This window comes from Enterobacter cloacae complex sp. SHL020 (assembly GCF_049236945.1).
Lineage (GTDB): Bacteria > Pseudomonadota > Gammaproteobacteria > Enterobacterales > Enterobacteriaceae > Enterobacter > Enterobacter dykesii.
Genome location: NZ_JBMKJF010000001.1, coordinates 1 through 57,671, shown reverse-complemented (window position 1 = coordinate 57,671; position 57,671 = coordinate 1). Strand labels below are relative to the sequence as shown.

Annotated in this window: 50 protein-coding genes and 3 pseudogenes (1 of these 53 running past the window's edge); 13 read left to right on the top strand and 40 right to left on the bottom strand. The window is 56.4% G+C overall.

Annotation, left to right across the window (positions count from 1 at the left end; all coding sequences use genetic code 11):
- From narI to ACOTZB_RS00245, 5 genes are all read right to left on the bottom strand, one after another.
- Positions 1-590 carry the 5' portion of a respiratory nitrate reductase subunit gamma gene (gene narI, locus ACOTZB_RS00265; RefSeq protein ID WP_047651167.1) on the bottom strand. Its footprint begins 88 nt before the window's first position, so 590 of the gene's 678 nt are visible here — the first part of the coding sequence; its start codon is at positions 588-590; its stop codon lies off the left edge, out of view.
- Positions 590-1,300, bottom strand: a complete 711-nt coding sequence (narJ, locus tag ACOTZB_RS00260; protein ID WP_039263578.1) for a nitrate reductase molybdenum cofactor assembly chaperone — start codon at positions 1,298-1,300, stop codon at positions 590-592. Before narJ ends, narI begins: the two co-directional genes overlap by 1 nt.
- Positions 1,297-2,832 (bottom strand): nitrate reductase subunit beta, encoded by a 1,536-nt coding sequence (narH, locus tag ACOTZB_RS00255; protein WP_421626199.1) that lies wholly within the window; start codon positions 2,830-2,832, stop codon positions 1,297-1,299. The genes narJ and narH overlap by 4 nt, the downstream gene beginning before the upstream one ends.
- Positions 2,829-6,572 (bottom strand): nitrate reductase subunit alpha, encoded by a 3,744-nt coding sequence (locus ACOTZB_RS00250; RefSeq protein ID WP_421626198.1) that lies wholly within the window; start codon positions 6,570-6,572, stop codon positions 2,829-2,831. Before ACOTZB_RS00250 ends, narH begins: the two co-directional genes overlap by 4 nt.
- Before the next feature lie 380 nt (positions 6,573-6,952).
- On the bottom strand, positions 6,953-8,350 hold the full coding sequence (locus ACOTZB_RS00245; RefSeq protein WP_023335991.1) for a NarK family nitrate/nitrite MFS transporter: 1,398 nt from the start codon (positions 8,348-8,350) through the stop codon (positions 6,953-6,955).
- A 309-nt stretch (positions 8,351-8,659) separates the two neighbouring features.
- Between ACOTZB_RS00245 and narX the strand changes: the two genes are divergently transcribed.
- Positions 8,660-10,456, top strand: coding sequence for a nitrate/nitrite two-component system sensor histidine kinase NarX (narX, locus tag ACOTZB_RS00240; RefSeq protein ID WP_421626197.1), 1,797 nt, complete (start codon positions 8,660-8,662; stop codon positions 10,454-10,456).
- Positions 10,449-11,099: a two-component system response regulator NarL gene (gene narL, locus ACOTZB_RS00235; protein WP_008499531.1), complete on the top strand. Its 651-nt coding sequence runs from the start codon at positions 10,449-10,451 to the stop codon at positions 11,097-11,099. The genes narX and narL overlap by 8 nt, the downstream gene beginning before the upstream one ends.
- A gap of 3 nt (positions 11,100-11,102) precedes the next feature.
- Here the strand turns inward: narL and ACOTZB_RS00230 are convergent, their stop codons facing one another.
- The 7 genes from ACOTZB_RS00230 to nasR form a co-directional block, all read right to left on the bottom strand.
- Positions 11,103-12,509, bottom strand: coding sequence for a YchO/YchP family invasin (locus ACOTZB_RS00230; RefSeq protein ID WP_421626196.1), 1,407 nt, complete (start codon positions 12,507-12,509; stop codon positions 11,103-11,105).
- Positions 12,510-12,556: 47 nt separating this feature from the next.
- Positions 12,557-15,082: a molybdopterin-dependent oxidoreductase gene (locus tag ACOTZB_RS00225; protein ID WP_421626195.1), complete on the bottom strand. Its 2,526-nt coding sequence runs from the start codon at positions 15,080-15,082 to the stop codon at positions 12,557-12,559.
- The gene (gene nirB, locus ACOTZB_RS00220; protein ID WP_421626194.1) at positions 15,079-19,065 is read right to left on the bottom strand and encodes a nitrite reductase large subunit NirB; all 3,987 of its coding nucleotides are present in this window, start codon (positions 19,063-19,065) and stop codon (positions 15,079-15,081) included. Before nirB ends, ACOTZB_RS00225 begins: the two co-directional genes overlap by 4 nt.
- 13 nt (positions 19,066-19,078) lie before the next feature.
- Positions 19,079-19,867 carry an ABC transporter ATP-binding protein gene (locus tag ACOTZB_RS00215; RefSeq protein WP_421626193.1) on the bottom strand — a complete coding sequence of 263 codons (789 nt, stop codon included), beginning with the start codon at positions 19,865-19,867 and terminating at the stop codon, positions 19,079-19,081.
- A gap of 9 nt (positions 19,868-19,876) precedes the next feature.
- The gene (gene ntrB, locus ACOTZB_RS00210) at positions 19,877-20,755 is read right to left on the bottom strand and encodes a nitrate ABC transporter permease (protein ID WP_421626192.1); all 879 of its coding nucleotides are present in this window, start codon (positions 20,753-20,755) and stop codon (positions 19,877-19,879) included.
- 2 nt (positions 20,756-20,757) lie between these two features.
- The gene (locus tag ACOTZB_RS00205; RefSeq protein WP_421626191.1) at positions 20,758-22,005 is read right to left on the bottom strand and encodes a CmpA/NrtA family ABC transporter substrate-binding protein; all 1,248 of its coding nucleotides are present in this window, start codon (positions 22,003-22,005) and stop codon (positions 20,758-20,760) included.
- 226 nt (positions 22,006-22,231) lie between these two features.
- Positions 22,232-23,416 (bottom strand): nitrate regulatory protein NasR, encoded by a 1,185-nt coding sequence (nasR, locus tag ACOTZB_RS00200; RefSeq protein WP_421626190.1) that lies wholly within the window; start codon positions 23,414-23,416, stop codon positions 22,232-22,234.
- Between the two features lie 72 nt (positions 23,417-23,488).
- Here nasR and ACOTZB_RS00195 point away from each other — a divergent pair, with 72 nt between their 5' ends.
- The 3 genes from ACOTZB_RS00195 to ACOTZB_RS00185 all read left to right on the top strand — a co-directional run bounded on the left by ACOTZB_RS00195 (position 23,489) and on the right by ACOTZB_RS00185 (position 26,185).
- A complete protein-coding gene (locus ACOTZB_RS00195; protein ID WP_421626189.1) occupies positions 23,489-23,842 on the top strand; it encodes a DsrE/DsrF/TusD sulfur relay family protein in 354 nt (117 codons plus the stop codon).
- A 106-nt stretch (positions 23,843-23,948) separates the two neighbouring features.
- Positions 23,949-25,733, top strand: coding sequence for a methyl-accepting chemotaxis protein (locus ACOTZB_RS00190; protein ID WP_047651178.1), 1,785 nt, complete (start codon positions 23,949-23,951; stop codon positions 25,731-25,733).
- Between the two features lie 212 nt (positions 25,734-25,945).
- A complete protein-coding gene (locus ACOTZB_RS00185; RefSeq protein ID WP_010432930.1) occupies positions 25,946-26,185 on the top strand; it encodes a DUF1883 domain-containing protein in 240 nt (79 codons plus the stop codon).
- A 29-nt stretch (positions 26,186-26,214) separates the two neighbouring features.
- Here the strand turns inward: ACOTZB_RS00185 and ACOTZB_RS00180 are convergent, their stop codons facing one another.
- Positions 26,215-26,910 (bottom strand): gamma-glutamylcyclotransferase, encoded by a 696-nt coding sequence (locus ACOTZB_RS00180; RefSeq protein ID WP_059357696.1) that lies wholly within the window; start codon positions 26,908-26,910, stop codon positions 26,215-26,217.
- A gap of 177 nt (positions 26,911-27,087) precedes the next feature.
- The gene (gene chaB, locus ACOTZB_RS00175; RefSeq protein WP_023312121.1) at positions 27,088-27,318 is read right to left on the bottom strand and encodes a putative cation transport regulator ChaB; all 231 of its coding nucleotides are present in this window, start codon (positions 27,316-27,318) and stop codon (positions 27,088-27,090) included.
- A 270-nt stretch (positions 27,319-27,588) separates the two neighbouring features.
- On the opposite strand from chaB, the gene chaA reads away from it, so the two are divergent.
- Positions 27,589-28,689 carry a sodium-potassium/proton antiporter ChaA gene (chaA, locus tag ACOTZB_RS00170; RefSeq protein WP_023312122.1) on the top strand — a complete coding sequence of 367 codons (1,101 nt, stop codon included), beginning with the start codon at positions 27,589-27,591 and terminating at the stop codon, positions 28,687-28,689.
- Between the two features lie 87 nt (positions 28,690-28,776).
- On the opposite strand, the gene kdsA is transcribed toward chaA, so the two are convergent.
- Genes kdsA through hemA form a run of 6 tightly spaced genes read right to left on the bottom strand, consistent with a single transcriptional unit; the run spans position 28,777 to position 34,080 of the window.
- Positions 28,777-29,631 (bottom strand): 3-deoxy-8-phosphooctulonate synthase, encoded by an 855-nt coding sequence (kdsA, locus tag ACOTZB_RS00165; protein WP_029741601.1) that lies wholly within the window; start codon positions 29,629-29,631, stop codon positions 28,777-28,779.
- A gap of 36 nt (positions 29,632-29,667) precedes the next feature.
- Entirely contained in the window at positions 29,668-30,477 is an 810-nt protein-coding gene (gene sirB1 / locus ACOTZB_RS00160; RefSeq protein ID WP_023312124.1) for an invasion regulator SirB1, read from the bottom strand.
- Positions 30,478-30,480: 3 nt separating this feature from the next.
- Entirely contained in the window at positions 30,481-30,873 is a 393-nt protein-coding gene (sirB2, locus tag ACOTZB_RS00155) for an invasion regulator SirB2 (protein WP_023312125.1), read from the bottom strand.
- Positions 30,870-31,700 (bottom strand): peptide chain release factor N(5)-glutamine methyltransferase, encoded by an 831-nt coding sequence (gene prmC, locus ACOTZB_RS00150; RefSeq protein WP_421626188.1) that lies wholly within the window; start codon positions 31,698-31,700, stop codon positions 30,870-30,872. The genes sirB2 and prmC overlap by 4 nt, the downstream gene beginning before the upstream one ends.
- Positions 31,700-32,782, bottom strand: a complete 1,083-nt coding sequence (prfA, locus tag ACOTZB_RS00145) for a peptide chain release factor 1 (protein ID WP_421626187.1) — start codon at positions 32,780-32,782, stop codon at positions 31,700-31,702. The genes prmC and prfA overlap by 1 nt, the downstream gene beginning before the upstream one ends.
- A gap of 41 nt (positions 32,783-32,823) precedes the next feature.
- Entirely contained in the window at positions 32,824-34,080 is a 1,257-nt protein-coding gene (hemA, locus tag ACOTZB_RS00140) for a glutamyl-tRNA reductase (RefSeq protein WP_023335999.1), read from the bottom strand.
- A 201-nt stretch (positions 34,081-34,281) separates the two neighbouring features.
- Between hemA and lolB the strand changes: the two genes are divergently transcribed.
- The 4 genes from lolB (at position 34,282) to dauA (ending at position 38,636) form a co-directional block, all read left to right on the top strand.
- A complete protein-coding gene (lolB, locus tag ACOTZB_RS00135; RefSeq protein ID WP_023312128.1) occupies positions 34,282-34,893 on the top strand; it encodes a lipoprotein insertase outer membrane protein LolB in 612 nt (203 codons plus the stop codon).
- Complete coding sequence (ispE, locus tag ACOTZB_RS00130) at positions 34,890-35,759, top strand: 4-(cytidine 5'-diphospho)-2-C-methyl-D-erythritol kinase (RefSeq protein ID WP_214575965.1); 870 nt, start codon at positions 34,890-34,892, stop codon at positions 35,757-35,759. The genes lolB and ispE overlap by 4 nt, the downstream gene beginning before the upstream one ends.
- Positions 35,760-35,884: 125 nt before the next feature.
- Entirely contained in the window at positions 35,885-36,832 is a 948-nt protein-coding gene (gene prs / locus ACOTZB_RS00125) for a ribose-phosphate diphosphokinase (RefSeq protein ID WP_003856663.1), read from the top strand.
- A 124-nt stretch (positions 36,833-36,956) separates the two neighbouring features.
- Positions 36,957-38,636, top strand: a complete 1,680-nt coding sequence (gene dauA / locus ACOTZB_RS00120) for a C4-dicarboxylic acid transporter DauA (protein WP_421626186.1) — start codon at positions 36,957-36,959, stop codon at positions 38,634-38,636.
- On the opposite strand, the gene ACOTZB_RS00115 is transcribed toward dauA, so the two are convergent.
- Together ACOTZB_RS00115 and ychH are read right to left on the bottom strand one after the other, a co-directional pair.
- Positions 38,622-39,680 carry a MerR family transcriptional regulator gene (locus ACOTZB_RS00115; protein WP_421626185.1) on the bottom strand — a complete coding sequence of 353 codons (1,059 nt, stop codon included), beginning with the start codon at positions 39,678-39,680 and terminating at the stop codon, positions 38,622-38,624. The two genes, dauA and ACOTZB_RS00115, sit on opposite strands and share 15 nt — an antisense overlap.
- 120 nt (positions 39,681-39,800) lie before the next feature.
- Positions 39,801-40,076: a stress-induced protein YchH gene (ychH, locus tag ACOTZB_RS00110; RefSeq protein ID WP_023312132.1), complete on the bottom strand. Its 276-nt coding sequence runs from the start codon at positions 40,074-40,076 to the stop codon at positions 39,801-39,803.
- 274 nt (positions 40,077-40,350) lie between these two features.
- Between ychH and pth the strand changes: the two genes are divergently transcribed.
- A complete protein-coding gene (gene pth, locus ACOTZB_RS00105; RefSeq protein ID WP_023336005.1) occupies positions 40,351-40,935 on the top strand; it encodes an aminoacyl-tRNA hydrolase in 585 nt (194 codons plus the stop codon).
- 126 nt (positions 40,936-41,061) lie between these two features.
- On the top strand, positions 41,062-42,156 hold the full coding sequence (gene ychF / locus ACOTZB_RS00100; protein WP_010432886.1) for a redox-regulated ATPase YchF: 1,095 nt from the start codon (positions 41,062-41,064) through the stop codon (positions 42,154-42,156).
- A 54-nt stretch (positions 42,157-42,210) separates the two neighbouring features.
- Here the strand turns inward: ychF and ACOTZB_RS00095 are convergent, their stop codons facing one another.
- The 10 genes and pseudogenes from ACOTZB_RS00095 to ACOTZB_RS00050 form a co-directional block, all read right to left on the bottom strand.
- Positions 42,211-42,504 (bottom strand): YciI family protein, encoded by a 294-nt coding sequence (locus ACOTZB_RS00095; RefSeq protein WP_047652243.1) that lies wholly within the window; start codon positions 42,502-42,504, stop codon positions 42,211-42,213.
- 165 nt (positions 42,505-42,669) lie between these two features.
- Positions 42,670-42,969: a hypothetical protein gene (locus tag ACOTZB_RS00090; RefSeq protein WP_421626184.1), complete on the bottom strand. Its 300-nt coding sequence runs from the start codon at positions 42,967-42,969 to the stop codon at positions 42,670-42,672.
- Positions 42,970-43,173: 204 nt separating this feature from the next.
- A complete protein-coding gene (locus ACOTZB_RS00085; RefSeq protein WP_047652244.1) occupies positions 43,174-43,392 on the bottom strand; it encodes a hypothetical protein in 219 nt (72 codons plus the stop codon).
- Positions 43,393-43,777: 385 nt separating this feature from the next.
- Positions 43,778-44,143 (bottom strand): hypothetical protein, encoded by a 366-nt coding sequence (locus ACOTZB_RS00080; protein WP_235211340.1) that lies wholly within the window; start codon positions 44,141-44,143, stop codon positions 43,778-43,780.
- 38 nt (positions 44,144-44,181) lie between these two features.
- Positions 44,182-44,411 (bottom strand): annotated as a pseudogene (locus tag ACOTZB_RS00075) (RHS repeat protein); the annotation flags it as partial.
- A 144-nt stretch (positions 44,412-44,555) separates the two neighbouring features.
- Positions 44,556-44,912, bottom strand: a complete 357-nt coding sequence (locus tag ACOTZB_RS00070) for a hypothetical protein (RefSeq protein WP_047652246.1) — start codon at positions 44,910-44,912, stop codon at positions 44,556-44,558.
- A gap of 63 nt (positions 44,913-44,975) precedes the next feature.
- Positions 44,976-45,050 (bottom strand): hypothetical protein, encoded by a 75-nt coding sequence (locus ACOTZB_RS00065; protein ID WP_396349943.1) that lies wholly within the window; start codon positions 45,048-45,050, stop codon positions 44,976-44,978.
- A 115-nt stretch (positions 45,051-45,165) separates the two neighbouring features.
- Positions 45,166-45,339 (bottom strand): hypothetical protein, encoded by a 174-nt coding sequence (locus tag ACOTZB_RS00060; protein WP_161785597.1) that lies wholly within the window; start codon positions 45,337-45,339, stop codon positions 45,166-45,168.
- A 238-nt stretch (positions 45,340-45,577) separates the two neighbouring features.
- Complete coding sequence (locus ACOTZB_RS00055) at positions 45,578-46,021, bottom strand: DUF6386 family protein (protein WP_047652248.1); 444 nt, start codon at positions 46,019-46,021, stop codon at positions 45,578-45,580.
- Between the two features lie 9 nt (positions 46,022-46,030).
- Positions 46,031-47,461 (bottom strand): annotated as a pseudogene (locus tag ACOTZB_RS00050) (RHS repeat domain-containing protein); the annotation flags it as partial.
- A 63-nt stretch (positions 47,462-47,524) separates the two neighbouring features.
- Here ACOTZB_RS00050 and ACOTZB_RS00045 point away from each other — a divergent pair.
- Positions 47,525-47,626, top strand: a pseudogene (locus tag ACOTZB_RS00045) (hypothetical protein); the annotation flags it as partial.
- A 75-nt stretch (positions 47,627-47,701) separates the two neighbouring features.
- Here the strand turns inward: ACOTZB_RS00045 and comJ are convergent.
- The 8 genes from comJ to ACOTZB_RS00005 all read right to left on the bottom strand — a co-directional run.
- Positions 47,702-48,184: a competence protein ComJ gene (gene comJ, locus ACOTZB_RS00040; protein WP_047741750.1), complete on the bottom strand. Its 483-nt coding sequence runs from the start codon at positions 48,182-48,184 to the stop codon at positions 47,702-47,704.
- A 347-nt stretch (positions 48,185-48,531) separates the two neighbouring features.
- Complete coding sequence (locus ACOTZB_RS00035) at positions 48,532-48,981, bottom strand: SMI1/KNR4 family protein (protein ID WP_047741749.1); 450 nt, start codon at positions 48,979-48,981, stop codon at positions 48,532-48,534.
- 12 nt (positions 48,982-48,993) lie between these two features.
- The gene (locus ACOTZB_RS00030) at positions 48,994-53,379 is read right to left on the bottom strand and encodes an RHS repeat-associated core domain-containing protein (RefSeq protein WP_421626183.1); all 4,386 of its coding nucleotides are present in this window, start codon (positions 53,377-53,379) and stop codon (positions 48,994-48,996) included.
- A gap of 3 nt (positions 53,380-53,382) precedes the next feature.
- Positions 53,383-53,823, bottom strand: a complete 441-nt coding sequence (locus tag ACOTZB_RS00025; RefSeq protein ID WP_023330599.1) for a DcrB-related protein — start codon at positions 53,821-53,823, stop codon at positions 53,383-53,385.
- Between the two features lie 75 nt (positions 53,824-53,898).
- Entirely contained in the window at positions 53,899-54,975 is a 1,077-nt protein-coding gene (locus ACOTZB_RS00020) for a hypothetical protein (protein WP_421626182.1), read from the bottom strand.
- 3 nt (positions 54,976-54,978) lie between these two features.
- On the bottom strand, positions 54,979-55,533 hold the full coding sequence (locus tag ACOTZB_RS00015) for a hypothetical protein (protein ID WP_421626181.1): 555 nt from the start codon (positions 55,531-55,533) through the stop codon (positions 54,979-54,981).
- Positions 55,534-55,609: 76 nt separating this feature from the next.
- Positions 55,610-56,134 (bottom strand): hypothetical protein, encoded by a 525-nt coding sequence (locus tag ACOTZB_RS00010; RefSeq protein WP_228467113.1) that lies wholly within the window; start codon positions 56,132-56,134, stop codon positions 55,610-55,612.
- The coding region (locus ACOTZB_RS00005) for a type VI secretion system Vgr family protein (RefSeq protein WP_421626180.1) at positions 56,103-57,671 on the bottom strand (1,569 nt) is incomplete at its 5' end. The genes ACOTZB_RS00010 and ACOTZB_RS00005, both read right to left, overlap by 32 nt.

Genomic DNA, 57,671 nt, shown 5'->3' with positions numbered 1-57,671 from the left:
AGCACAAACAGCGTCATCCCCAGCACCAGGTGAACGCGGAAGATAAACGCCACGCCGTCCAGGTGCGCGGAGGCTCCGCCGTGGAAGGTCACCACGGACTGCGCCCAGCCGACCAGCTTCATCATTTCGCTGCCGTCCATGTGCTGCGCCGAAAACGGAATGGTCAGCAGACCCAGCGCGCACTGCACCATCAGCAGGGAGAGGATCAGAATATCCGCTGCGGTAGTGGTTGCACGCACGCGAGGGCTGAACAGACGACGTTTCAGCAGCAACAGGCCACCCACCAGAGTCATCACGCCGCAGGCACCGCCGGCGATCATCGCCATCTTCTGCTTCACCTCGATCGGCAGCCACGCTTCATACATCCAGTGCGGCGTCAGCATCCCGAGGAAGTGACCGGCAAAAATCCCCAGAATACCGATGTGGAACAGGTTAGAGCCCACATGCATCCCTTTACGATCCAGCATCTGGCTGGAGGCCGCACGCCAGCTGTACTGGCCGTAGTCGTAACGCAGCCAGCTTCCCACCAGGAACACGGTGCCCGCGATATACGGGTAAATGTCAAAGAAGAACATATTCAGGAAGTGCATTAGTGCCGTCCTCCGTTAGAGATATTCAAATATTGCGGGGCAACCGCGCCGGCAAAGCGACGCTGGTGAGCGGAGATTTCAGACTCGCCGCAGTTCTGGTCAGCAAAGAATTTCACCTGCTCTTCTTCCCAGACCGCATCCAGCGCCTGTGGGGTATCGTCGCGGGCTTCATCCGCAATTTTCTCCGCCACTTTTTCACTGTCTACCGCGGCGTTGGCCAGCTTCACCAGCAGATCGAACAGCACCGCATAGCGGCTCTCGCGCTGCTGAAGACGCGCGCCGAGCAGCGCCAGGATCGGCGCGATATCCTGCAGACCGCCCAGCGCCTCCTCTTTCGGCAGCTGCGCCAGATACTCCAGATAGAGCGGCAGATGGTCCGGCAGTTCGCGGCTGTCGAGCTGCAGGCCGTGCTGTTCGTACTGGGCCATCAGGTCCACCATCGCCTGACCGCGGTCGCGGGACTCACCGTGCACGTGTTCAAACAGCAGCAGCGAGGTCGCACGACCCCGGTCAAACAGCTGGCTGTAGTCCGACTGGGCATCCAGAAGGTCGCGCGCCAGCAGATCGCGGAGGAAAACGCCAAGCCGCTGGGCATCGTCTTTATCCAGGTTTTCAGATGACGCGAGTGCATCAAAGAGTTCCTGCTGATGCTGCGCAAGCGCAGCATCCGGGTACTCGAGCAGACGCGAAACAATGACGAGTTCAATCATTGGTGCGGCTCCGTTTTGCTGGTCACATCCATGGCATCGATGCGGCGGCTGTTGAACAGGTTGAATTTGCTGTCTGACCCGTGGCAACCGTCACCAAAGGTAAAGCCACAGCCATTTTTTTCCGGGAAGGCTTCGCGGGCCAGCTCGCGGTGGCTGCTCGGCACCACGAAACGGTCTTCGTAGTTGGCAATCGCCAGATAGCGGTACATCTCCTGCGCCTGCGCTTCGGTCAGACCGACCTCTTCCAGCGCGCGGGTATCGGTCACACCGTCTACGGTTTCAGCACGTTTGAAGTGGCGCATCGCCAGCATACGCTTAAGCGCGAGCAGTACCGGCTGGGTGTCCCCTGCGGTCAACAGGTTCGCCAGGTACTGAACCGGAATACGCAGGCTTTCCACGTCCGGCAGGATGCCGTTGCTGCCCAGTTCGCCTGCGTCAGCCGCGGACTGAATCGGCGACAGCGGCGGCACGTACCATACCATCGGCAGGGTGCGGTATTCCGGGTGCAGCGGCAGCGCGAGCTTCCAGTCCATCGCCATTTTGTACACCGGTGACTGCTGCGCCGCCTCAATCACGCTCTGCGGCACGCCGTCCTTCAGCGCCTGCTCAATCACCTTCGGATCGTTCGGGTCGAGGAACACGTCCAGCTGACGCTGATACAGATCCTTCTCGTGCTCGGTGCTGGCGGCATTTTCAATCGCGTCCGCGTCATACAGCAGCACGCCGAGGTAGCGAATACGGCCTACGCAGCTTTCTGAGCAGACGGTCGGCATTCCGGCTTCGATACGCGGGTAGCAGAAGATGCACTTCTCAGATTTACCGCTCTTCCAGTTGAAGTAGATTTTTTTGTACGGGCAGCCGGTGATGCACATACGCCAGCCGCGGCACTTGTCCTGGTCGATCAGCACGATGCCGTCTTCTTCACGCTTGTAGATGGCGCCGCTCGGGCAGGTCGCCACGCACGCCGGGTTGAGGCAGTGCTCACACAGGCGCGGCAGATACATCATGAAGGTGTTTTCGAACTGGCCGTACATCGCCTTCTGCATGTTCTCGAAGTTCTGGTCTTTGGCGCGTTTCTCGAACTCGCCGCCCAGAATCTCTTCCCAGTTTGGACCGCTGGTAATCTTGTCCATGCGCTGACCGGTGATCAGCGAGCGAGGACGGGCGATCGGCTGGTGTTTGCTTTCCGGCGCGTTGTGCAGGTTCTGGTAGTCGTAGTCAAACGGCTCGTAGTAATCGTCGATGCCCGGCAGGTGCGGGTTAGCGAAGATTTTACCCAGCAGCATCGCGCGGTTACCCATGCGCGGCTGCAGCTTGCCGTTGATTTTACGGATCCAGCCGCCCTTCCACTTCTCCTGGTTTTCCCAGTCGGTCGGGAAGCCGGTGCCCGGCTTGCTTTCCACGTTGTTGAGCCAGGCGTACTCCATACCTTCACGGCTGGTCCAGACGTTTTTACAGGTGACCGAGCAGGTATGACAGCCGATGCATTTATCCAGATTCAGCACCATGCCGACTTGTGAACGAATTTTCATTTTACGCTCTCCTGTACCTGGTCATTACCTTCGCCGTCTAACCAGTTAATATTCTTCATCTTACGTACCACCACGAACTCATCGCGGTTCGATCCTACGGTGCCGTAGTAGTTAAAGCCGTAGGCCAGCTGCGCATAGCCACCGATCATGTGGGTCGGCTTCGGCGTAATGCGGGTCACGGAGTTATGGATCCCGCCGCGCTGCTCGGTAATTTCTGACCCCGGCAGGTTAACGATGCGTTCCTGCGCGTGATACATCATGGTCATCCCGGCCGGTACGCGCTGGCTCACCACCGCACGCGCCGTCAGGGCACCGTTGCTGTTGAACACTTCGATCCAGTCGTTATCTTCGATCCCCAGGTCTTTGGCGTCCGTTTCGCTCATCCAGACAATCGGACCGCCGCGAGACAGGGTCAGCATCAGCAGGTTGTCACTGTAGGTGGAGTGGATACCCCACTTCTGGTGCGGCGTCAGGAAGTTAAGCGCCTTCTCAGGGTTACCGTTCGATTTCGCGCCCATCACGGCCTTCACGGAGCGGGTGTCAATTGGCGGACGGTACACCAGCAGGCTTTCCCCGAAGTCGCGCATCCACTGGTGATCCTGATACAGCGACTGACGGCCTGACAGGGTGCGCCATGGAATCAGCTCGTGAACGTTGGTGTAGCCCGCGTTATAGGACACATGTTCATCTTCCAGGCCAGACCAGGTCGGGCTGGAGATAATCTTGCGCGGCTGCGCCTGAATATCGCGGAAGCGGATTTTCTCTTCCTCTTTATTCGTCGCCAGGTGCGTATGGTCGCGGCCGGTAAACTCGCTCAGCGCCGCCCAGGCTTTCACCGCGACGTGGCCGTTGGTTTCCGGCGCCAGGGTCAGGATCATCTCTGCCGCATCAATCGCCGTGTTCAGCATTGGCTGACCTTTCGCCGGGCCGTCCGCTTTGGTGTAGTTGAGCTTGCGCAGCAGATCCATTTCGCTCTGGGTGTTCCAGGCGATCCCTTTTCCGCCGTTACCGATTTTCTCCATCAGCGGGCCGATAGAGGTAAAGCGCTCGTAGGTTGCCGGGTAGTCGCGTTCAACCGGAATAATGTGCGGCGCGGTTACGCCCGGGATCAGGTCGCATTCGCCTTTTTTCCAGTCCTTCACGTCCAGCGGCTGCGCCAGTTCGGCGGCAGAGTCGTGCTGGATTGGCAGGGTCACCACGTCAGTCTCTTTGCCGAGGTGCCCTACGCAAACTTCGGAGAATTTCTTCGCGATGTCTTTGTAGATATCCCAGTCGCTTTTCGATTCCCACGCCGGGTCAACGGCCGCAGACAGCGGATGAATAAACGGATGCATATCCGAGGTATTCATGTCGTCTTTTTCGTACCAGGTCGCGGTTGGCAGCACGATGTCGGAGTACAGGCAGGTGCTGGACAGACGGAAGTCGAGCGTCACCACCAGATCCAGCTTGCCGTCGAGACCGTTGTCTTTCCACTCCACCTCTTCCGGCTTCACGCCGCCCTGTTTGCCGAGATCTTTCCCCTGGATACCGTTTTCGGTACCGAGCAGGTATTTCAGCATGTACTCGTGGCCTTTACCGGACGAGCCCAGCAGGTTGGAGCGCCAGATGAACAGGTTACGCGGATGGTTTTTACCGTTCTCCGGCTGTTCAGCCGCGAAACGGATTGAGCCATCCTTCAGGGATTTCACTGTGTAATCCACCGGTGATATGCCCGCCTGCTTCGCCGCTTCCGCAATGCGCAGCGGGTTAGTGCCCAGCTGCGGCGCAGACGGCAGCCAGCCCATGCGCTCGGCGCGCACGTTGAAGTCAATAAGGTGGCCGCTGTAGCGGGATTTATCCGCCATCGGCGACAACAGTTCCTGCGCGGTGACCGTCTCGTAGCGCCACTGGCTGGAGTGGTTATAGAAGTAGGAGGTGCTGTTCATATGTCGTGCCGGACGCTGCCAGTCGAGAGCAAACGCCAGCGGCTGCCAGCCGGTCTGCGGACGCAGTTTTTCCTGGCCGACGTAGTGTGCCCAGCCGCCGCCGCTCTGACCGACGCAGCCGCAGAAGATCAGCATGTTGATCAGACCGCGATAGTTCATATCGAGGTGATACCAGTGGTTCAGACCCGCACCGACGATGATCATCGAACGGCCGTGCGTTTTGTCCGCGTTTTCTGCGAACTCACGGGCGATACGGGTAATATGCGCGCGTGGCACGCCGGTGATCTGTTCCGCCCAAGCCGGCGTGTAGGCCTTCACGTCGTCATAGCCGGTTGCGCAGTTTTCGTCGCCCAGACCGCGCTCCAGACCGTAGTTCGCCATGGTCAGGTCATAAACGGTGGTGACCAGCGCGGTAGAACCGTCGGCCAGCTGCAGGCGCTTAACCGGCAGCTTGTGCAACAGAACGTTTTTCAGTTCGACCTTGTTGAAGTGCTCGGAACCTTCACCGCCAAAGTACGGGAACCCGACCTCGGCGATCTCGTCCTGGCTACCCAGCATGCTCAGGCGCAGCTCCGTCTCTTCGCCGGTGGTGCCGTTGCGTTGCTCAAGGTTCCACTTGCCCTTCTCGCCCCAGCGGAAGCCGATAGAGCCGTTTGGCGCCACCAGCTCGCCGTTGCTGTTATACGCAACGGTTTTCCACTCAGGGTTATTTTCCTGGCCCAGCGAATCCACCAGATCGGCCGCGCGCAGCGTGCGGCCAGCGGCATAGTAGCCCTCACGCTCTTCCAGCATGACCAGCATCGGCATGTCGGTGTAGCGGCGAACGTAGTCGGTGAAGTACTGGCTTGGCTTATCGAGGTGGAACTCACGCAGCATGACGTGGCCCATCGCCATCGCCATCGCGGCGTCGGTACCCTGTTTCGGCGCCAGCCACAGATCGCAAAGCTTGGCGATTTCCGCGTAATCAGGGGTGACCGCCACGGTTTTGGTGCCTTTGTAACGGACTTCGGTAAAGAAATGCGCGTCCGGCGTGCGGGTCTGAGGAACGTTTGAGCCCCAGGCGATAATGTAGCTGGAGTTGTACCAGTCCGCGGACTCCGGCACGTCGGTCTGCTCGCCCCAGGTCTGCGGAGACGCAGGCGGCAGGTCGCAGTACCAGTCGTAGAAGCTCAGGCAGGTACCGCCGATCAGCGACAGATAGCGCGCCCCGGAGGCGTAGGAGACCATCGACATCGCCGGGATGGGCGAGAAGCCCGCCACGCGGTCAGGGCCGTAGGTTTTAACGGTGTAGACGTTGGAGGCGGCAATCAGCTCGTTTACCTCTTTCCATGAGGAGCGAACGAAACCACCGCGACCGCGAGCCTGCTTGAAGCTTTTTGCTTTGTCCGCGTCTTCGATGATGGACGCCCAGGCATCAACCGGATCGCTGTGCTGCGCTTTCGCCTCACGCCACATTTTCATCAGGCGCTTGCGCATCAGCGGGTATTTAAGACGGTTAGCGCTGTAGAGATACCAGGAGTAGCTGGCACCGCGCGGGCAGCCGCGCGGTTCGTGGTTTGGCATATCCGGGCGGGTGCGCGGATAGTCGGTCTGCTGCATTTCCCAGGTCACCAGACCGTTTTTAACGAAAATCTTCCAGCTGCATGAACCGGTACAGTTCACGCCGTGGGTCGAACGGACGACTTTGTCATGCTGCCAGCGCTGGCGGTAACCGTCTTCCCAGTCCCGGTTGGTATCCAGAACCTGGCCGTGCCCATCGGCAAAAGTTTCACCCTTCTGTTTGAAGTAGCGAAACCGGTCCAAAAATTTGCTCATCGGGTATCTCCTGTGTGGAGCCTGTGGCTCTCTAAATCGACATTGCTGATTTGCAGCGAAGGTAACGCCCTGAAAGAGGGGGAGAATTGATAACGATCAAGACGAGGAGGGACTTTCCGGGGAGGGGTTACACCAAATACCACCAAAGCGGTATCTTTAAAAATTTCATATCACTATGAAATATATAATTATTTTTATTTTATCGTACAAAAAACCAGTCAAAATTTAACCTCTCAGGTATTAAGGGGTAGACCCACCTGCAAAGCGATGGCGATCGCTGTGCCACCGCAGGCGTCTGTCGTAAAAGCCGTAAGTATGTTGTAACTATTATTCAGGCTAAAAAAACGCGGCCCGAAGGCCGCGTAAACGGATAATCACACTTACTTATTTTTCTTGGTATTTCGGCCATATACCAGCCACGTAATCACAACGCAGGCGATATAGAAGACGAGGAAGACTTTCATGGCACCGGCCGGAGAGCCGGTCAGGTCCAGAGAGATACCGAACGCTTTCGGGATAAAGAAGCCGCCAATCGCGCCGATGGCAGAGATAAAGCCCAGTGCCGCGGCCGTATCCGTCGCCGCTTCGCGCATGGCCTGCTCTTCGCTCCCGCCCTGCGCCTTCACGCGGTCCATCGTCAGCTTACGGAAGATCACGGAGATCATCTGGAAGGTAGACGCACTCCCGAGCCCGGCCGTCAGGAACAGCACCATAAACACGCCGAAGAAGGCGATGAAGTTACCGCCCTGTCCGTCAGCGGGCAGCGTCAGGAACAGCAGCGCGCAGAAGACCGCCATCACGACGAAGTTAACCAGCGTCACGCGGGTACCTCCCAGGCGGTCAGAGACCATGCCGCCCAGCGAACGTGCAAGGGCACCAATAAACGGTCCGAAGAAGGCGAATTGCAGGATCTGAATCTCCGGGAACTGGGTTTTCGACAGCATTGCGAAGCCTGCCGAGAAGCCGATAAACGAACCGAAGGTCGCCAGATACAGCAGTGCCATCACCCAGAGGTGTCCACGCTTCAGCACCGGCAGCTGTTCGCTCAGCGACGCCTTCGACGCGGACAGGTCGTTCATAAAGAACCAGGCTGCGAGGGTGAAGACCACCAGGAAAGGTACCCAGATCCAGGCGGCGTTCTGCAGATAGAGGGAAGAACCATCTGCCTGCTCAACGCCACCGCCGCCAAAGGCCGCAAAAATGGAGACCGAGATCGCCAGCGGGGCAATGAGCTGCATCACGCTGACGCCCATGTTCCCCAGACCGCCGTTAATGCCCAGCGCGCCGCCCTGCTTCGCTTTCGGGAAGAAGAAGCTGATGTTCGCCATGCTGGAGGCGAAGTTCGCGCCCGCAAAACCGCACAGCAGGGAAATAATCACGAATACGCTAAACGGCGTAGAGGTATCCTGCACCGCGAAGCCGAGCCAGACGCAGGGGACGATCATGATGCCCGTGCTGAACGCCGTCCAGCGACGACCGCCAAACACCGGTACCATAAACGCGTAAGGTACACGCAGCAGCGCGCCTGACAGCGACGGCAGCGCGGTCAGCATAAACAGCTGATCGGTCGTAAACGTGAACCCGACTTTCGGCAGGTTGACCGCCACCGCGCTAAACAACATCCATACGCAAAACGCTAATAACAAGCACGGCACGGAAATCCACAGATTCCGGCTGGCTACACGATGGCCGCGCTGTTGCCAGAACGCCGGATCCTCTGGACGCCAGTCTGTAATAACGGCACCATTTTCCCTTTCGGGAGCGGATGAGTGACTCATAGACACCTCTGATTCTCAAATGATGCTGCAAACATTAGGGTTTTAGGGCGGCGGTAAGTTGATATAAATCAAAGGAAAAGTGGGAGGATTTACGGCGTAAAATAAAGCCTCATCCTTAGTGAGTAGGCTAATTCGGTGAAAAAGACGTGGTTTTTCACGGCAATGACGGTTCCTGGCTACCCCCACCTCCTTCCCCCTACTCCGTTGGCAATTTAGGGGTAATCCTTTATTGGTATGGGTATACTCCAGGGTATGCACCAGAATAGCGCCATTCCTGCAAGCAGGCCACGTCAGGAGCACGCCACCTCTATGTTAAAAAGATGTTTATCTCCGCTGACGCTCGTGAATCAGCTCGCTCTGATTGTTTTGCTGTCCACCGCCATCGGCGTGACCGGCATGGCGATCTCCGGCTGGCTTGTACAGGGAGTACAGGGTAATGCGCATGCCATCAACGAGGCAGGCTCGCTACGCATGCAGAGTTATCGCCTGCTGGCGTCGGTTCCCCTGACGCAGGACGATCGGCCCCTGATCGATGAAATGGAGCACACCGTCTTCAGCCCCGAACTGGAAAACGCCGCCATCCGCGCCGGTCAGCAATCCCAGCTTAAAGCCCTTCAGGGCTACTGGCACACCCAGCTGCAGCCTGGGCTGAAACAGGCGCGCAGCACCGAAACCGTTGCGCAGGACGTGGCGGGGTTCGTCTCACGCATTGATGCGCTGGTCTCCTCTTTCGACCAAACCACCGAATTACGCATTGACCGGGTGGTGATGGTGCACCGCGCCATGGCGCTGTTTATGGGGCTGCTGCTGATCTTCACCATCGTCTGGCTCCGCGCGCGGCTGCTAAACCCGTGGAAACAGCTGCTGGCGATGGCCCGCGCGGTCACCGCACGCGATTTTACCCAGCGCACGCACATCAGCGGGCGCAACGAGATGGCCATGCTCGGCCAGGCGCTCAACACCATGTCGGCAGAGCTATCCGAGAGCTACTCGGTGCTGGAACAGCGCGTTCAGGAAAAAACGGCCGGACTTGAGCAGAAAAACGAAATACTTTCCTTCCTGTGGCAGGCCAACCGTCGTCTGCACATGCAGGTGCCGCTATGCGAACGCCTCTCTCCGGTGCTGAACGGCCTGCAAAATCTAACCCTGCTTCACGACCTTGAGCTGCGCGTCTACGACGTGGAAGACGAAGATAACCATCAGGAATTTACCTGTCAGTCGGATATGTCCTGCGATGACAAAGGCTGCCATCTTTGCCCTCGCGGCCTGCCGCCGCTGACGTCCGGCGGCACCACCCTGAAGTGGCGCCTGACCGACAGCCACACCCAGTACGGTATTCTGCTGGCAACGCTGCCAGCCGGGCGTCATCTGAGCCACGACCAGCAGCAGCTGGTTGATACGCTGGTCGAACAGCTCACGGCCACGCTGGCGCTCGACAGGCATCAGGAAAAGCAGCAGCAGCTGATCGTCATGGAAGAGCGCGCGACCATCGCCCGCGAACTTCATGACTCGATCGCCCAGTCGCTCTCCTGTATGAAAATGCAGGTGAGCTGCCTGCAGATGCAGGATGCAGAGATGCCCGAAAGTAACAAGCAGCTGCTTAGCCAGATCCGCAACGAGCTGAACACCTCCTGGATACAGCTTCGCGAGCTGCTGACTACCTTCCGTCTGCAGCTGACCGAGCCGGGTCTGCGTCCGGCGCTGGAGGCCAGCTGTCACGAATTTAGCGCCCGGCTGGGGTTCCCGGTGAAGCTGGACTACCAGCTGCCGCCGCGGTTTGTCCCCTCCCACCAGGCCATACATGTACTTCAGATCGCCCGTGAAGCGCTGAGCAACGTGCTTAAGCATTCCGGCGCGACGGCGGTAACGGTCACCGTCAGCCAGCACAACAATCAGGTGAAGCTTACGGTTCACGACAACGGCCGCGGCGTGCCGGAAAATGCCGAACGCACTAACCACTATGGTTTAATTATTATGCGAGACCGCGCCCAAAGCCTGCGCGGTGATTGCCAGGTTCGCCGGAGAGAGACGGGTGGCACGGAAGTCGTGGTCACCTTTATTCCCGAGAAACCGCTTACAACTGCTCAAGGAGAAACCCATGACTAATCAGGAACCGGCATCCATCCTGTTGATAGACGACCATCCGATGCTGCGTACTGGCGTGAAACAGCTGGTCAGCATGGCGCCCGATATCACCGTGGTTGGCGAAGCCAGCAACGGTGAACAGGGTATTGAGCTTGCCGAATCCCTCGATCCCGACCTGATCCTGCTCGATCTGAATATGCCCGGCATGAACGGTCTGGAAACCCTCGACAAGCTGCGGGAAAAATCGCTTTCCGGGCGCATCGTTGTCTTTAGCGTGTCAAACCATGAAGAGGATGTGGTCACGGCGCTGAAGCGCGGCGCGGATGGTTATCTGCTCAAAGATATGGAGCCGGAAGACTTGCTTAAGGCGCTGCAGCAGGCTGCGGCGGGCGAGATGGTTCTCAGCGAAGCCTTAACGCCGGTGCTGGCCGCCAGCCTGCGCGCCAACCGCGCCACCTCTGACCGCGACGTCAGCCAGTTAACCCCGCGCGAGCGCGATATTCTTAAACTCATTGCCCAGGGGCTGCCGAACAAAATGATCGCCCGCCGCCTGGACATCACCGAAAGCACGGTCAAAGTACACGTGAAGCATATGCTGAAGAAAATGAAGCTCAAATCCCGCGTTGAAGCTGCGGTGTGGGTGCATCAGGAACGCATTTTTTAAGGATTACTCCTCCGGCAGAAGCTTCCAGCGCGGGTCGTTGTCCGGTAACGCGACCAGCGGCTGCACGACGGTCAGCACGATCTCATTGGACGAGACGCGCTGGCCCTTCTCATCTTCCACCACCGCCGACAGGTGCCAGCGGTTTGTCGCCCCTTCACTGTCATCCCAGGCAGGCATAATCACACTCCAGCCGTCGCTGCTGTTGCTTTTGGGCGGCGACGTCAGGCTCAGCGCCTGCGTATCCCCCTGCCAGTGGATCTGACGAATGCCGTGCGTGCTGCGAACCTGAAGCTTCAGCATAACGGTCTCGCCCCCTTTTAGATCCCACGGCGGCGTCGCCAGCCAGACGGACAGCGTTTTACGCTGGCGGAACTCCATCACCGGCAGGCTATTGCGCTCCGGCGAGTCGTAGCGGCTTCCGCGCAGGGAGCGCGCGGCGGCGACTTCACCGGCGGAAAGCTGCTTCACCAGCGGCACGCCAAAACGATAGTTGACCTTCAGCCCGAGGTTATTCTGGCTCTCGCCACTTTCGCCCTGCTTGTGCGCGGCGGTCAGGGTGACCAGCGGTACGGGGGTATAGTTAAGCCCCAGATTCACCGCCACCGGATTGTGATAGCCCGTTCCGCTGTTGAAGAGATCGACGTTATCGCCAAAGTATTGCTCGAAGCTCACGCTGGTATTCAGATGATGGAACCACGGCAGCCAGGCTTTCGCGGTGACGTCATAGCCGCGCGCCATCCGCTGTTCCTGGACGTCGGAGCGGTCGCGCCAGCCGGCAAAGGGCTGATAATAGTTTGCTGACAGGCGCAGATTTTCCCCCCACGCTTCTGCACCCAGCCCGGCACGCTGCAGATTTTCGTCCAGCAGGTTATCGTAAAAGGTGTTGTAACCCAGCAGCCATTTCCCGGCGACCCAGCGCTGGCCGATTCCAGCGTTACTGACCAGGCCATCCGTCTGCTGGGTCAGGCCAAGCTGGCTCCAGCTCAGGTAACGGTTGTTATCGTTCCAGGGGATAAACCAGCTCCCGCTGCTGCCGTTAAATTTGCCATCGTTATCTACCAGCAAGTTCACACTGGCGTTCCCCCAGGGCGAAAGCCAGGATTCAATCTGCTGGTTCACTTCGCCGCTCACCGCGTCGCGCACCTGGCCAAACGCAAACTGCCGCGCCTGCTCGCCGGTGGTGAGACCGTTGTCGGTCATGCTGGCCTCACCGAAGGCTTTCGCCATTTCGGCCAGATGCTTTTCCCCCTCGCCCGTTGGCGCCGCCATGCCGAGGTCGGGCAAACTATCCCCGTTATTATCGAAGGGATTTTGCGCCTGCTGCATAAAGGAATTCGGCGCACCGTGAACGGCTCCGACCGTAACAAGGGGGAGTAATAACAGCAAACGAATGCGGGACGATACAGCCATCAACGTCGTAAATAAGAACCTGTGTTTATGAATAAACTCCTATTATGTTAACGCGATAAGCCTTGAAATGCAGTTCTGGCGGACATTTCAGGATTATCCTGAAACAGCCCTTTCAGCTCCGGCACGCAGGAACCACAGTTCGTACCACAGCGCAGCGTCGCCCCCAGCGCGGTGACGGAATCACATCCGCCGACGATCGCCTCCCGTATCGCATTCTCCCCGACGCTGAAACAGCTGCAGATGATGCGTCCCGGATCCGCCGCCTTCCCGACGCTCTGTCCGTTCAACAAGGCGTGGCGTTCTGCGAGAAGCACGGGTGGGGATTGAAAAGCGGCTTCAATCACCGCATGCGCCAGCGCCGGTAACGCGGTGCCCTCCCAGAAGCCCAGCATCAGCCGGCCTTCATGCCAGGCCAGCACGCTGCTGCGTTCACCGGTTTGCGCAACCTGCAGCTGCCAGCCCTGAGCGCTGGCGTATTCCATTACCCACGGCAGCAGCGGTTGATCGCCCGCCACCGTCAGGCGTGAGGCTTTACGCCACCAGTAAGCCGAAGAGGGCATTTCCGGCCATTCCCGGGCATAGAGTTCCCCCTGCCAGGCGGGCTGCCAGGGCAGGATCCTGACGGCGGTTTGTTTACTCTCCGGCTGGCCCGAAACCGGATCGCAGCGCCCTTCCACCAGCGCATTCACCTTTCCCTGGCGGGAAAACCCGGCGTTCCAGTGCATCGGGGCAAAGGCCTCGCCTTCCCGTATCCCGTCGCTGACGCACACTCTTGCCACCATCACGCCGCGCGGCGAGCTGATGCGCGCCAGCTGGCCGTCGCACAGGGAAAACCGAACGGCGTCTGCGGGGCAAATCTCAACAAACGGTTCGGCGATATGCTGCATCAGCCTCGCCACGTATCCCGTTCGGGTCATGGTATGCCACTGATCGCGGATGCGCCCCGAGTTGAGAATCAGCGGGTATAACGCGCTGACCGTCGCGCCGTGCGACAGAGGGTTAACGGGAACGATGTTTCGGCACGGGAAATCCCCCGTCGGCCACTGCCAGGGCTCAAGCTGCTCCCACTCCTCACGGGTTAGCGCTGCCAGTTCATGAAGATTCAACGCCCGCGCGCCGTCATTTTCAAAGGCCGTCAGCGCCGCATGTTCGCAAAAAATCTCGTGCGGATGTTGCCAGGCAAAGGACTCGCCGTAGCCCAGCCGTTTCGCCATCTGCGCGACGATCCACCAGTCCGGCTTCGCCTCGCCCGGCGCGGGCAGAAACGCGCGCTGGCGCGAAATGCGGCGCTCGGAATTGGTCACCGTGCCGTCCTTCTCTCCCCAGCCCAGCGCCGGAAAACGGATATGGGCGAATCGGCTGGTGTCGGTATCGTTCATCACCTCAGAGATCATCACCAGCGGGCAGTTCGCCAGCGCCTGACACACCGCGTGGCTGTCCGGCAGCGAGACGGCAGGATTGGTGCCCATGATCCACACCGCCTTCACCTCACCGCGAGCAATGGCATCAAACAGCTCCACCGCCATCAGGCCCGGCGTCTGCGCCAGCCGTTCCGTTCCCCAGAAACGCGCCACCCGCGAGAGGTCGTCCGGCTCAAAGTTCATGTGCGCCGCCAGCTGGTTCGCCAGCCCGCCCACTTCCCGTCCGCCCATCGCGTTTGGCTGTCCGGTCAGCGAAAACGGGCCGCAGCCCGGACGGTTGAACTTCCCGCTGGCAAGATGAACGTTAATGATGGCGTTACACTTGTCGCTGCCGCTGGCGGACTGGTTGATCCCCATCGTGTAGAGCGTAATCGCGCGAGGCGCGGTGACAAACCAGTCGTAAAAGGTAGCAATCTCCTCTGACGGAAGGTCGCAAAACTCCGCCACGCGGGCAATCGGCCACTCCTCATCACCCTGGATCAGATTGAGTAACCCGACATACAGCCCGGCGTCGCTGCCGGGGGCGAGCGCAAGATGCAGATCGGCTATATCGCAGGTGGCGGTGCGGCGCGGGTCAATCACCACCACCTTCATCTGCGGATTACTGTGCTTTGCCTGCACCAGCCGCTGATACAGCACCGGATGGGTCCATGCAGCGTTGGATCCCACCAGCACCACCAGTTTGCTGTTTTCCACATCCTCATAGCTGCACGGCACCACGTCTTCGCCAAAGGCGCGCTTGTAGCCGACCACCGCCGAAGACATGCAGAGCCGGGAGTTGGTATCAATGTTTGCCGCACCGATAAACCCTTTCATCAGCTTGTTGGCGGCATAGTAATCCTCGGTCAACAGCTGGCCGGAGGCGTAAAACGCCACCGCCTGCGGCCCCCATTTATCGATAATCTCCCGCAGGCGCTCTCCTGCCGCGCTCAGCGCCTGAGCCCAGTCCACCTCAAAGCCGTCAACGACCGGGCGCAAAAGCCGCCCCTGTAACCCCGTGGTCTCCCCCAGAGCCGATCCTTTCACGCACAGGCGACCCAGGTTCGCAGGATGGGTTTCATCTCCCCGAACGCTGACCGCTTCACCTTCCACGCGGGCGACCACGCCGCAGCCCACCCCGCAGTAGGGGCACGTTGTCCGGGTTTCCGTCATGAGGCCTCCGCACGCATTACCAGGGCGTCGCTGCCAACCCACACCTTGCCGTTTTCAATTTTCACTGGCCAGGCGCGCACCGCGGGTTCGCCGTTCTCCACCTGACAGCCGTCGCGCAGGCGAATGCGCTGCTTGTAGAGCGGTGAAATCACCACCGGCTCGCCCGCCGCATCGCCAAGAATGCCGCGGGAAAGCACGTTCGCATCGCCGCCCGGCTCCCGATCGTCGAGGGCGTAAACGGTTTTGCCAAAGCGGAAGAGCGCAATCGGCTTACGTCCAAGCCGCGCGCCGATGCCCGCCTGCTCGGGGATATCGTCGATGCCGCAAATTTCCTGCCAGCGCTTGCTTTCATCCGGCGCGGTGTCGTTCACCGTCGTGCGGAACAGCGCCAGGCGGTTGGGATCGCTGAGCGTGGTTTGCCATTCGCACTGGTAGGTTTCCACCACCCGGGCCATCTCCTGCTCCAGCTCGTGGGCGATGCCGAGGCTGTCGTTGAGGATCACCTCGCGCAGATAGTCGAGGCCGCCGTCAAGGTTGTCCATCCAGGTGCTGGTGCGCTGCAGGCGATCCGCCGTGCGGATGTAAAACATCAGGAAACGGTCAACGGTGCGGATCAGCGTTTCATCATCGAGATCGCTGGCGAAGAGATCCGCGTGGCGCGGCTTCATCCCGCCGTTGCCGCACAGATAGAGGTTCCAGCCCTTATCGGTGGCAATGACCCCCACGTCTTTGCTCTGCGCCTCCGCGCACTCGCGGGTGCAGCCGGAGACCGCCATTTTGATTTTGTGCGGTGCGCGCAGCCCCTTGTAGCGGTGCTCAAGCCTGACCGCGAGGCCGGTGGAGTCCTGCACCCCGTAGCGGCACCAGGTTGAACCGACGCAGGATTTCACCGTGCGCAGGGATTTCCCATAGGCGTGTCCGGTCTCAAAACCGGCCTCCACCAGCGCCTGCCAGATCTCAGGCAGCTGTTCCAGAGTGGCGCCGAAAAGGTCGATTCGCTGTCCGCCGGTAATTTTGCTGTACAGGCTGTAGCGTTTCGCAATCTGCCCGATGGCGATCAGCCCGTCGGCGGTCACTTCCCCTGCGGGCATGCGCGGCACGATGGAGTAGGTGCCATCCTTCTGGATGTTGGCGAAGTAGCGGTCGTTGGTGTCCTGCAGCGGCAGGTGCGCCGGTTTCAGCAGATACTCGTTCCAGCAGGAGGCGAGTACCGACCCCACCAGCGGCTTGCAGATCTCGCATCCGTGCCCCTGTCCGTAGCGGCTAATCAACTGGTCGAAAGTGCGGATATGGTTGACCCGCACGAGGTGGTATATCTCCTGGCGCGAGTACGGGAAGTGCTCGCAGATGTCCTTTTTCACCTCCACGCCCTGCTCCGCAAGCTGGAACTCCATCACCTGCTTCACCAGCGCGCTACATCCCCCGCAGCCGGTCGCCGCTTTGGTGCACTGCTTAACGGCGCCGATATCCGCCGCGCCCGCGCTCACCGCCCGGCAGATATCGCCTTTACTGACGTTATGACAGGAGCAGATCTGCGCGCTTTCCGGCAGCGCCGCCACGCCCAGCGCTTTTGGCGCGCTGCCTGACGACGCGGGTAAAATGAGCGTTTCCGGCTCTTTCGGCAGGGCTATCCCGTTGAGCATCATCTGCACCAGCGTGGCGTACTCGCTGGCATCGCCCACCAGCACGCCGCCGAGCAGCGTTTTACCGTCGTGGCTGACCACGATTTTCTTGTAGACTTGCTGCGGACCGTGCGTCCACTGGTAGCTCAGCGCCCCCGGGGTGCGCCCGTGCGCGTCGCCGAACGAGGCCACGTCCACGCCGAGCAGCTTGAGCTTAGTGCTCATATCCGCGCCGGTGAAGGTTTTATCCTCACCCGCCAGCGCGGCGGCGGCCACCCGCGCCATCTGATAGCCGGGCGCGACCAGTCCGAAGATTTTCCCCTCCCACAGGGCGCATTCGCCGATGGCCAGCACGTCCGGATCGGAAGTCTGGCAGCCGTCGTCAATGCAGATCCCGCCGCGTTCGCCGATAGCCAGCCCGCTGCTGCGCGCCAGCGCGTCCTGCGGACGGATGCCCGCCGAAAAGACCACCATGTCCGTTTCCAGTTGTTCGCCATCGGCAAAGCGCAGCACCAGCCCGCCGTCCGCGGTGGCGATCTCCGTCGTGGCTTTACTGGTGTGAACGCCGACGCCCAGCGCCTCGATTTTCTTGCGCAGCATCGCCGCGCCATCGCTGTCGAGCTGGACCGCCATCAGGTTGGGCGCAAATTCCACCACGTGGGTTTCCAGCCCGAGCTGCTTCAGGGCATTCGCCGCCTCCAGTCCGAGCAGGCCGCCGCCAATCACCACGCCGCGGCGCGAGCCCGCCGCATGTGCAGCAATGTTGTCCAGGTCGTCAAGGGTGCGGTAGACAAAACAGCCCGGCAAATCGTTGCCCGGCACGGGCGGAACGAACGGGTATGAGCCTGTCGCCAGCACCAGCTTGTCCCAGTGGGTCTCATGCCCGCTGGCGGTGCGCACCACGCGCGCGTCGCGATCGATAGCGACGATCTGCTGCGACAGGCGCAGCTCAATGCCGCTGTCGGCAAAGAAATCCCCCTCCACCAGCGAGAGCGACGCCGCGCTGCGGCCGCCAAAATATTCCGACAAATGCACGCGGTCATAGGCGGCATAGCGCTCCTCGCCAAAGACGACGATCTGATACTGCTGATGCAGATTGTGCTTAACGCAGTCTTCGAGGAAATGATGGCCGACCATACCGTGCCCAACCACCACCAGAGTAGGTTTTGTCATAGCATTCTGTCCTGCAACCTGCGGTTGCGTAGTGAAACGATCGAACAGCCAGTCCGCGTGGGCGGGCGTGGCCGTTGCCAGTAAATCGGTAAACGTTGCCGCGCTGCGGCAGTCGCCCATCAGCAGCGCGCCAGCCAGCGCCCCCTGATGGATCAATAAACGACGATAGTGGCGGGTCAGAGGATCCCATGCGCTCCAGACCACGTCGCCCTCCTGCTCCGCCGCGCGGCCGAGGCTGAACAGCTCCACGCCCGTCACCTTGAGGCGCATCCCGCTGTCGGTCAGGGTAAACGGCGCGGTGGCGTCCCCGGCCAGCCGCGCGGCGAGGATCTCCGCCTGCACCATGCAGGGGGCGACCAGGCCAAGCGTCTGCCCGTCAATTTCGCAGCACTCGCCGATGGCATAGACGTTCGGTTCGGAGGTTTGCATCTGGTGATCCACCACGATGCCGCGCGCGCAGCGAATGCCGCTGGCCAGCGCCAGCGCGACGCTGGGCTGCACGCCGGTCGCCAGCACCACGCGCGCGGCGGCGACGCTGCGTCCGTTGAGCAGCGTCACGCTATTTCCGCTCACCGCTGCGATGCCCGAGGCGAGCTCACAGCGCACGCCCCGCGCCGCCAGAGCCTCTTCCAGCAGCATTCCCGCCTGCCGATCAAGCTGCTGCTCCATCAGCCACGGACCGCGATGAACAAGCGTGACGTTGTCACCTGAGCGCGCCAGCGCCGCCGCCGTCTCAACCCCGAGCACGCCGCCGCCCAGCACCACCGCCGGACCGGCGATCGCCCGAATGGCCCGCGTATCCTCCAGAGTGCGGAACGTGAACACATGCGGTGCATCGCAGCCGGGGATTGGCGGAATAAAGGGCGTTGATCCGGTGGCAAACACCAGCGCATCCCAGCTCAGCGTGCGGGCGGTGGTTTGCACTTCCCGCGCGTCCACGTTCACGGCGATCGCCTTTTCACCCCGCAGCACCGTCACGCCGCGCGCCTGGTACCAGTCGTCATCCTGAAGGCAGATGTCTGCAGCCTGCTTTTCACCGCCCAGCACCGGCGAAAGCTGGATGCGGTTATAGGCATGCTCCGGCTCCTCGCCGATGACGGTGATAGCGAAACGACCGGCAGCACGCCCGGTGAGCGAGGCAATCAGCCGCGTGGCCGCCATGCCATTTCCGATAATGACCAGTCGCATCCAGGCCCCCTCGTTACGCCGCTTTCGGCTGCTTTTCATAGAGGAAATGAAGGATCTGCTGGCGCATGTGGTGATAGCGGCTGTCGTCGGCCAGCTGCACCCGGTTGCGCGGGCGCGGCAGATCGACGCGCAGGATCTCCCCGACGGTGGCCGCCGGGCCGTTGGTCATCATCAGCACGCGATCGGAGAGCAGCACCGCCTCGTCCACGTCGTGGGTAATGAGCACGATCGTGGTGTTCAGCGCCTGCTGGATCTGCATCACCGAGTCCTGCAGATGCGCGCGCGTCAGGGCATCGAGCGCGCCGAAGGGTTCATCCATCAGCAGGACTTTCGGCTTCATCGCCAGCGCGCGAGCAATGCCGACGCGCTGCTTCATGCCGCCGGAGATCTCCCCCGGGCGCTTGTGCAGGGCGTGCCCCATCTGCACGCGGTCGAGGTTGTGTTCAATCCACTCCCTGCGCTCCGCCTTGCTCATGCTGTGGCGGAACACGTGATCGACCGCCAGGGCCACGTTGTCAAAGCAGGTGAGCCACGGCAGCAGCGAATGGTTCTGGAACACCACCGCACGTTCCGGACCCGGACCGGCGATTTCGCGGTTGTCGCAAATCAGCCCGCCTTCCGTCGGCAGGGTAATACCGGCGATGAGGTTAAGGAGCGTCGATTTGCCGCAGCCGGAGTGACCAATCAGGCTCACGGTTTCGCCCTCGTGGATATCAAAAGAGACGTTCTGCAGCGCCAGAAACTCGCCGCTGGCGGTGGAAAAAAGCTGGCTCACGGCCTGGACCTGAATTAATGGTTTCATGTTCGCTCCTTATTTTTCCTGCCAGCTAAAGCGACGGGCGATCAGCATCAGCCCCTGCTCCAGCAGCAGCCCGACCACGCCAATGATGACGATGGCGATGAGAATGTTTTCGACGTTGAGGTTGTTCCACTCGTTCCAGATCCAGAAGCCGATCCCTAAACCTCCGGTGAGCATCTCGGCGGCGACGATCACCAGCCAGGCGATGCCGATGGAGAGACGCACCCCGGTCAGCACCGCGGGCAGCACCGCCGGGAAGAGAATGCGGCGCATAATGGTCCACTCGGAAAGCTGTAGCACCCGGGCCACGTTGAGGTAGTCCTGCGGAATGCGGCGCACGCCTTCGGCGGTGTTGATCACCATCGGCCAGATGGAGCAGATAAAAATGGTCCAGCTCGACGCGGGCTCCGCTTTCTGAAACAGCAGCAGGCCGATGGGCAGCCAGGCCAGCGGGCTAACCGGGCGTAACAGCGCGATCAGCGGGCCGAACATGCGAGAGAAAAAGGTGAAGCGACCAATCAGGAAGCCGAGCGGGATCCCGGCGAGCGCGGCCAGGCCAAACCCCACCGCCACGCGCTGTAATGAGGCGAGCACGTTCCAGCCGATGCCCATGTCGTTTGGCCCGTCGCGATAAAACGGATCGGCAAACAGGGTGATGGCGGAATCGAGCGTGCTGAGCGGCGTCGGGAAACCTTTGCTGTTAATCGCCGCCAGCTGCCAGAGCACCACCAGCAGTCCCAGACCGAGAAACGCCGGGATGATGCGCTGAAGGATCGCATTAATCCGACGCGCAAACGTCGGCGTACGGCGGCGAACCTGCACCGAAGGCAGGAGAAACACCTCTCCACTCTCCGGCGTCTCGTGTGAATTCGTCTTTTGCAGATGCTGCATAATCAGGCCCCTTTACGGTGAATAGCGAAACGGCTGGCGTATCCTTCCGGATCGGTACCGTTCCAGACGGTGCCGTCCATCAATGTGCTGCTGCGTAATGGTGAAGTCGGTGTGCTGATGCCCCCCACCGCCGTGGCGGCATCCTGCCAGACCGCGGTCTGGTTAATGCGCTGCGCGATGCCCGCGTAGTCCGGCGCGGATTTGAGCAAGCCCCAGCGGCGGAACTGGGTTAAGAACCACATGCCGTCTGAGAGATATGGGTAGCTGACGGCCCCCCCGTTGAAGAAGCGGATTGGGTGCGCGTCCTGCCAGCGCTGGCCCAGGCCGTTGTCGTACTCGCCGAGCATGCGTCCGGTGAGATACTGTTCCTTGCAGTTGAGCCACGCCCGGCGGGAGAGGATCTGCGCGGTTTCGCGTTTGTTTTCCGGGGACGCCTCGATCCAGCGCGCGGCCTCCATCACGGCGCTCACCAGCGCCCGCGCGGTGTGCGGGTTTTTCTCCACCCAGTCGCGGCGCGTGCCGAGGATCTTTTCCGGATGATCGGCCCAGATGGACTGCGACGTGGCGGCGGTAAAGCCGATCCGGTCGTTAATCGCCCGCGCGTTCCACGGCTCGCCGACGCAGAAGCCCACCATGTTGCCAATGCGCATGTTCATCACCATCTGCGGCGGCGGCACCACTACCGTGCGCACGTCGTCAAAGGGGTTAATGCCCGCGCTGGCCAGCCAGTAGTACAGCCACATGGCGTGCGTCCCGGTCGGGAAGGTGTGCGCGAAGGTATAAGTGCCAGGCGCCTGCTGCCCAATCAGCTTTTTCAGCCCATCGAGATCGCGAACGCCCTTCTCCGCCAAATCTCTGGAGAGCGTGATGGCCTGACCGTTCTGGTTGAGGGTCATCAGGTTCGCCATCTGCTGCGGCTTGCCGGCGATGCCCAGCTCCAGGCCGTACAGCAGGCCGTAGAGAATGTGCGCGGCGTCGAGTTCGCCTGCCACCAGCTTGTCGCGCACCGCCGCCCAGCTCGCCTCTTTAGTGGGCACAATGGTAATACCGTATTTTTTATCAAAGCCTTTCAGCGCCGCGATAACCACCGGGGCGCAGTCGGTCAGCGGGATAAACCCGATGCGCACCGTTTCCTGCTCCGGTTTATCCGAGCCTGCCGCCCATGCGGCCTGCATGACACCCGGTAACAGCATTGCGCCACTCGCCAGCACGCTGGCCTGCAAAAAACGCCGTCTCGACAAATCCGCCATGACCACTCCTGAAAAAAACCAAAAAAAAGCGCCCATGATGCCGAAGCACCAGTGGACGCCTTTATCCCGAAGACGCATGCGCCGCCGTTGGCGCATCGTCAAAAATGGTTAATCTGATAATGCAAAGTGAATGCCAGGTTTTAACCCGCTGTTTCCGGGGCGCTAACCGAACTTCCCTCGCCTGCACGCACCTTAATCAGGCACAAAATGCCCGCTGACCGTGCAGCTACTCCTTTGGTGTTACCTGCCACAAATTCTTCACCATCAGCAGCGCGCGGGCGATATCCACCATCCTTTGGTTCTTGTCCATCGCCATTTTGCGCAGCGCCGTCCAGGCCTGTTCCTCACTCATATTCTGATGGGTCATCAGCACGGTTTTCGCTTTATCAATGACTTTGCGCTCTTCAAGCGTATCGCGCAGCGACGCAAGCTGGCGCGAGAGCTGTTCTATCTCGCGTGCCTGCTGGCGCAGCAGGGTGAGCAACGGTTTTTCCGGATACTGTATCAGCGGATCGTCCCGTTCATCGGCGGGAGGCACGTACTCATCGTTACGGTAAATACGCTCCTCCACCGCCGTCATCAGATCGGCGATGATCGTCTCCTCCAGCGTGCGCAGATGCTCAAGGCGCGCGGTTTGCAGAGCAAACCAAGCCAGAGCGGTAAGGCCATCATCCGCGGCAGGCTGGCGGGTACAGGCTACGCGCCGGAGTTGCTCCGTTTCACGATCGGGCTGGCAGTGCAGGGAAAAGGTGGTCTGGACGTCAGCATGGCTGTGCGAAAGAAAGATCTCAAAGCAGGCCTGCTGCCCGTCGATGCGGTCAACCAGCCTCTGGCGAGTCACATCATCGAAAAAGCCCTGCGTGAAGCCAATTGCCCCCAGGGCCCGCTCCTGTCCCGCCAGCTCTTTCCCCTGCATCAGGCTATAAAGGGCAACAAAACGCCCGGCGATTTGCGGATCGTCAATGCTGTCATTGAGCTGCGGCACGATACTGAGCAGATGGCGAAGCATGCGGGAGTAATGTTCCATCGCCTGCGGCGCCGTTACCGTTTGCTGAATAACACCGTCGCGCAGCAAGGGAAGCATATCAAGGCTCTGAAGCGCGCCGCCGATGCGTTCACAGACGCTACTTCCCGCTATCGGCGACTGTTTTTCAAGAATGTCATAAAGTGCAGCGAGGTTTTCATCCACCAGCGCCCGGCTGGCTTTGCATTCAGGAGCGTAGAGCTTACCCTGTGAACAGAGCCAGACGTTGGACGCCCCACGCTCGCACTGTAACATGTGCACCAGTTGGCTAATGCCGTGCACAAGTACGCCCAGCTGTGCCAGCTTGCTGAGCTGCTCCCGGCGCATCATCCTTGCGCGCTCGAGCCATTCGGCAGCGCCTGGCGAAATGCCAGCCATTAATGTCATGCTTACTCTCCAGAACAGCGAAACTCGGGAAAGCTAAGCAATATTCGTGCCTTTATAAGAACAGGAGTCAACATGCAAAATATTGTGATCGTCGCCAACGGTGCGGCTTACGGCAGCGAATCCCTTTTCAACAGCCTGCGCCTGGCGATTGCGCTGCGTGAAAAAGAGAGTGACCTGGCGTTACGACTCTTTTTGATGTCGGATGCGGTCACCGCGGGGCTGAAAGGTCAAAAACCGGCAGAAGGCTATAACATTCAGCAGATGCTGGAGATCCTCACCGCGCAAAACGTGCCGGTGAAGCTGTGCAAGACCTGCACCGACGGCCGCGGCATTACCGGTCTGCCGCTGATTGATGGCGTAGAGATTGGTACGCTGGTTGAGCTGGCCGAGTGGACGCTGACCGCCGATAAAGTATTAACTTTTTAATAATAAACCCATAAAAATATTATTTTCTTATGGACGCGGTTTCAGCATCAAGTTTACCTGCGGGGTTGCCGATAGGCATGGAAACAACACAGCAGGTATTTCACTTATGTTCAGATCGATTCGTGCACGCATCATCGCGACGACGGCAGGCTGTCTGGTCGTCGCCCTTCTCCTTAACACCGTTATCAACTTCCAGGTCACGCGCCAGGATAACCAGCAGTCCCAGCGCGATATTCTGACCAGCACCAGCGCCAGCCATAACATGGCGATTGCCGACTGGGTAAAAAGCAAGATGTCGGTGATCGCCTCCGCGCAGACCGTTGCGCTGAGTGACGACCCGGTTCCGGTGTTTAAACAGCTTGCACAGGCGGGTGGATTCACCAACGTCTATGTTGGCTACGCCAGCAAAACGGCGAAATTCTCTGAACCGGCGGGCGTTCCGGCGGACTATGACCCCACTATTCGCCCGTGGTATCAGCAGGTGGTCAGCACGGACGGTCCGGTTGTCACCGCGCCCTACGTTGACGCGGGGACCGGTAAACTGGTGGTAACCTTTGCGGTGCCGGTGAAAGAAAATGGCACGCTCAAAGCGGTGGTGGCGGGCGATGTGGCGATGGACAGCGTGGTGGCTAACGTGCGCGGGATCCATCCAACCCCGGCCAGCAGCGGGTTGCTTCTGAACAGCGACGGCAGCGTGATTGCCGCTAACGATCCGGCCCTCACGCTGAAACCGTTTGGTGAGACGATCAAAGGCATTGATTTTGCTGCGCTGAAAAGCGGTAACCTCGTCGACGGAACGCTGAACGACGCGGAAAAAACCTTCGTGGCGACAGCCGTGCCGGGCACAAACTGGCTGTTAGTCGTCGCGCTCGACAGCGGTGACGCCACCTCCGGCATGCGTTCCCTGCTTAAAGCCTCGGGGATTTCGCTGGTGATCCTCGCACTGCTGAGCGGCGCCATTGTGCATTTCCTGATTGCCCGCTTGCTCAAGCGCTTGTCCGACATTCGCGACGCGATGCACAACATTGCTAACGGGACTAACGATCTGTCCCAGCGCCTGCCGGACAGCGGCGAAGACGAGGTTGCGCAGATTGCGCAGGCCTTTAACGCCTTCAGCGATAAGCTGTCGGTAGTGATGGTGCAGCTCCGTGACGCCAGCGAATCGGTGAAAAACGCCGCGCAGGAGATTGCCGCAGGTAACCAGGATCTTTCCGGACGTACCGAGCAGGCGGCATCCAGCCTGCGCGAGACGGCCAGCGCCGTGGAGCAGATCACCGCCTCCGTGACCCAGTCGAATGAATCGGCGGCAGAAGCCAACGATCAGGCGAGCAAAGCCTCAGCGGCCGCGGCGCGCGGCGGCGAGGTGGTATCGCAGGCGATCAGCACCATGCAGTCCATTGAAGTCGCGTCGGCTAAAATTGGCGATATCACCAGCGTGATTGACGGCATTGCTTTCCAGACCAACATCCTGGCGCTGAACGCCTCCGTCGAGGCGGCGCGTGCGGGTGAGCAGGGGCGCGGGTTTGCCGTCGTAGCTGGCGAAGTGCGTAACCTGGCGAGCCGTAGCGCTCAGGCGGCGAAAGAGATCAAATCCCTGATCGATTCCACCACCGACAGCGTGGCGACCGGCTCCCGCTACGTGCATCTGGCGGGGGAAAGCATGGATGAAATCCGCTCCAGCATCGGCAGCGTCTCCGGCATCATGCGCGAAATCTCCATCGCCACCAGCGAGCAGATGAAAGGGATTCATGAGATCAACCACGCGGTGACCCATCTCGACAGAATGGTTCAGCAGAACGCCGAGCTGGTGGTGGAATCCGCCGCCGCCGCGGGTGCCCTGCAGAGCCAGGCGGGCGACCTTGCTGAAACAGCCGGGCATTTCCGCATTTAATCTTCTTCCGGAGCGCGTTTAGCGGGTAAAACGCGCGCCAGCCTAAATTTTGAGGAATTTTGTCATTTTTGTTTAATCGTTATGCCATTTTTTGATCAAAATCAGCATCCCACCCCCTCCCGTTTGGTGTTATGCCATGAGTGAATTGTGAACAACATCACGCTCGGATATGGCAGCAGGGAGAGCGTTGTTTAAGACTACGGGGTAAAAAAATGGCACTGGTAAAAACAAGTTTGAAACTGTTTGGCGGGGATACGGTAGTGGTGCGTTGCTCAGAACGCTGTCGTATTCATCTGATGAGTTCGAAAGCGCAAAAACAGTCCCAGGCGGATATTCTCACCGTACAGGACGATAAAGCCTGGCTTACCGTGCCGTATACCGGGACGTGGGATGTGCTGATCGATAGCCACAGCCAGTCGCTGGAGCATTCCGTCAGCTACGTGGCAGCATAAGTTAAACGCCCGGCAAGCCGGGCGTATTGTCAGGCAAAACCCTGTCGCAGCGTGCTGTTGAGCGGGTTCCCTTCCAGCAGCGCCTTCACCTTCACCACCAGCTCATTCAGACAATCGTCCTGCATCCCGAGGCGGGTCAATTCCTGATCGAGGGAGAAGAGATACTGCGCGTTGGTGCCCAGCGGCCCGCTCGCGGCGGCAATCAACGGGGCAATCACCTGCGTGCGGGTATCCGCTTCATACAGCGGATGGCGCGGGTCCATAATAAACACCAGCGCATTGACGGTGCGTCCGTCGTCGAGTTCCAGCTTGCACCAGCTCGGCATATAGCAGCCGGTGATCATCTCGCGCTTCCAGAGCAGCGTAAGCTCCTCTTCCAGCGTGGCATCAGGCAGGCGATACGCCACGCCCGTGGTGCGCCCGCCCTCTTTCAGTGCAAGCATGCGCCCCGGCTGGCACGCGCTGCCGCGTCCGGCCGTCAGGCGCAGGCAAAATGCGCGATGCCAGCCAGGCAGCGTGCCCGTTGCCGATTCGACAAATTCGAGCGCCGGGTTCCACATCAGGGAGCCGTAGCCAAAAATCCATACCGGGCCATCATCCGGGCGGCAGGCAAGCGTGGCAGCGAGCGACGCCGCACGTTGTTCAGCTGACCAGAGAAGCGATTCCTCAATAGCACCAAATGCCGTCTTACAATCTGCCTTCATTAAGAAATCACGCGTTAACACTTTACACCTCCGCCACTGCATGCTTCCTTGCGACATCTGTAATTCGCCTTCCCGGCATTTTTTGCTGGTCATTTTGCCAGCAGTTAAATAACGATAAGCAATTAGCGGACCAGTTGCAATACAACGGAAGTTCAACCGCCTGAAAAGTCAAAATGAAGGCAGCGAATCATTTCACGGCTATTTCTTTTTATGCCATTTATCGTCGTCTCCTTTCTCATATTCATGTTTTACTGCGGCCCAGGCGACCTTGTGGGCCGTCTCTTCACGGCTGGCATCATCCCGGCGATCGTCCTTGTCTTTGTACTGATCCCAGGCGCTGTTAAACGCCTCTTTGTAGATATCCTGCGCGTGAGCGGGCAGCACGTTTTGCACATTATCCGGTAATTCACGTTTCGCTTTATAGGGCATCACTAACCTCTCTTTTGGTTAAAGAGATAAGTGTGGACGACGATACGCCATGGTGCCACCCGGCAATAATTTATGAATATATTAAATTTTTAATTTATTGTTATTTAATGAGTAATAAACAAAGAATATACATTATACCCATCATTAATGAAAATAATGACAAAGGGTAAAATTAAGTAAAAAATAAAGGGTATTTAACAGAGATCTGTTAGTTTAATGACCTCAAAAATCTATCTATAATTACAAGCACCTGCATTGATGGAGAAGCACATGACAGCAACACACGAGGCGGTAAAGACCCGCCACAAGGAGACGTCACTCATTTTCCCGGTTCTGGCACTGGCTGTGCTGCTCTTCTGGGGAAGCAGTCAGTCACTGCCAGTGGTGGTTGGTATCAACATTCTTGCCCTGGTCGGCATCTTAACCAGCGCATTTAGCGTGGTTCGCCATGCGGACGTCCTGGCCCACCGTCTGGGCGAGCCTTACGGATCGTTAATTCTCAGCCTTTCCGTCGTTATTCTCGAAGTCAGCCTGATTTCCGCGCTTATGGCGACCGGCGATGCCGCGCCGACGCTGATGCGCGACACGCTTTACTCGATCATTATGATAGTGACGGGCGGCCTGGTGGGCTTCTCTCTGCTGCTGGGCGGGCGCAAATTTGCGACCCAGTATATGAACCTGTTCGGCATTAAACAGTATCTGATCGCCCTCTTCCCGCTGGCGATTATCGTGCTGGTCTTCCCGATGGCGCTGCCGGGTGCAAACTTCTCCACCGGTCAGGCGCTGCTGGTCGCCCTGATTTCCGCCGCGATGTACGGCGTGTTCCTGTTGATTCAGACCAAAACGCACCAGAGCCTGTTTGTGTACGAGCATGAAGATGACGGCGACGATGATGACCCGCACCACGGCAAGCCGTCGGCCCACAGCAGCGCGTGGCATACGGTTTGGCTGATCGTGCATCTGATTGCGGTGATTGCCGTCACCAAGATGAACGCTAACCCGCTGGAGACGCTGTTAACCGAGCTGAACGCGCCGGTGGCGTTTACCGGCTTCCTGGTGGCCCTGCTGATTCTGTCGCCGGAAGGGCTGGGCGCGCTGAAAGCGGTGTTGAATAATCAGGTGCAGCGCGCAATGAACCTGTTCTTCGGCTCCGTACTGGCGACGATTTCACTCACCGTGCCGGTGGTGACGCTGATTGCCTTTATGACGGGCAACGAGCTGCAGTTTGCGCTTGGCGCGCCGGAGATGATTGTGATGGTCGCCTCGTTGCTGCTGTGCCAGATTTCGTTCTCAACCGGACGCACCAACGTGCTGAACGGCGCGGCGCATATGGCCTTGTTTATTGCGTATCTGATGACGATATTTGCGTAATTTTATCCGGTGCGGGCTGATGCCCTCACTCCAACCCTCTCCCACAGTGAGAGGGAGAACAAAAAACCCGCCGAAGCGGGTTTTTTATTAGTTGCTGGTATCCAGCTCGTCGAAGCTCTTCACCAGATCGTCAATCGCTTTGATCTGCTTCAGGAACGGCTCCAGCTTGTCCAGCGGCAGCGCGGATGGGCCGTCGCATTTCGCGTTAGCCGGATCCGGGTGCGCTTCAATGAACAGGCCTGCCAGACCGGTCGCCATGCCGGCGCGCGCCAGTTCGGTCACCTGCGCACGACGGCCACCGGACGCGGCGCCGAACGGGTCGCGGCACTGCAGAGCGTGGGTCACGTCGAAAATCACCGGAGACTGGCCGGAGACATTTTTCATCACGCTGAAGCCCAGCATATCCACAACCAGGTTATCGTAGCCGAAGTTTGCGCCACGGTCGCACAGGATAACCTTGTCGTTTCCGCCTTCGATAAACTTATCGACGATGTTACCCATCTGGCCCGGGCTCACAAACTGTGGTTTTTTCACGTTAATCACGGCACCGGTTTTCGCCATCGCCGCAACCAGGTCGGTCTGGCGAGCCAGGAACGCCGGGAGCTGAATCACGTCCACCACGTCTGCCACCGGCTGCGCCTGAGAGGCTTCGTGCACGTCGGTGATCACTTTCACGCCAAAGGTCTGCTTTAGCTCCTGGAAAATCTTCATCCCTTCTTCCAGGCCCGGGCCACGGTAAGAGTTGATGGAGGAGCGGTTGGCTTTGTCAAAAGAGGCCTTAAACACGTACGGAATGCCCAGCTTCTGGGTCACGGTCACGTAGTGTTCGCAGATACGCATGGCGAGATCGCGGGATTCCAGCACGTTCATGCCGCCAAACAGTACGAACGGCAGGTCGTTTGCTACCTTGATATCACCAATGCTAACCACTTTTTGTTTCATAGGATCGCCTTATTCAGGTGTGAATCGGAATTAAGATTAATGCAGTGTAATTTGTTTGTGCGAGATCGCGTTGATCTGCGCACGAATCATTTCGCTAATGGGGTCTTCCGGACATTGCTCGACGAAATAATTCAAATCATTCAGCGCCACGTGCTCACAGTCGAGCTGCGCGTAGATCAGACCGCGATCGCGAATTTCGTACGGATCTTCCGGGTTGAACTGCAGCAGCACTTCACTGGCGCGCAACGCCAGCTCCATCTGACGCTCTTCCATTAACGCAGACTTCAGCGTATCCAGCAGCTTGCGGATCACTTCTGCGTTATCCGCCTCGTCGAGATCTTCGTTGAAGAGTTCAGCCACCGGGCTGATATTGCCTTTCAGCCACACGTCCAGCGTATGTTCATCCAGCGTGTCGCCGTTGAAAGGATTAATGAGCCACATTTCGCCGTCCAGCCACTCTGCACGCAGGATCATCTGCGTCGGGAAAATGACCGGGACCAGCGGAATATCCAGACGGTGCGCGACCCACAGCAAAATAGAGCCCAGCGCCACGGCGCTGCCCTGACGATTTTTTAAGACCTGGTCCAGCCATAACGCGTCAGACAGGCGATACACGCCCCGCGTGTCGCAGAAACCCCATTCGCCGTAGAAAAGCTCCAGCAGCTTCTCTAATTGCCAGTCTTGCGGGCGAGCCTGATTAATCTCTTCACGCGCCAGGCTGACCAGATTCTCCAACTCATCGTAGACAAACTGCGACGTAAAATCGTCGCGAATCATCTCAGAAATCAGGATCATGCCATCGCAAAGCGGCACTTTATTAAATTCGAAATCGGCTAAGGACCTCATGACTTACCCCAGTAACGGTATTCTTGTGGTGGCGAGTTTAATGATGATGTACAGCACCACCAGACCCAGCAGAAAAGCGATAAACCCGACCTGCTGGCTGCGCGGACGACGACGCCCAAGCGCGATAAAACCCAAAACGATGTAGATGATAACGCCAAACAGCTTTTCAGTCAGCCATGCACCTTTATCAGTAAATGGCAGATAGCCGGTCTTCCACATGAGCCCGGCACCGGAAAGGAGCAATAGCGTGTCGATGCAGTGCGGCGCGATACGCACCCAGCGGGCATCCGTCAGTGGATTGTTGCTGTAGCGCCACCAGTAACGGACGATGAAAAAGCTGATGGTCAGCGCAACGGAAATGAGGTGGACGGTAATGAGCACGGTAAAGAGGCTCATAGCCACTGCCCCAGCGTCAGGCGTTCGTTGCCGCCGTAGTCGCGGCAGGTTTCGACAGCGGCGTAGCCAGCTTGCGTAAACAGTGCCCGAACGTCCTTTCCCTGCGTCCAGCCATGTTCAACGAGCAGCCAGCCGCCGGAAAGCAAATGTTTTCGTGACGTTGTCACAATGTGATCGAGATCGGCTAATCCCGCGTTGGCGGCCACGAGCGCCGTCAGCGGTTCGAAGCGCACGTCTCCCTGCGCAAGGTGCGGGTCATGTTCGTCGATGTAGGGAGGATTGCTGACAACCATCGCAAATGAGCTATTCTCCAGCGCCTCAAACCAGCTGCTTTGCAGCACCGTCACGTTGCAGAGCCCGTGACGTTCCACGTTACGCTGCGCCAGCGCCACCGCATCGGGCATTACGTCCACCGCCGTCACCGCGCAGTCGGGCCGCTCGGTAGCGAGCGCCAGCGCGATAGCCCCTGTCCCGGTACCGAGATCGAGAATGCTGCAGGCCGCCGCCGGTAAACGCGCCAGCGCCTGCTCCACAAGACACTCGGTGTCCGGACGCGGGATCAGCGTCGCCGCCGAGACGTACAGCGGTAACGACCAGAACTCACGCTCACCGACAAGGTGCGCCACCGGCTCGCCGGTTTTACGGCGGGCAAGCAGCGCGGCGAGCTGCGCTTCCTGTTCCGCGGTCAGTTCGCTTTCACCAAAAGCCAGCAGATACGTGCGGGCTTTACCCGTCACATGCTCAAGCAAAATTTCGGCGTCGCGTTTCGGGCTTTCGCTTTCTGAAAGCTCACCGGCCGCCTCACGTAACCAGCGCTGAAAATCCATTATTCCTGCTCGGACAGCGCCGCCAGCTGGTCGGCCTGGTATTCCTGCACGATAGGCTCGATCAGCATATCCAGCTTCCCTTCCATCACCTCGTCCAGACGGTACAGCGTCAGGTTGATGCGGTGGTCGGTTACGCGCCCCTGCGGGAAGTTATAGGTGCGGTTACGGTCGCTGCGATCGCCGCTGCCCAGAAGGTTACGGCGCGTAGAGGCTTCCGCCTGCTGGCGTTTCGCCATTTCGGCTGCGTGGATACGCGCGCCCAGCACGGACAAAGCTTTGGCTTTGTTTTTGTGCTGGGAACGCTCGTCCTGACATTCAACGACGATGCCGGTCGGCAGGTGGGTAATACGGATGGCGGAATCGGTGGTGTTAACGTGCTGACCGCCCGCGCCAGAGGAGCGGAACGTATCAATACGCAGGTCCGCCGGATTGATATCCGGCAGTTCAGCCTCCGGCAGCTCCGGCATCACCGCAACCGTACAGGCGGAGGTGTGAATGCGGCCCTGAGATTCGGTGGCCGGTACGCGCTGCACGCGGTGACCGCCGGATTCAAACTTGAGACGACCGTACACGCCGTCGCCGCTGATCTTGGCGATAACCTCTTTGTAGCCACCATGTTCGCCTTCGTTGGCGCTCATGATCTCCACTCGCCAGCGACGCGATTCGGCGTAGCGGCTGTACATGCGGAACAGATCCCCGGCAAACAGAGCCGCTTCGTCACCGCCGGTACCGGCGCGCACTTCCACAAACGCGTTACGCTCGTCGTCCGGATCTTTCGGCAGCAGAAGCACCTGAAGCTGCTGCTCCATCTCTTCAGAACGCGCTTTCGCATCCTGCAACTCTTCCTGCGCCATCTCGCGCATTTCAGGATCGTCGAGCATCATCTGCGCGGTTTCGATATCTTCCTGAACCTGTCGCCAGTCGGTAAAGCATTTAGAAACATCACTTAACTGCGCGTATTCACGCGAGAGCGCGCGAAAACGTTCCTGGTCCGCAATGGTCCCGGCATCCCCGAGCAGCGCCTGTACTTCTTCATGGCGCTCGCGCAGAGCTTCCAGTTTAGCGACGATAGAAGGCTTCATAGGCGTAAGTGCACCTTGTCTTAGAAAATGGGTATAGGGCGCTATTCCAGCCCGAGGCTGTTGCGCAGAATAGTCAGGCGTTCATCATCCCCGTCACGGGCGGCCTGCTGAAGAGATTTGGTTGGTGCATGGATCAGGCGGTTGGTCAGTTTCCACGCCAGGTCCTGCATAATCGCATTTGCGTCGCCGCCCTGTTCAAGGGCTGCTAACGCTTTGGCAGTCAGGTCATCACGCACCTGCTCCGCCTGCCCGCGGTACTCGCGGATGGTCTCGCTGACGCTTTGCGCGCGCAGCCAGGCCATAAACTCACTGGTTTCCTGCTCAACGATGGTTTCCGCCTGAACCGCCGCCGCTTTACGCTGAGCAAGGTTGTGCGAAATGATGCTTTGCAGGTCATCCACGCTGTAGAGATAGGCGTTAGGCAGCTTGCCCACTTCCGGCTCAACATCACGCGGGACGGCGATATCCACCAGCAGCATCGGCTGATTACGGCGGGACTTCAGCGCACGCTCCACCATCCCTTTCCCGATAATCGGCAGCGGGCTGGCGGTAGAGCTGATAATAATGTCCGCCTCTTTCAGGCGTTCATCGATGTCGCTCAGGGCTACCACCTCTGCACCCACTTCATCCGCCAGCACCTGCGCGCGTTCGCGGGTGCGGTTAGCGATAATCATCTTTTTCACTTTATGCTCGCGCAGATGGCGCGCCACAAGTTCGATGGTTTCGCCCGCCCCCACCAGCATCACGGTGACGGTAGAAAGGGATTCAAAGATTTGGCGCGCAAGGGTGCAGGCCGCGAAAGCAACAGAAACCGCACTGGCACCAATGTCGGTTTCGGTTCGCACACGCTTCGCCACGGAGAACGACTTCTGGAACATGCGCTCCAGCTCGCTGGCCTTCAGATGCCCTTTTTGCGAATCCGCAAAGGCTTTTTTCACCTGACCCAGAATTTGCGGCTCGCCCAGCACCAGCGAATCCAGCCCGCTGGCGACGCGCATCAGATGGCTGACGGCATCGTTGTCCTGATGCCAGTACAGGCTGTTGCGCAGCTCGTCTTCATTGAGGTTGTGGTAGTCGCATAGCCAGCGGATCAGCGCTTCGTGCAGGTTGTCCTGCTCTTCCACGCTTAAATACAGCTCGGTACGGTTGCACGTCGAGAGCACCACGCCACCCTGCACCATAGGCTGTGCAAGCAGGCTGTCCAGCGCCAGGTCAAGCGTATCCGGCGAAAACGTTACGCGTTCTCGCAGCGAAACCGGAGCCGTTTTGTGGTTGATGCCGAGTGCTAATAGGGTCATGTTGAGCGGGAGTAGTACCAGCGTTAATAAGGTTAGCAGAACGCATCATACAGGATGCGCGAGATCAATAAAAGGGACTGCCCCCTTTCGGAGTAATAGGTTACACAACCCTTTGAGATAATTTGAACGTAGACGGTAGCCCCCTTCGACGCTAGCATTAACAGTTATAACTGCAACGTATCTCAAGGATTTGTCCTCATTATGACCCGACTGATTCGCCTGCTGCCGCTGGCAGCACTGGTTCTGACCGCCTGTACCGTCACCCAACCAAAAGGCCCGGGCAAAAGCCCTGACTCGCCTCAGTGGCGTCAGCACCAGCAGGACGTCCGTAATTTGAACCAGTACCAGACCCGCGGCGCTTTCGCTTATCTCTCTGACGAACAGAAGGTTTATGCCCGCTTTTTCTGGCAGCAGACCGGGCAGGACAACTACCGCCTGCTGCTGCTGAACCCGCTGGGCAGCACCGAACTTGAGCTTATCGCGAAACCGGGCGAAGCGCAGATCACCGATAACAAAGGCCAGCACTATACCGCGACCGATGCCGAAGAGATGATTGGCAAGCTGACCGGGATGCCTATCCCGCTCAACAGCCTGCGCCAGTGGATCCTTGGCCTGCCGGGTGAGGCAACTGACTACACCCTTGACGACCAGTACCGTCTGAGCCAGGTGAACTACACCCAGAACGGCAAAACCTGGAAAGTGGTGTACAGCGCCTATGACAGCAAGAGCAAACCGTCGCTGCCATCGAATATGGAACTGACCCAGGGCAGCCAGCGCATCAAGCTGAAAATGGACAACTGGATCGTTAAATGATGACCCACTGGCCCTCTCCGGCAAAGCTGAACCTGTTTTTATACATTACCGGCCAGCGCGCTGACGGTTATCACACCCTGCAGACGCTGTTTCAGTTTATTGACTATGGCGACACGATCTCCATTGAACTGCGCCAGGACGGGCAGATTTGCCTGCTAACGCCGGTCGAAGGCGTGGCGCATGAGGACAACCTGATCGTGCGCGCCGCGCGTCTGCTGATGAAAGCTGCGGCGGAATCAGGACGTCTGCCCGCGGGAAGCGGTGCGGATATCCGTATCGAGAAGCGCCTGCCGATGGGCGGCGGTCTGGGCGGCGGCTCATCCAATGCAGCCACCGTGCTGGTTGCGCTGAACCACCTCTGGGGCTGCGGGCTGTCGCAGGACGAACTGGCAGCCCTGGGCCTGACGCTGGGGGCGGATGTCCCGGTGTTTGTACGCGGTCACGCGGCCTTTGCCGAGGGCGTGGGGGAAATCCTCTCCCCGGCTGAACCGCCGGAGAAGTGGTATCTGGTGGCCCACCCTGGCGTGAGCATTCCGACGCCGGTCATCTTTAAAGATCCTGACCTGAAAAGGAATACCCCGGTTCGGTCAATAGAAACGTTATTAAATTGTGAATTCAGCAACGATTGCGAGGATATCGCAAGAAAACGTTTTCGCGAGGTTGATGCGGTGCTTTCCTGGCTGTTAGAATACGCGCCGTCGCGCCTGACTGGTACAGGGGCCTGTGTCTTTGCTGAATTTGACACCGAATCCGCCGCTCGTCAGGTGCTTGAGCAAGCGCCGGTTTGGCTGCATGGTTTTGTAGCACGCGGGATGAACACCTCCCCCCTACAGCAGGCCATTCTGGCGCAGACTGAGTTTCGGTGACAACGTCACCCTGTTCCAGACGTTGCATCGCGCTCTTTAATACACCGCCTGGATAGCCTTCGCCTGGCCCGCACAGTTTGCGGCGAACGCTATCCACCACTGGACGCATGCCTGAGGTTCTTCTCGTGCCTGATATGAAGCTTTTTGCTGGTAACGCCACCCCGGAACTAGCACAACGTATTGCCAACCGCCTGTACACTTCCCTCGGCGACGCCGCCGTAGGTCGCTTTAGCGACGGCGAAGTCAGCGTACAAATTAATGAAAATGTACGCGGTGGTGATATTTTCATCATCCAGTCCACCTGTGCTCCAACGAACGACAACCTGATGGAACTGGTTGTTATGGTCGACGCCCTGCGTCGCGCTTCCGCAGGCCGTATCACTGCTGTAATCCCTTACTTCGGCTATGCCCGTCAGGACCGTCGCGTCCGTTCCGCGCGTGTGCCAATCACCGCTAAAGTTGTCGCTGACTTCCTGTCCAGCGTCGGCGTTGACCGCGTACTGACCGTTGACCTGCACGCAGAGCAGATCCAGGGCTTCTTCGACGTTCCGGTTGATAACGTATTCGGCAGCCCAATCCTGCTGGAAGACATGCTGCAGCTGAACCTGGATAACCCAATCGTGGTTTCTCCGGACATCGGCGGCGTGGTACGTGCCCGTGCTATCGCTAAGCTGCTGAACGATACCGACATGGCAATCATCGATAAACGCCGTCCGCGCGCAAACGTTTCTCAGGTGATGCACATCATCGGTGACGTTGCTGGCCGTGACTGCGTTCTGGTTGATGACATGATCGATACCGGCGGTACGCTGTGTAAAGCCGCTGAAGCGCTGAAAGAGCGTGGTGCCAAGCGCGTATTCGCTTACGCGACTCACCCGATCTTCTCCGGTAACGCGGTAAACAACCTGCGCAACTCCGTCATTGACGAAGTGGTGGTATGCGATACCATCCCACTGAGCGACGAGATCAAAGCACTGCCAAACGTGCGTACGTTGACCCTGTCCGGGATGCTGGCCGAAGCGATTCGTCGTATCAGCAACGAAGAATCCATCTCAGCAATGTTCGAACACTAATCGAACACGGCCGAAAAACCCGCTGCGGCGGGTTTTTTTGTCTCCGGGTTTTATTTGTATGATTAATGCCTCCTTCACCTGCCATTCATATGACAGATGATGCGCATACGGATGATAGATAATTGTGAAAAACGTAGCCTCCTCACATGTTCTGCCCTTTCGCGCCCTCATCGACGCCTGCTGGAAAGAGAAGTACACCTCGTCACGCTTTGTCCGTGACCTGATTGCCGGGATCACCGTCGGCATTATCGCCATCCCGCTGGCGATGGCGCTGGCGATTGGCAGCGGCGTTGCGCCGCAGTACGGTCTGTACACCTCGGCCGTTGCCGGGATTGTCATTGCCCTGACGGGCGGTTCGCGCTTCAGCGTCTCCGGCCCGACCGCCGCCTTCGTGGTGATCCTCTACCCGGTTTCGCAGCAGTTTGGTCTGGCAGGCCTGCTGGTCGCCACCCTGATGTCCGGCGTCTTTTTGATTCTCTTTGGTCTGGCCCGCTTTGGTCGCCTGATTGAATATATTCCCCTTTCCGTGACGCTGGGGTTCACATCGGGGATTGGTATCACCATCGGAACCATGCAGATCAAGGATTTCCTCGGCCTGCAGATGCCCCACATACCGGAGCACTACCTGCAAAAAGTAGGGGCGCTGTTTATGGCGCTGCCGACGGCCAACCTGGGCGACGCCGCCATCGGGATTGTGACGCTGGGCACGCTGATCGTCTGGCCTCGCCTCGGTATTCGTTTGCCGGGCCATCTGCCCGCGCTGCTGCTGGGCTGCGCGGTAATGGCTATCGTCAATATGTTCGGTGGTCACGTCGCGACTATCGGCTCGCAGTTCCACTATGTTCTGGCGGACGGTTCACAGGGTAGCGGCATTCCGCAACTGCTACCGCAGCTGGTGCTGCCGTGGGACATGCCCGGCTCCAGCTTCACCCTAAGCTGGGATTCCCTGCGCGCCCTGCTTCCCGCCGCGTTCTCTATGGCAATGCTGGGGGCGATTGAATCCCTGCTCTGCGCCGTCGTTCTGGACGGCATGACCGGCACCAAACACAAAGCCAATAGCGAGCTGGTCGGTCAGGGATTAGGCAACCTCGTCGCGCCGTTCTTCGGCGGTATTACCGCAACGGCAGCCATCGCCCGCTCTGCGGCCAACGTGCGCGCGGGTGCAACGTCACCGGTTTCGGCGGTTATCCACTCCGTGCTGGTGATTCTCGCCCTGCTGATCCTCGCCCCGCTGCTCTCCTGGCTACCGCTTTCCGCCATGGCCGCCCTGCTGCTGATGGTGGCATGGAACATGAGCGAGGCGCATAAGGTGGTGAACCTGCTGCGTCGCGCGCCGAAAGACGACATCATCGTGATGCTGATCTGCATGTCGCTGACCGTGCTGTTCGATATGGTTATCGCCATCAGCGTCGGGATCGTGCTGGCTTCCCTGCTGTTTATGCGTCGCATCGCGCAGATGACGCGCCTTTCCCCGGTTAACGTCGAGGTGCCTGACGATGTGCTGGTGCTGCGCGTGATTGGCCCGCTGTTCTTCGCCGCGGCGGAAGGTCTGTTCAGCGATCTGGAGTCCCGCATCGCGGGCAAACGGGTTGTGGTGCTGAAATGGGATGCCGTACCGGTGCTGGATGCCGGCGGCCTGGATGCCTTCCAGCGCTTTGTGAAACGTCTGCCGGAAGGCTGCGAGCTGCGGGTGAGTAACCTGGAATTCCAGCCTCTGCGCACCATGGCGCGCGCGGGCGTGCAGCCGATCCCTGGCCGACTCTCCTTCTACCCTAACCGTGAAGCCGCGTTAGCGGATCTGTGAGTTACCTGATGCAGAGAAACGTCTCTGCATCATCACCCCGATCGCCTGCTGGAGCCATGCAAGCACGGCAGGCGTCATCCAGGTTCCTTTCATCAGGTGCGGTTCCTGCTGCATGGCAGCGCGAAACTTTTGCTGAGTTTCCGGGTTCTTGCCCGCGTAAGACTGGAACAATGCCAGCCAGTTTTCAGCCAGCTTTTGCGCCTCCTCCGAGGCGGGATCGGTATTTTCCCGCTGAGCCTGATGCAGTTTCGCCACCAGCGGCGGCCACTCCATCATACGGTCAAAGTAGTGTGCACGGGTAAAGGCTATCTCTTCGGCAGTGAGATACTTCTCCCATATGCAGAGCTTAGACTCCGCAAACGCGCGCGTGATGTAATCCGTCATCTCCGGCGTGATGCCGGTCTGCGCCTGCATCTGCGGTTCAACGCTGTGCATTTCGTTCAGCCGGGTGAGAAACTCCGGCTTGCCCGCCGTGTCCTGCTCCAGGCGTTCCATCCAGCGCGTCGCCAGATCCATCGCCCGCGCGTCCGTAGCGGGTATGCGCTGCTCCAGTAGCGTGTTGGCCTCTGCAACCAGCCCTGACCAGATAGCCGCCAGCGCATCCTTCTGCACCGCAAACGGCAGCTGCTGTAACTCTTCTTTGCTAAACCAGCGATCGTACATATTCATTAACTCCAGAGTCTGTAGCCAGGATTCCAGATCCGGCGTCGCATCGTCGAGAAGCCCGGTTCGCAGCTCCACCAGCCGGTCGCGCAGCGTATGTATGCTGCGCAGCTGTTTATCCAGCAGCGTGATTTGCGCATCGAGTAGCTCGGTTAAGGACAGCGACTCCTGTTCCAGGAAATCCCTGATTTCAGCAAGTTCCAGCCCCGCTTTTGACAGCGCCTGGATCATATGCAGACGCTGGACATCCGCCAGGTTGTAAAGCCGGTAACCTGCCGCGCTTCTGGCAGAAGGCAGCAACAACCCTGTTTGCTCATAGTGGTGCAATGTCCGCACGGTGATCCCGGCGCGTTTCGCCAGCTCACCCACCTGAATCAACATAACTGCTCCTTTTTCTTTGCCAGTGGCGCCACTCTGGAGCCTTACGTTACGTGAGGGTCAACCCTTGATGCAAAAAAAAACGACTCCCTCGGGAGCCGTTTCGGCGTTCTTTATCAGGCACTAGCTGTGCTTATGCTGATCGCGACGACAGCGTTTGTCGTAGTGGCGCACCCACCAGTATTTATCGCAGACCTCCTCATGTCCGCTCACGCGCGCCCCGGCGAGCCACAATACCGCACCAACGAAGATGCTCAATATCGCGCCATGCGCGAAGTATTGCGGGAGGTCAATCTGAGGTAACTGGTTTAAAATGGAATAACCTACGCCGGCTACCATCACGAACAGCCCCAACCCCATCAGCACGTTACCGAGTAACGAAGCGTTTTTGCGTTTCATGTGTCACCTCCGGAACTTTGGGTTGTCAGGGGAAAAGCCCCTAATCCTTGTGTGTAAAGTATAGACAACGCCCCTTTTATGAGTTGCGTGAATGATCACAATTACAGATAAGTCCCAAACAAAAGTTTACAAATAAGGCTTTGAACAGCTTGAAATTCTAATTGTTCAAATCAGAAATTATTCGTATTTCGCCGAGAAGATCGCAGAATTTTGTCAAGCGGCGCGCCAGACAGTAAACTACGCGCCAGATCTGGAACCCATTAGGAATTGAATCGTGACGATTAAACTGATTGTCGGCCTCGCCAACCCGGGCGCAGAATATGCGGCCACCCGCCATAACGCCGGGGCATGGTACGTCGATCTGCTGGCCGAGCGGTTACGTGCTCCCCTGCGTGAAGAACCTAAATTCTTCGGGTATACCTCACGTATCAACCTTGCTGGCGCGGATGTTCGCTTACTGGTACCCACCACCTTTATGAACCTGAGCGGTAAAGCGGTGGCGGCGATGGCAACGTTTTATCGCATCAATCCGGATGAAATTCTGGTCGCCCACGATGAGCTGGATCTCCCCCCTGGTGTGGCGAAATTCAAGCTGGGCGGCGGCCACGGCGGCCATAACGGTCTTAAAGACATCATCAGCAAGCTGGGCAATAACCCAAATTTCCACCGTTTGCGCGTAGGAATCGGCCATCCGGGCGATAAAAACAAAGTTGTCGGTTTCGTACTCGGTAAGCCCCCGGTTTCTGAGCAGAAACTGATTGACGAGGCGGTAGACGAAGCGGCGCGCTGCACCGAAATCTGGCTGAAAGATGGGTTAACCAAAGCGACAAACCGCTTGCACGCTTTCAAAGCGCAATAATCCGCCCGATCCGGCTTTTTTACCGCGCGTCATGCGGGTTACGTGTATAATAGGCGTAGTTATTTACTTTTCATCAGTCGGTTATCGTTAACGGATTGATTATCAAGATATTAAGGTGATTTAGAAATGGGATTCAAATGCGGTATCGTCGGTCTGCCAAACGTGGGCAAATCCACCCTGTTTAACGCGCTTACCAAAGCGGGTATCGAAGCGGCGAACTTCCCGTTCTGTACCATCGAACCTAACACCGGCGTTGTGCCAATGCCGGACCCGCGTCTGGACCAGCTTGCGGAAATCGTGAAGCCGCAGCGCATTCTGCCAACCACCATGGAATTCGTGGACATCGCGGGCCTGGTAAAAGGCGCGTCCAAAGGTGAAGGCCTGGGTAACCAGTTCCTGACCAACATTCGTGAAACCGAAGCGATCGGCCACGTTGTGCGCTGCTTCGAGAACGACAATATCATCCACGTTAACAACAAAGTGGATCCGGCTGACGACATCGACGTCATCAACACCGAGCTGGCGCTCTCTGACCTCGACACCTGCGAACGCGCGATTCACCGCGTGCAGAAGAAAGCCAAAGGTGGTGACAAGGACGCGAAAGCGGAACTGGCTGCGCTGGAAAAATGTCTGCCACAGCTGGAAAACGCGGGCATGCTGCGCGCGCTGAAAAACCTGACTGAAGAAGACAAAGCGGCAATCAAATACCTGAGCTTCCTGACCCTGAAGCCAACCATGTACATCGCCAACGTTAACGAAGACGGTTTCGAGAACAACCCGTACCTCGACAAAGTGCGTGAAATCGCGGCGGCTGAAGGTTCTGTGGTTGTGGCGGTTTGCGCTGCCGTTGAATCCGACATCGCCGAGCTGGACGACGCTGACCGTGAAGAGTTCATGGCCGAGCTGGGTCTGGAAGAGCCGGGCCTGAACCGCGTCATTCGTGCAGGCTATGAGCTGCTGAACCTGCAGACCTACTTCACCGCTGGCGTGAAAGAAGTGCGTGCGTGGACCATCCCTGTAGGTGCAACTGCGCCTCAGGCGGCCGGTAAGATCCACACTGACTTCGAGAAAGGCTTTATTCGTGCGCAGACAATCGCGTTTGAAGACTTCATCACCTATAAGGGTGAGCAAGGCGCGAAAGAAGCAGGCAAGATGCGTGCGGAAGGGAAAGATTATATCGTTAAAGATGGCGACGTAATGAACTTCCTGTTTAACGTCTGATTCGTCTTGAATGAAAAAAATCCACGCCCTGGCGTGGATTTTTTTATTCCGGGGTTAAAACACATTTTCTAATAGTTCTGTTTTCATGCTGGGTTCAAAGGGAATGATTTCAACAGTCGCAAGCTTTAACGCCTGAAAAGGATCCTCGCGCAAGCGCTCCTCAAGAGAGGCAAGACTCTCACACTTAGCGAGAATGACCCCACCGTTTCTTGGGTTCCGTCTACCGGACGCCAGGAAAATCCCCTCTGCGTACCTTTTTTTAAGCCACTCAACATGAGCAGGTATCGCTGCGTCAATCTCTTCGAGTGGTTTGATATAGGTTAAAATGACAATGTAAACCGCGCTCATCCTTTGCCTCTTAGCTCTGTTTTAAACCGCTTGTTGGAACTGCTTATGCAGCCCTCTTTTGCCACCGGTTATTGTTATGATTTTTTGGTGCTTTTGATGTTAATACGCAGGGCCCGATAGAGACAACGCGTTAGGCTTCATATCCTAGGAATAAAACCAATCATGCTAGCCGTTTTGCTTTTTCGCATAGCTACAGACCACAACCACTTCCTTTGACAGGTTGAAAGTTAAGTAATAGAAAGCTGCGCCTTCAGGAGGTGCAGTCCAAAATAATTTTTCGCTCTGAGCATAGAAGATGGTTAAAGCGTTTGGTAATAGCTTTGGTTTAATCAATACAAATATTAATTGACGTATTGAATCGACAATTGCACAGTCTAAAAATGGCACATTAATTAGTAAATTTCTTTCACCACATATCCATGTGAACAGGTTATTTTCTTTTAAATAAGTGAGATTTTCAATCATAGTTAAACCTCAAATTACTTGATAATTATAAATCTGCGGGATACCATCGAGTCTTAAAAAGAAATCAACTTTATTATAATAGTTACCGCACTAAATAAAACGATAACTTTTTTCAAACATTAAAATCTAGCAAAATTTAAATGAAAGAGATTTGTTTAACATTAAATTAATTAACTTTCCACGCACTATAATAAGATATTATCCTTATGAAAAGAAAGGCTTGTTTTTTCCTTCTCTAGTCTGAGTGGCTATAATAACCTCATAAGCATCATTTTCACTTTTCTGTGCTTTCAATGCCTCTTCCGGAGTAATTTTCGACTCCTTTTTAATCATAGCAATAGTTCCGGTATCATATTGGATAAAATATTCACCATTTCTTTTGATTATGTCAACACCAAAATCTGTAAAAATAACTTCATTCATTTTTCACACCTCTATTTATTTATAATTGGTGTAATCAAAGCATCACCGATAGGTGTTTAATCTATTACGGCCTCAGGGATGCCTCCCGACGTCTTACCACCAGGAATCCAAAAATCTTTGCCAGTTGTTGATTTAATATTTTATTGCCATACATTGAACAACTGCTTCCATATCTGCTGTTCCTCAATTGTAGGGACTCTATAATCCTGAGTCTTTCGCCTATATTCCATAAAACATGAATCTATAGCTCGAATAGCCACCATTTTTTCTTTTCGACAATCATCTAAAATAGATTGCATATCCTGTAGACAATTAGAATCAAGAATATATTTTTGAAAAAACAGTTCCAGAAAATCTAACACTTCATTATAAGATTGTAAATTTATCATGGTTCCTCTGGCAGAATATCAATCTTGTCGAAATTAATAACTCTATTTTCAGCATGCAGCTGTTGAACATTACCTTGGCCGTATTCAGGGTATGCCTTAGTAAACGGTTCAAGTGGCGCTCCTGGTCTATCGCCGAACATTCTCGGGGTTCGCACTTGCGGAACACCATTTTCATATAATTGAAGCGTATCAAACTCAGCTCTAAGACGTCCATCACTCCATGATTTATCCAAAGGATCAAGTGGATTCAATTTATCTGCTCCTTTGATCTGGAATGCATCTCTTACTGTGCGACCGGAGTCTAATTTATCAAAACCAAAACAAGTGACTGGTGCGGATTTGGATTCAAATGTTTTAGGCACCCATGCGTTAATAGTACCGTCATCCTCAAGATACCTCAGATGTCATAGCGCCAGCGAATGCCGTTCAGCTGCGTCAGGCGGTTCTGTGTGACCTTCTCAGCAGACCCTTCCAGCGGGTTACCGGCAGCGTCCCGTCCTGAACGAGCAGGCGCCCGGCGCTGTCGTACTGCCAGCGGTACCAGCTGAAAGGGTTATCGTCCCGCTCTTCCCGGACCAGGTTATTGCGGTAGTCGCAATCCGAGCAGAGAAACCAGCGGCGCATCGCTGGGTGCGAAAGGTAAAGATTACATCATTAAAAATTACGATGTGATGAACTTCTTTTTTTATGTTCGATTTGTTTGAAAGAAAAAAATCCACGATTTAACGTGGATTTTCCCAATATACTGAACTAAGTTGTTTAATAAATAAAAAATTATAGCATAAATATGCTATTACTTTCTTTATCCATGTCTAGGCTTCCTAACGCTCCAAGATCTAAAGAATAAATCTCATCAGTACCTTTGCGCAAATTCAAAAAGTACCCAAGATCACCATCTTGACCAATCAATAAAACGTCAGGCTCAACCTCTTGAATTGTATATGTATTATTTCTTTCAAGTAAATCAAAACAATTGAAAACATAAAGCTGGTCACCATTTGCTCGTTGAATTTCATAAGAGTCAGTGTCCTTGACGTTTTCAATCATAAAGCGCTTATATTCAGAAGGTAAAGACATGCGCATGAGTTTTTCAATTTCATTTAGCTGAACAATTAAATCCTGTTTTTCCATATCAACTTACCTTTAAGCCAATAAGTAATATATAAAATAAATATTATTGCTATTAGACTCTCTCTATTGATCGAAATATTTATACGAATCCCTAATCGATTTTATTGCCTGCTGTTTTGGAACACCTGAATCAATCATTTCTTAGTAACTGATATGAAACTCTTGTTTCAGCGTTGCATCCTAATCTCCAGGCGAAGCTCCACGGGTTCGCTGAGTAGAACATATATTAGCATATAGACTACCTGATGCGGATTTAAGTAACTTGATTGTTGCGAACCCGCGGCTGGGCGATGATTTCCGTCAGGCGGTTGTGCGTGACCTTTTCTTCAGATCCTTCAAGCGGGTTACCGTCCCGCTTTTCCTGTACCAAGTTATAGCGGTAGCAGTAATCCCTGCGGCTGATCCCCGCAGCGATGCCGTCGCCCAAGGCGGTCTTACTCGCTGCGGGGATCAGCCGCCACTGGGGGCTTTTCTCAGGGTAGAGTTGTTCGTCGCGAGTATACTGACAGCTTATTGAAGACAAGGGTAAGCAAGGCGCGAAAAAAGCAAGCAAGATGCGTGCAGAAGGAAAAAAGAATAGTGTTAAAAATGACTACGTGGTGAACTAATTAATTATTTAACATTTTTTTGGATGAAAAAATCCACGCCAGGGCGTGGATTTTCATTCAGAGATAAACACCCTCTTCTAATGAGTTTTCAGTAAACGTTGCTTTTGTAAAGGAAATTAGCACATCTGAACCATGCTTTTTATATTTAACCTCGTAACTACCTGGCTCTAAAGTAATAAACTCGCCTGAAATAGCATCTGAATCATCTGGCTCCAGATCTCCGCCAGTGACATCTTCTCCCGCCCCTATGAAAACCTTTCCCGTAGGTACGTTTAAAAATAACGATCCGGTATATTCACCAATATCATTTTTAATATCAACTTTATAGTTACCATCATCTCCAAGATTGAGAAATAACACATTCCCTTTATTTATTTCTTCAACTTCATCTTCTGGAAGACTCCACCAATCTGCATCATCATTTATCCTATGCTTTAATGACATCAAATCATAAATTACTAATGTGGCAGTATCCGTCTGTATATTAATGGATTTATTCATTTTACCCCCCTACTGAAATATTATTTCACTGATGGCGTCTCCGGGCTGAAGCCCCGCCTTTCTGCCTGCATTTTTCAAAGAACTACCGACACTTTTATTAATAGTTTCATTCAGCATTTGTAATCTTTGTGTAGGCGAACCTCCAACAATTAAATCAACAGGATGATCAGCGTTTAACTTACTTAGATCAGGTGCTGAGCCAAACATTTTTTCAAAGCGCGCAGAAACAGCCTGCCTGTAAGAACTTTGCAAAGATGAAATCCTAACCTCATGGGTGCCCGGAGACCAAACTAACTCTCCTCGTTGAGCCGCTCGGTTTAAGGCATTCATTTTTTTCATAAACTGTCTTTCAAGGAATTTTCTCTCGGTTGAAGACAGCTTTGTGCTGCTTAAAATCTTCGGTTTATTGACAGTTAAGCGGGTACCTCCAGAACACCTACTCAACCCCCACGGATCCACCCACCCCAGCGCATTCGGCGCATACTGGTAAAGGTTTATCCCCCCCGCCAGCCCTATCGGGTCCTGCTGCGTAAACCGCCCGCAGTCCGGGTCGTAATACCGGAAGAGATTGTAGTGCAGCCCTGTCTCACGGTCCAGGTATTGGCCCTGCATGCGCAGGTTCTGGGAATATCCTGATATCTGCGTCTCGCTTTCACGCAGCAGCTTGCCCCAGGCGCTGTTCACCCCTTCCCAGCGCACCTGCCCTTCGATATCCGTCATCCGCTCCGGCGTGCCGTTGGGCTGGCAGTGGAACCAGAAGATCTCCGGAGCATCCACGCCGTCAATACGCGCCAGCGGATCGTAGCTGTCCTGATCGCTGTAGACGTAGGTGAGCGGCACATCCCCGTGCACCTCCTGCAGCAGGCGGAACCCTTCCCAGACAAACCGGGTGTTCACTGGCTTACCGGTTGGCTGTCCGCCCAGAATCTGGCGTCGCGTTTTGCTGATACGTCGCCCGAGCGGATCGTAGCGGAAGCTGACCTGCGTCTGCGGTTTGTTGCGGTCCCGCGGCTGGCTGATGACCTCCGTCAGGCGATGCTCACCGTCGTAGCGGTAGTGCCAGCGGGTCTGACCGTTATCTTTCTCCACGGTGCGGCCGTGGATGTCATAGCGCCAGCGAATGCCGTTCAGCTGCGTCAGGCGGTTGTGCGTGACCTTCTCAGTAGCCCCTTCCAGCGGGTTACCGGCAGCGTCCCAGCGCCACTGCTCCTGTCCGGGCAGCGTGCCGTCCTGAACGAGCAGGCGCCCGGCGCTGTCGTACTGCCAGCGGTACCAGCTGAACGGATTATCGTCCCGCTCTTCCCGCACCAGGTTATTGCGGTAGTCGTAATCCCAGCGGCGGGACCAGCGGCGCGGCGACGGGCGCTGGGCATTGCCGGTAAAGACGTCCCGGCGATGCAGCCGACCAAGACGATCGTATTCGCTGCGGGTGATCAGCAGCCACGGGGGCTATTCCCAGGATGGGGATGTTCGTCGCGAGTATAACGACTGCTTATTGAGGGCAAGGGTAAGCAAGGTGCGAAAAAAGTAAGCAAGATGCGTGCGAAGGGGAAATATTACATCGCTAAAGATGTCGATGTGATGAATTTCTTGTTTAACGTTTGATTTGTTTTGAATGAAAAAACCCAGGCCAAAGCGTGGATTTTTATTCCAAGATAAATTCCCCGGTTAATATTACATTTAAAAAAAACCTTCTTTGAGAGGATCATCTTTTATTCCTCCCCAAGGGTCATCTAGCAAAAACTTAGCAGCAATAGCTTCTTTTGCCGGTACAAGAGTGAAATTATAGTAAATTTCATCACCTTCACAAACCTCATAAAAGAGTGAATAAACCTTATCGTTCACATCTATATTTAAATCGAATTCCTCAGTTGCAGAAGCGATTTGCAGCTTATGTTTATCCGTAATAAAAAATGGTACAACAATACATCGCTGAGCATTTTCATCCAATTTGAAAGCATTCTCTATTTTGATATTGACGTTTGCTCCAAACGCGTCCTCTGGTAATGGATCGAATATAATATAATCCTTGTGTAGAACAGCACCTTGAGAAACATTGCCTTTTCCCCACTGACTCAGCTTTTCGTCATAGTCTCGGGATCGTAACACTATTTGAGTATGTGAAATAAGTAGATCTACTGTTTGCATGCTCTTATCACTCATTATATTCCCTCGGCTTTTATTCTTCTTCTATTTGGCAGTTATGAAAAAATAATATATAGTTAATCTATTTTTTTAAATGAAAAAATGCACGATTTGGCGTGGGTTTTCCAACATGCTGAACTAGGCGTTTAATAAAAGGAAAATTATAACATAAACATACTATTACTTTCTTTATCAATTGTTGTAAATGTATTATGACATGCATAATTTTCAATATTTAATCACTTCTCATATAATATAAAAACACTATGAATAAAAATGAATCTCGCACCATAAGGCCCAAATTTTCTCTTGGGCCTTTCAGTTTTGAAAATTTTCATAAATTCAATTGTAATTCACGTGAATTATCACGTCCGTAATTTAACATAATTATCAAAAAATTCAGAAAACGAAGAGCTTATAGTGTTAGTCGTACTCTTAGAAAACAGATCATAATTAACAACCCTACCAAAACTCTCACTACCAGAATCTATACACCAGCAAACCTCATCATCTTTGAAATAGATGACTGCATAATTTTCAGGAAGTGAGAACTCATTGCGACAATATATTGTATCGTAATAGACAGCACCTCCTGATTCTTCGAGGGCATTATTATCCACTATTCCTGAAATCTCCTCTCCAATCACCCCCCCTCCCCCAACCAAAAGTAAGAACTCTCTGAAATCAGAAGGGAGTTTAATACCTAAGTTATTCTCAAGTGAGTCAATCTGTTCTGTATCAACTTGGCCTAACCAAAAAACTTCTTCTGTCGCATTATTATCCAAATATTCAATTGCAGTTTTGATAGTCATCATTTTCACACCCTATTAAAAATCTAATGCTCTCAACTTCCAATATGCGCTTCTGAATCTATTGTACTGTCTATCAAGTTCAGGAGTATTTCTAAAACTACCACCATTCTCGATTAATCCATGCAATTGCTTATGATACAGCTTATGCGTAGATGAAAGAATTTCCACCATTGGTCCCGGCTCTTGTCCAAGAACATGATGAAGATTGACTTGTTTTCCATCCGTGCCTATCGGAGCATAGCCATTTTTCATCAAATCAACATTTGTCCAACCATCCTTAACTTTCGCTTTGATTGAAGGATGAACTGACGGATGAACTGACTTAGGAACTCCAGGATGTATATCAACAGTATTTTTATAAACTGTACGTCCCAGAATTGTTCCAGGCTTATATTTACCTGAGGATGAACACCTACTCAACCCCCACGGATCCACCCACCCCAGCGCATTCGGCGCATACTGGTAAAGGTTTATCCCCCCCGCCAGCCCTATCGGGTCCTGCTGCGTAAACCGTCCGCAGTCTGGGTCGTAATACCGGAACAGATTGTAGTGCAGCCCTGTCTCACGGTCCAGGTATTGCCCCTGCATGCGCAGGTTCTGAGAATATCCTGATACCTGCGTCTCGCTTTCACGCAGCAGCTTGCCCCAGGCACTGTTCACCCCCTCCCAGCGCACCAGCCCTTCACTATCCGTCATCCGCTCCGGCGTGCCGTTGGGCTGGCAGTGGAACCAGAAGATCTCTGGAGCATTAACGCCATCAATACGTGCCAGCGGATCGTAGCTGTCCTGGTCGCTGTAGACGTAGGTCAGCGGCACATCCCCGTGCACCTCCTGCAGCAGGCGGAACCCTTCCCAGACAAATCGGGTTGTGACCGGCTTGCCGGTTGGCTGTCCGCCCAGCATCTGGCGTCGCGTTTTGCTGATGCGGCGACCGAGCGGATCGTAGCGGAAGCTGACCTGCGTCTGCGGTTTATTGCGGTCCCGCGGCTGGCTGATAACTTCCGTCAGGCGATGTTCACCGTCGTAGCGGTAGTGCCAGCGGGTCTGGCCGTTATCTTTTTCCACGGTGCGGCCGTGGATATCATAGCGCCAGCGAATGCCGTTCAGCTGTGTCAGGCGGTTGTGCGTGACCTTCTCAGCAGATCCTTCCAGCGGGTTACCGGCAGCGTCCCAGCGCCACTGCTCCTGTCCGGGCAGCGTGCCGTCCTGCACCAGCAGACGCCCGGCGCTGTCGTACTGCCAGCGGTACCAGCTGAAGGGGTTATCGTCCCGCTCTTCCCGCACCAGGTTATTGCGGTAGTCGTAATCCCAGCGGCGGGACCAGCGGCGCGGCGACGGGCGCTGGGCATTGCCGGTAAAGACATCACGGCGATGCAGTCGGCCAAGACGATCGTATTCGCTGCGGGTGGTCAGCAGCCCCTGGGTGCGGCTGGTCTCCCGGTGGAGCTCGTCGCGGGTAAAATCAGAGACCGACAGCTTATCAAGAGCAATGCTGAGCAGATGCCCGCTGCCGTAGTAGAACTGCTTCAGCTCGCGGCCGTCGGGAAGCGTGACGGAGGTGCGGTTGCCCAGCGCGTCATACTCCCACGCCAGCTCGCCGAGCTCGCCCGCTTCGCGCGTCACGCGACCGAGCGCATCATAGTCAAAGGCGAGCTCCTGCTCTGCCTCGGTGGTCCACGCGTCGGCTGCAAGCGCAGGATGCAGTCCTATCCGGCTTAACAGCCCGGACGGCGTGTAGTGATAGCGGGTCTGCCCTTCCGGCGTGGTGCGGGCGACCAGCTGGCCGCTCGCGCTCCAGGCGAAGGCGTGGGTGATGGCCTCCGGATGACCGGCGGCAAACGTGCGCGCTATCGTGCGCCCGCAGGCGTCGTAGCGATACTGCGAGGCTACGCCATCGAGCCCCACCTCTTCCAGCAGCAGCGAGTCCGCGCCCCAGCGGAACTGATACGCTTCGCCGTTTTCGTTTTCCAGGGCAATCAGACGCCCGCGGCTGTCCCAGCGGCGACGGACCTCTTCGCCCTGGGTATTGCGCGTCGCGGTTAAGCGCCCTGCCTCATCGTATCTGAACTCGCTTTCTTTCCCGTCGGCACCCGCATGCTTCACCGGCAGGCCACGTTCGTTCCATTTGAGCGACTCCGTCCAGCCTTCCGGGCGATCGAGCTGTACCGGACGCCCCGCGGCGTCGTAGCGATAACGGGTCTCTTCCCCGTCGGCGCCGGTCTCGGCCACCAGCCAGCCCAGCGGGTGATAGCGGTAGCGGGTAATACGCCCGGAACAGTCCGTCGAACGAACAATCTGCCCGGCCTCGTTGTACTCCTGGTAGCGGCTGTTTCCGGCGGCATCAACCTCTTCAACGACCTGGCCGAACTCGTCCCGGCGCAGCTGCGTGGTCTGCCCCATCGGGTCCACCACGCGCTTCAGCCCGTGATGTTCGTCGTACCAGAACCGGGTGGCGCTGCCGTCGGCTTCGATAATGGCCGCAGGAAGCGCGCGGTGCTCCAGCCAGGTGGTAGTGCGGGTATTGCCGTCGACGTCGATCTCCTGAACCCGGTTGCCCATGTCGTCGTAGACGAAGGTAACGGCATTGCCGAGCGGATCGATGCGACGCGTCAGAAGCTCGTTGTCGTCCCACTCGTAGCGCCAGTTTTCACCGCGCTCGTCAACGTAGCGGACAATCAGATTCTGCGCGTTCCAGTAGTGGCGGCGCGTCTGGCCGTCGTAGTGCTCGACGGTCGTCAGCCCGGCGGCTAAATCGTAGTTAAAGCGGCACCCGTCGCCGGTGCTGGTGCGGTTTTCCACCACGCGCCAGTGATCGAATTTTTTCCAGCGGTATTCGCTCTCCAGACCGCCAGGCATCCGGTGCCAGACCATCAGCCCGTGCTCGTTATAGCGGTATTCACGCGTCACCACGCCGGAGGCATCCGTCGTGCTCGCCAGCTGGCCGCGCGCGTCGTAGCCCCACTGCATCAGCGGCCAGGTTTGGCTGCCGTCGAAATGGCTGGCAGCGGTCACGCGCTGCGGGAAACGTTCATCGTCATAGCGCAGGGTGACGTCTATCGCCCGCGGCTCGTCGTGAAGGCCGACCAGTCTGCCGTGCTCGTCCCACTCCGTCAGCAGCGCGTTACCGTATTCATCGCTGAGGGAGGCCAGACGCAGGATAGATGGATTCGCCCGGGTCGGTTTATACAAACGCCACACCGCACCGTCATCGTCGGCAATCGCCACGTCGCCGTTCTCATTACGGCGGATGATGATACCTTCGCTGATGCTGTAAAACGCGCGGTCGACAGGCGGCAGCTCGAAGCTCAGCTCGCGCCCGGTCTCGTCGAACCAGGTGGCGTTGTCTTCTTCCAGCGCCAGATAGCTGTCAAAGGTCGTTGCCCAGCCCAGGCCGAACAGCCCTTCGCGGGTGGTCAGGCTGTTGTAGCTGCGCTGCCAGCGAAGCGGGAAGCGCCCCGGCAGCGAGAAATCGAGCTCGTCGTCGTCATTCAGCACCTTCACGCCGGTGGCGGCGTGAACCGGGTGCGAGGAGCCAAACACGGCGTTCACCGCCATATCGGCCAGCATCCCGCCGCCGGCTGCCGCCAGCGCGCAGGGCATGTTTTTCAGGATCTTGCCCGGACGCCCGCGGAGCAGGGAGAGCGCAATCATCCCCAGCGCCAGACCCGGCATTTTACCGCTTTTGATATCGCGGACCGTGAGCGTGTCCCCGCCGATGATCACGTTCGGGGAGACGTCGTCGGAAACGGTGCCCTCGCAGGTGGTGCGATCTTTCGCGCGCACCGCGGGCTGCCCGTTGATAAAGACGCTTTTAGAGCCTTCCGCCAGATACTGCGGCCCGGAGTGCTTTTCGCACGCCACCTTGTCCTCTTCCAGCGGTGAGGTTCCCGCGGCGGCAGAGGCCACGCTCGGCTGCCACATTTCGCTGCCAAACTGTCCGGCGGCGGTAAGCAGCATGCCCGCGTAATCGGCAAAGCTGCCCGGCGACTGCGGCTCAGGAGACGGTGTATCGGCGGGCGTCAGCGTGCCTGCCGCCCGCGCGGCGGGGATTGCGTTGGTGAGAACGTTACTGGAACCGGTAGTGATTTTACCCGCAGGCGACGGCGGGAAAAGCGCATTGCCTAACCCCTCAGCGGCGTTGCTGATATCGTCGGTGATCCCCGCCACGTTCGCCAGCACGCCACCGATAATCCCGCTTAACAGACAGCTGGATCCAATTGCGGCCACGCCCGCTGCGGCCGCCCCTGCGCCCAGCAATGGCGCCGCTACGGTTGCAGCTGCGCCTACCGCCGCGCCGATCACCGCATAGGCGGCACCTTCCGCCACGATGCTGGTGATGTCAGCAAAAATGCTGGAGTGAATAATCTCGTCGCCCTTACGGGCCGCGTTGTTATCGCTCATGCCTTACACATTCCGGTTGTCGTTTAGCGTCAGACTCTGCTTAAGCGCGCTCCAGCGCACCTCGTCCTCTTCGGTGAATGCCCTGAGTGCCGAGAGGGTAAAAATCATCAATACCGGTTTGCCCGGCGTCTGCACGGCCAGCTGTTTTTGCCACAGGCGCTGCCCGTTACGGTCAAAGGTGGTCTCAACTTCCAGCCCGTTAATTTTTCCGTCAGGCCCGGCTTTTACGTTCCGGAATTCGCTCTGGGCAATTTCGCCCATCTGCGGACGCAGCACATCCCACTGGCGGTGGAACTCTTGTTCATAGTCGCTGCCATCGGGGATAACGCCGCGACTGACCACCACGGACAGCCCGCTTTCGTCATCGCGAATAATATTCATGCTGTTATCCTGCCAGGCAGCAGGAAAAAGGGAAAACGAACCTTCCTGGAGGGTGTATTTCATAAGTGAACTCGGGATGATTAATATTGTGAGAAACAAAAAGGCCAATCCATGCTGGCCCTTTGGCTGGCTGTTTTATTATTTACGCCATTGACCTGACTGTTCGACTAAAACCTGGCTGCCTTTGCTGACAACCAATTTCGCGGGTGCATACGTCACGGTGTAAGCGATATCGCCATTCTTGTACGTTGAGCCGATTATTTTACCTGCAGAGTCGTGCAACGTTTTTCCTCTTAAGGAGATCGTACTGTTATCGCTTTTGCGCACGCCGAGATAAACCATCTGGTCACATTCGCTATCGAAATGGCCGCACCTGTTTATCAGCGAAATAGCGAACTTTTCGGTGTCGAGCTTTCTGGTTTCAGCGTTATGAACCGAAGCGGTTTTATGTAACGTATAACGCAGCGGAGCATAGTAATTTCCATTTTGAGGAGGAGTGGCTAAACGCCATTCCATTTCATCCCCCTTTATTTCCAGAACAGCACGTCCGCCTGTGCCGCCAAACGATGAGTTGAATTCAATATTGGCACGATTGCCATCGATCGTACCGGTAAGATTACGCTCATCATCTTCCGGGCAATCTATGCGGTTTCCTCTCTGGGAGATATAGCAATAAGACCCGGTGATACGGTTGCCTGATTCAGCTAACCGCAGGGTTAACGTCGAGTCGCTCCCGGATTCTCCAGCCCACTCCCCGTCAAACGCGAGGCCTGACTGGCTGTTCGTTGCAAAATGCATCGCATTGAATCTGGCGGCCCACTGCTGAATATCGGCATTTATAACCGGGCTATTATCAGAAGACTGGTAATGAATAACGTCCGACTCCGGAACCACCCAGGCCGCAAAGATTTTGCCGTCAGGATTGATGACCAGCGCGGACGCATTCTCCTGGTAGAGATCCTTTAGCCAGCCTTCAACAAACAATCCGCCACCTGCGGTGGTATGCGGTTCACCAAAGACATCAAAGTTATCAATAAAGGTCTGGTAATGATTTCCCAGCAACGCCCTGAGATTATCTGTCACTTCGCTGTCGTTAACGATGCGGCTAACCGTATCGAGCTTATTGTATTGAGATAATTCAAGCGCCGATGACGCTTCAACGACGCCAGCCAATAAAGCCGTGCACAATACGAGTGCCAGATATTTTTTTGTCATAAATTATTCTTGAGAATCATTGTTGTAATTCATCGTTATTTTTATAACGTTGCCGCCTTTTATCTCAAAAGAGAGCAGTTTTTTATCCAATTCGTAGGTAATCCACTGCTCCCCGGAATCATTTTCAACCTGGCCATCGCCGTATGCATTGTTCAGTGCTCTGATTGTTGAACCCACATGAACTCCACGCGGCGTAAAAATATCTGAGGCAGTCAGCGTAATCTGGGAGACGATATAATCATCAACGCTTCGTTCAGCTTTATCCCACCAGAGATTTGAAGTGAATATTGCTAAACCAGCCTTTTGATGCTGGAAGAACTTATATTGGGTTCCGTCAAAAGGAACCTCACCGACAAAATGGCCTTCAAGCGGCACGTCAATTTTACGGGCAATATCAGGAGTCCATCTGTCGCCTAATGCGACAGGCTGGCCTTTAACCTTGACGGAAAAATCCTGTTTTGTCAGAACGGGCGACATAGCTTCTGCCAAAACCACATTGCTGCTCAGACAGGTAAACATCAGGGCAGAACAAAGAAATGCCGGAGTGTGTTTTTTCACATTAATTGTCATTTAATGAATATTTATTGCGCTTCTCGCCACTGGAAACACCGCCAGGACATGGAAGCAGCGTTTCTTATTCGGCGCTTATGACGACTGAACCCAGACAGTCAGGATTTTTCACGGTGAAACTGAAGCTCACCTTCTGTCCATTCATATCTTTTGGCGCTGTATAGCTGGTCACTTCGTTCTCAGAGCGGCCTCGTGGATAATCAGTTAACGTCAGTTGCGGATAATGCTTTTTAACGGTATCAAGAGTGATGCACTGGCCGGACGGTGAAAAATTCAGTAACGGTGCCATACCGTCACTTTCTTTACTTAAGCGTAAATCAATTGCAGTAATGTTCGTTCCATCCGCCAGTTTGATATCGTCGGCATTGTAGAAATTGATATATTCATTCTGTTTCGTCAGCCTGAATGACAACGGAGCGTTATCCAGACTGTTAACGGACAACGTTTTGAGTGATGCGCTCATTTGTGCAATGAACTGCCAAAGATCCTGTTTCTGCATGTTACCTCCTGCCATTCCCGTCGTTAATAAAGCCGCAAGCACCGCACCCGTTTTTAGACTATGGATAATTTTTATCATACCAACCGCCATAATAATCTTCGTAATATTGCCCTGTGGTAGACGTTTGTTCGCCTTTGCCAAAGATACGGCCTATCTGCGTACGCGCTTCACTTTCCTTTATAGCCCCACGTTCGAGAGAATCATAGATACTATTATATTGTGTCTGATTTGCCGGATTGCCCGCAATACCGATATCTCCACCCTTGTTGGCTATGATTTCGCGTTGGACCCGGATATTGTTCAACGTTGCAGCGCCTTCATCACTGAGTGTGCTGTTGAGATAGGCGTCGCGCGAAGAAAAATCAATGTTGGGTTCATATAAAGCGTGACCACTTTCATGTGACAGAGACTGAACAACCGCATTCGGATTACCGAGCTCGTTTTTATCAACGGTAATAACTCGCTTTTGACGATTGGCAAACGTCCCCTTACCTGCCTCACCTTCTTCAAATGTCCAGCCTCGTTTCTTTAACGTAGCTATGTCATTTTTCATGGTCGGTGATTTATCGACAAGACTATCTACATCCTTGCCATATCCGCTTGAAGGAGCATTGGAGGCTGGAGGCGTAGCGGTTTTAGAGGCTTCGGCAGGTGCGCTGGCAGCCACACCAGCCTTACTCTCCTTTCCCGGCGCAAATTTCTCCTGCACCGCCGCATCAATATCCCCTTTATGCCCCGATCCCGGTGCCGTTGTGCCCGGCTTGGTGCCAGAAGTATTCAGATGCAGCTTACCGCCCGTGGTGATATAACCATCCCCTTCCACGAAGAAGTTAAACTCTTTGCCTATTAGGTTTATCTTGCCGTTAGCATTCAGCTCAATGGCGCTCTCACCGGAGACCAGCCGCAGCTTCGTCCCGGAAGCAATGACGTACTGCTCCACCGCCGCATCCAGCTTGCCTTTACCCGTCAGGATCTCGGTTCCACCCTTCACGGCCTGAGTCTGGTTCGCTTCCACGCGATGGAGTTCATTTTTCTTCACGTAATGGCTGCGCTCGCCGCCGACGCTGTGCGTTTCATCGTTTTTAACGCTGGTGTCCATGTTGCGCTCGGCCTGGATCCACACCTGCTCTGCACCCGCTTTATCCTCAAACCGCAGGGCGTTGGCGTTGTCCACGGAACCGTCTTTTGTGCGGCTCATAAAGCCCATCTGCGTCGCCGCAGCCGGCAGCGCCCACGGCGGCATGCTCGCGTCGTTGTACACGCGCCCGGTAATGATCGGACGGTCCGGGTCGCCGTTGATAAAGTCCACCACCACCTCATCACCCACGCGCGGGATCTGCACCCCGCCGTAGCCCTGGCCCGCCCACGCGCTCGACACGCGCACCCAGCAGGAGCTGGTGTCATCGCCCTTCGCCAGGCGGTCCCAGTGGAACTTCACCTTCACGCGACCGTATTTGTCCGTCCAGATACTCTCGCCCTTAGGCCCCACAACTTTCGCCGTCTGCGGGCCGTAGGTGCGCGGCCATGCCGTGGACTGCGCCGGACGGTACACCACCGCCGACGGGATGACCGTAAAATCGGTGCGGTGAAGGGTTTCCCCCTCGCCGCTGGCGTAGCGGTTCTCTTC

Excerpts from the sequence above, each read along its gene's own strand:
- narJ (WP_039263578.1), bottom strand. The coding sequence starts at position 1,300 with ATGATTGAACTCGTCATTGTTTCGCGTCTGCTCGAGTACCCGGATGCT.
- narH (WP_421626199.1), bottom strand. The coding sequence starts at position 2,832 with ATGAAAATTCGTTCACAAGTCGGCATGGTGCTGAATCTGGATAAATGC.
- ACOTZB_RS00250 (WP_421626198.1), bottom strand. The coding sequence starts at position 6,572 with ATGAGCAAATTTTTGGACCGGTTTCGCTACTTCAAACAGAAGGGTGAA.
- ACOTZB_RS00245 (WP_023335991.1), bottom strand. The coding sequence starts at position 8,350 with ATGAGTCACTCATCCGCTCCCGAAAGGGAAAATGGTGCCGTTATTACA.
- narX (WP_421626197.1), top strand. The coding sequence starts at position 8,660 with ATGTTAAAAAGATGTTTATCTCCGCTGACGCTCGTGAATCAGCTCGCT.
- narL (WP_008499531.1), top strand. The coding sequence starts at position 10,449 with ATGACTAATCAGGAACCGGCATCCATCCTGTTGATAGACGACCATCCG.
- ACOTZB_RS00230 (WP_421626196.1), bottom strand. The coding sequence starts at position 12,509 with ATGGCTGTATCGTCCCGCATTCGTTTGCTGTTATTACTCCCCCTTGTT.
- ACOTZB_RS00225 (WP_421626195.1), bottom strand. The coding sequence starts at position 15,082 with ATGACGGAAACCCGGACAACGTGCCCCTACTGCGGGGTGGGCTGCGGC.
- nirB (WP_421626194.1), bottom strand. The coding sequence starts at position 19,065 with ATGCGACTGGTCATTATCGGAAATGGCATGGCGGCCACGCGGCTGATT.
- ACOTZB_RS00215 (WP_421626193.1), bottom strand. The coding sequence starts at position 19,867 with ATGAAACCATTAATTCAGGTCCAGGCCGTGAGCCAGCTTTTTTCCACC.
- ntrB (WP_421626192.1), bottom strand. The coding sequence starts at position 20,755 with ATGCAGCATCTGCAAAAGACGAATTCACACGAGACGCCGGAGAGTGGA.
- ACOTZB_RS00205 (WP_421626191.1), bottom strand. The coding sequence starts at position 22,005 with ATGGCGGATTTGTCGAGACGGCGTTTTTTGCAGGCCAGCGTGCTGGCG.
- nasR (WP_421626190.1), bottom strand. The coding sequence starts at position 23,416 with ATGACATTAATGGCTGGCATTTCGCCAGGCGCTGCCGAATGGCTCGAG.
- ACOTZB_RS00195 (WP_421626189.1), top strand. The coding sequence starts at position 23,489 with ATGCAAAATATTGTGATCGTCGCCAACGGTGCGGCTTACGGCAGCGAA.
- ACOTZB_RS00190 (WP_047651178.1), top strand. The coding sequence starts at position 23,949 with ATGTTCAGATCGATTCGTGCACGCATCATCGCGACGACGGCAGGCTGT.
- ACOTZB_RS00185 (WP_010432930.1), top strand. The coding sequence starts at position 25,946 with ATGGCACTGGTAAAAACAAGTTTGAAACTGTTTGGCGGGGATACGGTA.
- chaB (WP_023312121.1), bottom strand. The coding sequence starts at position 27,318 with ATGCCCTATAAAGCGAAACGTGAATTACCGGATAATGTGCAAAACGTG.
- chaA (WP_023312122.1), top strand. The coding sequence starts at position 27,589 with ATGACAGCAACACACGAGGCGGTAAAGACCCGCCACAAGGAGACGTCA.
- kdsA (WP_029741601.1), bottom strand. The coding sequence starts at position 29,631 with ATGAAACAAAAAGTGGTTAGCATTGGTGATATCAAGGTAGCAAACGAC.
- sirB1 (WP_023312124.1), bottom strand. The coding sequence starts at position 30,477 with ATGAGGTCCTTAGCCGATTTCGAATTTAATAAAGTGCCGCTTTGCGAT.
- sirB2 (WP_023312125.1), bottom strand. The coding sequence starts at position 30,873 with ATGAGCCTCTTTACCGTGCTCATTACCGTCCACCTCATTTCCGTTGCG.
- prmC (WP_421626188.1), bottom strand. The coding sequence starts at position 31,700 with ATGGATTTTCAGCGCTGGTTACGTGAGGCGGCCGGTGAGCTTTCAGAA.
- prfA (WP_421626187.1), bottom strand. The coding sequence starts at position 32,782 with ATGAAGCCTTCTATCGTCGCTAAACTGGAAGCTCTGCGCGAGCGCCAT.
- hemA (WP_023335999.1), bottom strand. The coding sequence starts at position 34,080 with ATGACCCTATTAGCACTCGGCATCAACCACAAAACGGCTCCGGTTTCG.
- lolB (WP_023312128.1), top strand. The coding sequence starts at position 34,282 with ATGACCCGACTGATTCGCCTGCTGCCGCTGGCAGCACTGGTTCTGACC.
- ispE (WP_214575965.1), top strand. The coding sequence starts at position 34,890 with ATGATGACCCACTGGCCCTCTCCGGCAAAGCTGAACCTGTTTTTATAC.
- ACOTZB_RS00115 (WP_421626185.1), bottom strand. The coding sequence starts at position 39,680 with ATGTTGATTCAGGTGGGTGAGCTGGCGAAACGCGCCGGGATCACCGTG.
- ychH (WP_023312132.1), bottom strand. The coding sequence starts at position 40,076 with ATGAAACGCAAAAACGCTTCGTTACTCGGTAACGTGCTGATGGGGTTG.
- ychF (WP_010432886.1), top strand. The coding sequence starts at position 41,062 with ATGGGATTCAAATGCGGTATCGTCGGTCTGCCAAACGTGGGCAAATCC.
- ACOTZB_RS00095 (WP_047652243.1), bottom strand. The coding sequence starts at position 42,504 with ATGAGCGCGGTTTACATTGTCATTTTAACCTATATCAAACCACTCGAA.
- ACOTZB_RS00090 (WP_421626184.1), bottom strand. The coding sequence starts at position 42,969 with ATGATTGAAAATCTCACTTATTTAAAAGAAAATAACCTGTTCACATGG.
- ACOTZB_RS00085 (WP_047652244.1), bottom strand. The coding sequence starts at position 43,392 with ATGAATGAAGTTATTTTTACAGATTTTGGTGTTGACATAATCAAAAGA.
- ACOTZB_RS00070 (WP_047652246.1), bottom strand. The coding sequence starts at position 44,912 with ATGGAAAAACAGGATTTAATTGTTCAGCTAAATGAAATTGAAAAACTC.
- ACOTZB_RS00055 (WP_047652248.1), bottom strand. The coding sequence starts at position 46,021 with ATGAATAAATCCATTAATATACAGACGGATACTGCCACATTAGTAATT.
- comJ (WP_047741750.1), bottom strand. The coding sequence starts at position 48,184 with ATGAGTGATAAGAGCATGCAAACAGTAGATCTACTTATTTCACATACT.
- ACOTZB_RS00035 (WP_047741749.1), bottom strand. The coding sequence starts at position 48,981 with ATGATGACTATCAAAACTGCAATTGAATATTTGGATAATAATGCGACA.
- ACOTZB_RS00030 (WP_421626183.1), bottom strand. The coding sequence starts at position 53,379 with ATGAGCGATAACAACGCGGCCCGTAAGGGCGACGAGATTATTCACTCC.
- ACOTZB_RS00025 (WP_023330599.1), bottom strand. The coding sequence starts at position 53,823 with ATGAAATACACCCTCCAGGAAGGTTCGTTTTCCCTTTTTCCTGCTGCC.
- ACOTZB_RS00020 (WP_421626182.1), bottom strand. The coding sequence starts at position 54,975 with ATGACAAAAAAATATCTGGCACTCGTATTGTGCACGGCTTTATTGGCT.
- ACOTZB_RS00010 (WP_228467113.1), bottom strand. The coding sequence starts at position 56,134 with ATGGCGGTTGGTATGATAAAAATTATCCATAGTCTAAAAACGGGTGCG.